This is a genomic window from Enterobacter cloacae complex sp. SHL020, assembly GCF_049236945.1.
GTDB lineage: Bacteria > Pseudomonadota > Gammaproteobacteria > Enterobacterales > Enterobacteriaceae > Enterobacter > Enterobacter dykesii.
The window spans coordinates 346,030-403,036 of sequence record NZ_JBMKJF010000003.1 but is presented as its reverse complement, the minus strand read 5'-3'; the positions used below and the strand labels follow the sequence as shown (position 1 = coordinate 403,036).

Genomic DNA, 57,007 nt, shown 5'->3' with positions numbered 1-57,007 from the left:
AAACATTCCGGAACCCGGAATGGCGTCATCGGTATTCACGATCGTAGTCGTCTGGTAGCGGTCGTGAGGGAATTTTGCGGCCTTGATCGCTTCCACCAGGTTGGCATTTTTCTCTTTTGCGGATGTACGGCCGGCAATATGTTGTACAACTCTCACTTTGCCCGCGAGCTGCGCGCTATTCCAGGGTTTGTAGCTAAACTTATCATTGTCGAGAATCAATTCTCCCCGGTCAGCAATGCCGACTGGCGGTACACGTTGTCCTTTTTCAATGTTGTGAGCACAAGCCCACAGGGGCAGCAGCAGGCAGGCTGCTGCAAGGATATTACGTAGGGTCATGGCGTTTCCTTATTGTTTGCAGGTGATCCGACCACTTGGTCTTGCGCTTTTAATCATAAGTGCGATCAATGTGGTTTTCCCGCAATCCCGATGCCAGTTTGCGGGCGAACGCACATATCCATGAAAAAACGACGGCTTATACTGCGCCCGGTCACGCTTTGCAAAGATTATTCTGAATAATTGTAATCAAACGGTAAATAAACTTATGCACACTGGGTAACACCGTAGTTCTGGTCTATAGTCATTGGGCATTAAAATTTGCGCTCAGGACAGTCGGGCCGATTGTGGCACCGCAAGAGCGTATGATTCGCAGGAGATACAAGAATGAAAATTTTCCAACGCTACAACCCGCTTCAGGTGGCGAAGTACGTGAAGATCCTGTTCCGTGGACGGTTGTATATCAAGGATGTTGGCGCTTTTGAGTTTGATAAGGGCAAGATCCTTGTCCCAAAAGTGAAGGACAAACAGCATCTGTCTGTGATGTCCGAAGTCAACCGTCAGGTTATGCGTCTGCAGACTGAGATGGCTTAACCAACGTGCTATGCAGTAGTAAAAAAAAACGGCTCCCAATGGGAGCCGTTGATGTTTGTAGGGCCAGAATCTTACGCCGACACCTTCTCTTCCGCGTCCGGCAGCTTTGGCACCAGTACGGTCGGTTTGTTGTCGATGCGCGTCACCAGCAGCTGGTCGATGCGGTAGTTATCAATATCCACCACTTCAAACTTGTAGCCGGAGAACTTCACCGAGTCGGTACGTTTCGGGATCTTACGCAGCATAAACATCATAAAGCCGCCGATGGTCTCGTAGTTGCCGGACTGCGGGAACTCGTCGATATCTAGCACGCGCATTACGTCTTCAATCGGTGTGCCGCCATCAATCAGCCATGAATTATCGTCACGCTGAACAATCTGCTCTTCCAGCCCCTGGCCAACCAGGTCGCCCATCAGCGTGGTCATCACATCGTTCAGGGTGATAATGCCCACCACCAGCGCATATTCGTTCATGATAACCGCGAAGTCCTCCCCGGCGGTTTTGAAACTTTCCAGCGCTTCTGAGAGCGTCAGAGTGTCCGGCACAATCAGGGTATTGCGGATCTGCACGCCGCTGTTGAGCGCCAGGCTCTGGTTTGCCAGCACGCGGTTCAGCAGGTCTTTGGAGTCGACGTAACCGATGATATGGTCAATATCTTCATTACAGACCAGGAACTTAGAGTGCGGATGCTGAGCCACTTTGTTCTTCAGGCTCTGCTCATCTTCATGTAAATCGAACCAGATAATGCTTTCACGGCCCGTCATTGAAGACGGCACGGTACGGGATTCCAGTTCGAATACGTTCTCAATCAGCTCGTGCTCCTGTTTGCGCAGCACCCCGGCCAGCGCGCCGGCTTCCACCACCGCATAAATATCGTCAGAGGTGATGTCGTCTTTACGCACCATCGGCAGCTTAAAGATGCGGAAAATGACGTTCGCCAGACCGTTGAAGAACCACACCAGCGGACGAAACACGTACAGACAGAAGCGCATCGGGTTGATGATACGCAAAGCCACAGCTTCTGGCGCAATCATACCGATGCGTTTCGGGGTCAGGTCTGCAAAGAGGATGAACAGGCCGGTTACCAGCGAGAAGGAGAGGATAAAGCTCAGCTGCTCGGCCAGTTCAACGGACATGTACTTAACAAACAGGCTATAAAACGCCGGGGAAAACGCCGCATCACCCACGATACCGCCGAGAATGGCGACCGCGTTGAGGCCAATCTGCACCACGGTGAAGAACATCCCGGGGTTTTCCTGCATTTTCAGGATGCGGGTAGCATTGATGTTGCCTTCATCGGCAAGCAGCTTCAGTTTGATTTTACGGGACGCGGCCAGCGAGATCTCAGATATCGAGAAAAATGCGCTGACGGCAATCAGACAAAGTATTACTAAAATACTGTTTAACATAGTTTATCCGGCTTCTCGCCAGATCCTCAGAAGGGGAGTTGATACCATTTGTGTGAAAACACATTGAACATCAGCTCGTAGCGTTGAGCCGATTATTTCAGCGGGTAGTATAGCGTAAAGAGATGTAAATCTGCCAGAGGTCACATTTTGGCATAAAACAGACCGGACAGCGTGGTGCTGTCCGGTACAGGGCGCTATTTCGCGGCGGACAAACTGGCGGTCCCCTCCGCGCGACGTGAGGCGCTTCCTCCCCACACCTGGTCATACTCATATCCCGTTAACTGCTTAATCACCACGCGGGTTCTGGCGTCGCAGTCGCGGTAATCACCACCCAGCTTACGGCGTGCTATCTCTTTCAGGAGCAGCTTGTGCGTCTCACGGGTGAGCCTGAACCTGTAGGTGGTAAAGAAGCTAACCGCCAGCAGGGCTGCCGTCGCGAAGATCATCAGGCCGATAATCGCCCCCAGCGCGCTTTCAGGCTGTGCGCCGTTGCCCTTCACAAAGCCGGACTCCTGCAGCACCAGGCCAACGATCATGATGGCAATCGCCACGGTGCTCTTACGGGTCAGGACCATCACACCGGCAAAAATGCCTTCACGGCGCTGCTGCGTTACCATCTCGTCAATATCCGGAATGAAGCTGTAGATATTCCACGGAATATAGTAGAGGCCAGAGCGGGCGGCACCGAGCAGAATAAAGACCGCAGAGAACAGCAGGGTCGGTACCTGCGTTTTAGTGAGATAGACCGTAAACAGGAAGGCCAGCACCAGGAAGATACAGCCGTAGGAGAGTCGCAGGGCGGCAGACGGCGTGATGTTCAGCCGGTTCAACAGCAGCATAAATCCATAGGTACCCGGTACTGAGGCAAAGGCGGCAATACTCAGCCAGCCGGAAACCGCCGAGGCGTCCTGGCTCAGGCAATACACGACGTAATAGGTAAAGACCGAGCCGAATACGTCCATCGCCGTGAACGAAAAGATGTAAATAATGATATGCAGGCGAAACGCGCGGATACGGAAGGAGGAAAAGAGATCCAACACCAGATATTTAAGGTGATTGAGTATCCCGCCGCTGCGCTGGTTGTCCACTTTAAAACTGGCTTCCTGCTGCACATCCTTCGCTTCCCAGGTGGTGTACCAGGTAATAAATACCGCAATGCAGAACACGCAGGAAAATATCAGCCCGGTGAGGGTATAGGTAAACGGATTATCTTTCCCCGTGAAATGCATAATCACGCCGGGAACGGAAACCGCAAGGAAACCGCCCAGCTGGGAGCAGATCATACGCACGCCGGAAAGGCGGCTTCGCTCCTCATAGCGGTTTGTCATCTCCGCCGCCAGGGTCTCCCAGGGCACCAGCACCATCGCCGATAGCAGTTCAATAGAGAGATAGGTCCCCAGGTAATACCAGTAGCCCATGTCCGTCATCCACAGCAGGGCATACAAAAACATGAGCGGCGAACTGAGCAATAAAAAGAAGCGGCGACGGCCAAATTTACGCCCGAGCCAGGTATTCCCGAAATTATCGGTGATATAGCCCATAATCGGGCTTAATAGCGCATCAATGACGCGGGCAATAGCGAAGATAGACCCCGCTTCAATAACAGACAGCCCGCAATAGGTGGTGTAAAAAAAGAGCAGCCAGGTGCCGATAACGGCGAACGCCCCTCCGCCAAACAGATCGGTTACGCCGTAGCCAAGCGCTACGCCGTAACCCACTCTACGTTCAGTAGGTTTGACCATAATAATATCCAGTGTAGGGTAATAATTAACCTGTTTTTCAGGCCGTATTTTTTCTTCAAATCTGGACGACACATTACGTTCTACTTATTGAGTTCTATCCATTGTCTTAACTGAGATGAGCGATAAATAGCCTCCACAAGGGTGAGTGATCTTCCGGCTTCGCGGATGTCGGTGTAATTCGCATTTCCGGGATGGGAAATAGCATGATAAAAACGGCGGATCGCCTGCTCATGCCCCAGCCCCCAGTAGCTTTTGACCAAGCCGTCAGGGGTGTTATCGCTCGCCAGCCTCAGGCGCTCGCCGGGCGTGATGCGACAGAGCACGTTGTCGCTGAGCAGCAGCGAGCCCCGTTCGCAGTGGATTTCAAGCCAGAGGGGGGAGTCCGCGGTATTGCAGTTGCTGGCATAAAACAGGCCGCGCGCGCCGTTGGCAAAATGCAGCGTGGCCATCGCGCTGTCTTCTCCTTCGGTCACGTTCGCCAGCTCACCGCGGTCCACCACGCCTTTCACCCGCGTCACGCCGCCAGCGAACCACTGCATCAGGTCGAGAGTATGGATGGCCTGGTTGATCAGCAGGCTGCCGCCTTCCGTTGCCAGCCGCCCGCGCCACGGGCTTTCGGTGTAGTACGCGCCCGAGCGCGACCACGTTAGCACCGCTTTGATGCTGAGCATTTTTCCCAGCTCGCCGTCCTCCAGCGCCTGGTGAATGCGCAGGCTGGTGGGGTTGAGCCGGTTCTGATAGCACACGCCGAGCAGACCCGGCGCCTGTTGGGCAGCGCGGGTGATGTCCACAAGTTCGCTGCTGTTCATGCCCACCGGTTTTTCGCAGAAAACATGCTTCCCGGCGGCGAGCGCCGCCAGGATCATGCTCTTATGCTCAAAATGCGGCGTGCAGATGTGGACCACGTCGATGGCATCATCCAGCAGCATTTCCCGGTAATCCTGATAAAAGCGACACTGATAGCCCATCGCCAGCTTCAGCCCTTTAACGCTGTCGATATCGACCAGCGCGCGCAGCGCGACGTTGGGCATCTGGCGCAACGCGTTCACATGGCAGCCGTGAATCGCTCCCGCACCGATTACTGCCGTGTTCAGGATCGTCATCGTCGCCTCCCGTTATTCCGTCGCGTTGGCCAGCATCTGGGCCTTCACGCAGAGCTCCGCCGCCTTGAAGGCGTGCGCCTGCGTCATGGCGTTTTCGGTTCGATGCAGGCAGTCGAGGATCAGTTCGCCAAAGAACGGGAACCCGACCTCCCCGGCGACCGGATAACGGAATTCCCCCTCTTTATTGACGAGATACACCACGTCCTGCTCGCCGCGGGTGAGATCGACATATTTGCGGATTTCGATATAGCCTTCGGTGCCGAGCAGCGTCAGGCGGCCGTCGCCCCACGTAGAAAGCCCGTCCGGCGTAAACCAGTCGCAGCGGAAATAACCGCTGGCGCCGTTTTCGCCCCTGATTGTTGCGTCGCCGAAATCTTCAAATGCCGGATGCTGCGGATGGTTGAAATTGCGTGCCTGGCTGGCGACCACGCATGCCTCACTGTTGCCCGTGTAGAAGAGAAATTGCTCGATCTGGTGGCTGCCGATATCGCACAGAATGCCGCCGAAAAATCGTCGATTGTAGAACCAGTCCGGGCGACCGGTTCCTTCCCGGTGCGGGCCTGTCCCCAATGTTTGCACGACGCGGCCAATGGCCCCCTGCTGCACCAGCTGTCCGGCAAACACCGCGCTCTCGACGTGAAGACGCTCGCTGTAGTACACGGCGTATTTCCGCCCGGTTTTCTCGACCATCGCTTTGGCGTCGGCCAGCTGTTCAAGTGTGGTGAGCGGCGCTTTATCCGTGAAGTAGTCCTTGCCTGCGGCCATGGCTTTCAGCCCCAGCGCGCAGCGCTCGGACGGGATGGCAGCACCCGCAACCAGACGCACCTCGTCGTCGTTGAGTATCACCTCCAGCGACTCCGCCACTTTTGCCTGCGGGTACTGCTGGATAAATTTATCCACTTTGGCCGGATCGGGGTCGTATACCCATTTCAGGGTGGCCCCGGCTTCTATCAGGCCGTTACTCATCCCGTAGATATGGCCGTGGTCGAGCGCGGCGGCGGCAAAAATAAACTCTCCTTCCCTGACAACGGGCTGCGGTTTGCCCACCGGGGCGTAGTTCATTCCGTCATGCTTGTTCATGGTGTCACTCCTGAGTCCAGATCTTTGCCAAGGGGAATTGCGCCGACTTCGCTGAAGTTGGCGACGCTTGCGGATTTTTCATAAAAACGAGGTGCGAGGGCGTTCGTCCCGCCGGTGCGGTAAAACGGGTCATCGCGCTGAATCGGCAGCGAGACCACGCTGCGGGTAATGGCGGATTTATAGATCGCGGTAATCAGCTCCAGCGAGCGTTTGCCCTGCAGGCCATCCACTAACGGCGCGGTGCCGTGCTCAATGGCATAAAGCAGGTCGTTAATTTGCCCGGTATGCAGCGTCCACTCTAGCTTCGGCGTCTCCTGAAAAACGGCGTTGAGCTGCGCTTCTCGCTGCAGATCCCGATCTTCCTGCGGGAAGCCGTTATCGGCGCTGACGCTGGCAAAGGCCTGCCACGGCGCGGAGATACGCGCCTTATCGCCCTGAATGATAATTTTCTGATCTTCGCCGTGGTGCACGACCGAGGCGGTAAGCTGCGCGATCGCGCCGCTGGGGTATTTGAAGATTGCGGCGCTGAGGTCTTCGACTTCAGCGTTGTCGTGCGCCACGTTGGTCATCATCGCCACCACCTCGGACGGGAAGCCGAGCATCCACTGAATGGCGTCGATGTGGTGAACCGCGTGGTTAAGGGTGCAGCCGCCTCCCTCTTTTTCCCAGGTTCCGCGCCACCACAGGTCGTAGTAGCAGTGCCCGCGCCACCAGAACGAATCCACCTGCGCGTGACAGACTTTTCCTGCGAGGCCGGAATCGAGCGCGGCTTTCAGGCGCCAGAAGGCATCGGTAAAGCGGTTCTGTGCAATGATGGCGAGCGTTTTGCCGCTGGCCTGCTGTGCGGCGATCATCGCATCGCACTCCTCCAGCGAGGCGGCCATCGGTTTTTCGCACAGCACGTGGCACCCCGCGTTCAGGGCATCAATGCCGATCTCCGCGTGGACGTAGGGCGGCGTGCAGACGTCGACGATGTCGATATCCGGCTCTGAGGCCAGCATCTGCTGGTGGCTGTCATAAACGCGTGCTTCCTCCAGGCCGTAGCGCGTTTTTTTCTCGTGGGCTTTTTCCGGGTAGATATCTACCAGCGCGACGATCCGGCAGCGCTGGCCAAACTGCAAATAACCCTGAATATGGTTGTGCGAGATATTCCCTGTTCCCACAATGGCGACATTTAACATTGATTCTTCTCCGGAGTTACCAGGTGCCAGAGGCATCCAGCGTGACGCTGGCTGTCTCTTTTGCCACTGAGGTGCTGATGCGCTGTTGAAGCAGGCGCAGATACTGTTTCTCGTTGAGCGGGAGTTCGACCCAGTCGTCTGTCCAGGTGGAGAGGTGCATAGCGTTGGAGAGCGTCAGCCCGTGGATCCCTTCCAGACCCGGCGCAATGAGCGGCTCGCCGCGCAGGATGGCGGCACAGAAATTGGCGGTAATGACGTGGTGTTCGCTGCATTCCGGAGCGACGGGAAGCGTGACCTCCCAGCACTCAGGTTCACCAAAACCGTTTTGCCAGCGGGCGTTGAAGGCGGTTTCAGATTCACGCAGCCGCCAGTAGCGTAGCTTGCCCTCTTCGACAACGACCTTGCCGCGATCGCCGACGATTTCCAGCCGGTTGGTTCCCGGCGTTTCCGCCACGGTGGTGATAAACACGCCCGTCGCGCCGTTGGCATACTCGGCGTAGGCGGTGACCTCGTCTTCCACTTCGATTTCACGATGTTTACCGAACTGGCAGAACGCGCGCAGGCGGACGGGCATGCCGACCAGCCATTGCCAGAGATCGAGCTGGTGCGGGTCCTGGTTGAGCAGCACGCCGCCGCCTTCCCCTTTCCAGGTAGCGCGCCAGCCGCCGGAGTTGTAGTAGCTCTGCGAGCGATACCAGTTGGTGATGATCCAGTTGGAGCGGCGGATCTCGCCCAGCTCGCCGCTGTCGATCAGATCTTTCACCTTCTGGTAGAGCGGGTTCGGGCGCTGGTTGTACATGATGCCGAACACCACATCGCACTCCCGGGCGCAGGCGTTCATCTCCTGTACCTGGGCGGTGTACACGCCCGCCGGTTTTTCACACAGGGTGTGGATGCCGTTGCGCATCGCCAGCATCGACAGGCGCGGATGCTCGTAGTGCGGCGTGGCGACAATCACCGCGTCGATAAGCCCGCTCTGGAGCATCTCCTGCGCGTCGCTGAATAATGGGAGGGTACCGACCAACTGGCGGATAGCGGGATGCTTTTCCGGCGCATTATCGCAAACCGCGGCCAGGCAGGCATCGCTGACCGTACCCGCCAGTAAATAACGCGCGTGGACCGTACCGATATTACCTATTCCAATAATGCCAAAACGTACCTTCTCCATGTCACACCTTAATTTCAGTTGAAATGAGTGATGAACGGAAAATAGGAAAGGGGAGCGGTAGCGACAATGTGTTTTTGTGAGAATACTCGCAAGGTGATTAAGTAATCTCCAGGCGTTTTGAAATTTGGTTTTAAAATCAAAGGACTGTTTCTGCAAATATTTGCAAAAACTGAATGAGAGCGAGGTCACACTATGCCGGGCAGGTTAAAAATGGAGGAAATTGCAGCTCTGACGGGCTATTCCGTCAGCACGGTTTCGCGGGTATTAAGCGGCAAGTCTTACACCAGCGATAAAGCCAGGGAGGCGATCGTTCGCACCGCGCGGGAGCTCGGTGTGCTGGAGTCTATGGCGAGCGGAAGACTGTTAGTTAACGGTATCGCTGTTTTTGCACCGGAGAGAACCTTTCAGGGGCGCGGAGATATATTTTATCTGGAAGTAACGAAAGGGATTGCTGAAGCCTGCTCGCGGCATAATGTGTGGGTCACGTGCTGTGGTTTAGAAGAACAGCATGCCGATGTAAAGGTCTTTATGGAAAAGGCCAGTCATAAGAATATCAACGCGATTATTATTATTGGCACTGATGATTCCACCATATTTAAACTGGCGAGCACGCTGAATAAGCCCTGCGTGTTAATTAATTCCGTTGACCGGGATCGGGTGCTGGATGCCTTGTCACCCGATCACCGGGCAATCGGCTTCACCGCCATGCAGTACCTTTTCGAGCAGGGGCATCGCCGGGTGCTCACGCTCACCTGCCTGCGGCGGGATACGCTGTACGCGCGTCTGGACGGCATCAAAGAGGCGTATCGCCATTTTCACGTGGCCTTTGATCCTCATCGCGATTTGCTCGTGACGGAATGGTTTACGGCTGACGAGGCCGAGCGGGCGCTGGATGCGTGGCTGATGACGCATGACAGCTCCCAGTGGCCGGAGGTAATTTTCCCGAACAGTACCAGCATGACGGAAGGAGTGATCAGGGCGTTAACGCGCCACGGGCTGCGCATTCCGGAAGACATTTCGCTGATTACCACCGATTTTGCCTGGAATTTAGCGCACCGTCTGGAAAAGCCGGTTACGGGCGTCACTGTGCCCTGCCGCGAGCTGGGGATTGAGGCCGTACATCTGCTGCAAACGCGGCTTAACCGACCGCAGGCGGCGGTCTTTAACCTGCTGCTGCAGGGCAAAGTAATGGATTACGGTTCGGTTAGTAACGCCACGCGCCACGCGGCACGCGTGGCGCTGGATCAATAATTACGCCAGCTGCGGCGGCAGGCAGACGCCGATGCCTCCGATACCGCAGTAGCCGTACGGGTTTTTATGCAGATACTGCTGGTGATCGTCCTCGGCATAGTAGAACGGTTTCGCCGTCGCGATTTCCGTGGTCACCTCGCGCGTATCGCCCGCTTCACGCATGGCCTGCTGGAAACGCTCAAGGCTGGCGCGCGCGGCGGCATCCTGCTCGGGCGTGAGCGGATAGATAGCCGAGCGGTACTGGGTGCCGTGGTCGTTGCCCTGACGCATGCCTTGCGCCGGGTCGTGATTCTCCCAGAAGACCTGCAGGAGCTGCTCGTAGCTGATGACTGCAGGGTCGTAGACCACGCGTACCGCTTCCGCATGCCCGGTTTCGCCGGAGCAAACTTCGCGATAGGTAGGATTCGGCGTGTAACCGCCCGTGTAGCCAGCCGCCGTGCTGTAAACGCCGGGCAGCTGCCAGAAGAGGCGCTCAACGCCCCAGAAGCAGCCCATGGCGAACAGGGCGATTTCCATTCCCTCCGGCACGTTGGTCATGGAATGGTTATTGACGGCGTGTAAGGTCGCCACAGGCATAGGGGTGTTGCGTCCCGGTAATGCATCAGTTTGTGAAACCAGATGCTTTTTGTCGAATAAACTCACGATGGGGCCTCCCGGGGTGCGATGTTTCGGTTAAGGTTGTCACGAAGCGTTTAATTGAACACAATAAATGCGCTGAATCAGTCTAGATTTAATCATAAGAAATATTTGGGTGTTACACCCATTTTCAACCCGCGATTCGGGTTTTTGGCTACAGGCCGTATTTTGCCGCGGAGCGGCACTTCATTTGCTTCCAGGGTGGAAACAGGGATATTCAGGAGAAAACGTGACAAAAATCCGCCAGTTATGTTTAGTCGGTGTGTTGCTGACAAGCGGGATTGCCAGCGCGGCGAATGTCCGTTTGCAGGTTGAGGGGTTATCCGGGGCGCTACAAAAAAACGTGCGTGCGCAGTTGTCGACCATCCAGAGTGATGAGGTGACGCCGGACCGGCGTTTTCGCGCGCGCGTGGATGACGCCATCCGTGAAGGGCTGAAAGCGCTGGGGTATTACGAACCCACCATTGATTTCGATCTCCGCCCGCCTCCAGAGAAGGGGCGCCAGGTCCTTATTGCCCGCGTTTCTCCGGGTGAACCGGTACTGATTGGCGGCACCAACGTCATTCTGCGCGGCGGGGCGCGTACCGACCGGGATTACCTTGACCTGCTCGGCACGCGGCCGAAAATCGGTACCGTGCTTAACCACGGTGACTACGATCATTTCAAAAAAGAGCTGACGAGCGTTGCCCTGCGTAAGGGCTATTTCGACAGCCAGTTCAACAAAAGCCAGCTGGGCATTGCGCTGGATCGACATCAGGCCTTCTGGGATATCGACTACGACAGCGGAGAACGCTACCGCTTTGGCGACGTGACGTTTGAAGGTTCGCAAATCCGTGAAGAGTACCTGCAAAACCTCGTGCCGTTCAAAAAGGGGGATTACTACCAGTCCAGGGACCTGGCGGAACTGAACCGTCGTCTTTCCGCTACCGGCTGGTTTAACTCCGTGGTTGTCGCACCGGAATTTGATAAGTCTCGCAAAACGAAGGTGTTGCCGCTGCATGGCGTTGTCTCGCCGCGCACCGAGAACACCATTGAGACCGGTGTTGGCTACTCGACAGACGTCGGCCCGCGCGTGAAGGCCACCTGGAAAAAGCCGTGGATGAACTCCTACGGCCACAGTCTGACTACCAGCGCGAGTATCTCAGCTCCGGAACAGCAGCTGGATTTCAGCTACAAAATGCCGCTGCTGAAAAACCCGCTTGAGCAGTACTACCTGGTTCAGGGGGGCTTTAAGCGCACCGACCTGAACGATACCGAATCCGATTCCACCACGCTTGCCGTATCGCGTTTCTGGGATCTCTCCAGCGGCTGGCAGCGCGCCATTAACCTGCGCTGGAGCTTCGACCACTTTACCCAGGCTAACGTCACCAACACTACCATGCTGCTCTATCCGGGCGTGATGATCAGCCGTACCCGCTCCCGCGGTGGTCTGATGCCAACGTGGGGGGATTCCCAGCGTTACTCCATTGATTACTCCAACACCATGTGGGGTTCTGATGTGGACTTCACCGTCGTGCAGGCGCAAAACGTCTGGATCCGCACGCTGTATGACAAACACCGCTTTGTGATGCGCGGCAATCTCGGCTGGATTGAAACGGGAGACTTCGAGCGCGTTCCGCCGGATCTGCGCTTCTTCGCCGGTGGCGACCGCAGCATTCGTGGGTATAAGTACAAATCGATCTCACCTGAGAACGAAAAGGGCCAACTGACCGGTGCGTCAAAACTGGCGACCGGATCGCTTGAGTATCAGTACAACGTCAGCGGAAAGTGGTGGGGCGCCATGTTTGTTGACGGCGGTGAAGCGGTGAACGATATCCGCCGCAGCGACTTTAAAACCGGCGCGGGCGTGGGCGTACGCTGGCAGTCGCCAGTCGGACCCATCAAGCTCGACTTCGCCGTGCCTGTCGGCGACAAAGATGAACACGGATTACAGTTTTACATCGGTCTGGGGCCTGAATTATGAGTTTATGGAAGAAAATAAGCCTCGGGGTGCTGATTTTTATCGTGCTGCTGCTCGGTACGGTGGCGTTTCTGGTGGGAACGACGACCGGGCTGCATCTGCTGTTTAACGCTGCGAACCGCTGGGTGCCGGGGCTGGAGATTGGCCAGGTAACGGGCGGCTGGCGCGACCTGCGTCTGAAGAACATCCGCTATGAGCAGCCGGGCGTGGCGGTGAACGCCGGGGAATTCCACCTGGCGGTCAAGCTGGGCTGCCTGCGGGACAGCAAACTCTGCGTCAACGATCTGTCGCTTAAAGACGTCAACGTAGCGATAGATTCAAAAAAAATGCCGAAGTCTGCGCCTGTCGAGGAAGAGGACAGCGGCCCGCTGAATCTCTCCACGCCGTACCCGATCGCGCTTTATCGGGTGGCGCTCGATAACGTTAATATCAAAATCGACGACACCACCGTGTCCGTGATGGATTTCACCTCCGGCCTGCGCTGGCAGGAGAAAAACCTCACCCTGACGCCGACGTCCCTGCAGGGCTTGCTGATCGCGCTGCCGAAGGTGGCCGACGTGGCGCAGGAAGAGATCGTCGAGCCGAAGATTCAGAACCCGCAGCCGGAAGAGAAGCCGCTGGGCGAAACGCTAAAAGATCTTTTCTCGAAGCCCGTTCTGCCGGAAATGACCGACGTTCATCTGCCGCTGAACCTCAACATCGAGGAGTTCAAAGGCGAGCAGCTGCGCCTGACCGGCGATACCGATCTGACGGTCTACACTATGCTGCTGAAAGTCAGCAGCATTGACGGCAACATGAAGCTAGACGCGCTGAATATCGACACCAGCCAGGGCTCGGTGGATGCGTCAGGGAATGCCCTGCTGCGCGATAACTGGCCGGTGGATATCACGCTTAACAGTGCCCTCAACATCGATCCGCTGAAAGGCGAAAAGGTGAAGATCAAAGTGGGCGGGGCGCTGCGCGATAAGCTGGATGTCGGGGTGAATCTCTCCGGCCCGGTGGACATGGTCCTGCGCGCGCAAACGCAGCTGGCGGAAGCCGGGCTGCCGCTCAATATTGAAATTGTCAGCAAGCAGCTTTACTGGCCGTTCACCGGCGAAAAGCAGTTCCAGGCCGATGACCTGAAGCTGAAGCTGAGCGGCAAGATGACCGACTACGCGCTCTCGTTCCGCACCGCGGTGAAGGGACAGGGCGTGCCGCCCGCGAACATCACGCTGGATGCGAAGGGCAACGAACAGCAGGTCAACTTCGACAAGCTGACCGTCGCGGCGCTGGAAGGCAAAACCGAGCTGACCGCGCTGCTCGACTGGCAGCAGGCGATCAGCTGGCGCGGCGAGCTGAAGCTGACGGGCATTAACACCGCCAAAGAGGTGCCGGACTGGCCGTCGAAACTGGATGGCCTGATCAAAACCCGCGGCAGCCTGTACGGCGGTACGTGGCAGATGGACGTGCCGGAAATCAAGCTCACCGGGAACGTGAAGCAGAACAAGGTTAACGTTGAAGGTTCGCTGAAAGGCAACAGCTATCTGCAGTGGGTTATCCCGGGGCTGCACGTGGCGCTGGGCCGCAACACGGCGGATATCAAAGGCGAGCTGGGGGTGAAAGATCTCAATCTGGACGCCACCATCGACGCGCCGAATCTGGACAACGCCCTGCCGGGTCTCGGCGGCACGGCGAAAGGTCTCGTGAAAGTGCGCGGAACCGTGGATGCGCCGCAGCTGCTAGCGGATATCACCGCCAATAACCTGCGCTGGCAGGAGCTGAGCGTTGCCCGCGTCCGCGTGGAAGGGGATGTGAAATCCACCGATCAGATTGGCGGTAACCTGAACCTGCGCGTGGAGCGCATTTCTCAGCCGGACGTGAACATTAGCCTGGTCACCCTGGACGCCAAAGGGAACGAGAAGCAGCACGACCTCCAGCTGCGCGTGCAGGGCGAGCCGGTCTCCGGCCAGCTTCACCTTACCGGCAGCTTTGACCGCAAGGAAGAACGCTGGAAAGGGACGCTGGATAACACGCGCTTCACTACGCCGGTTGGGCCGCTGGCGCTGTCGCGATCCATTGCCCTCGACTACCGCAACGCCGAGCAGAAGATCAGCATTGGGCCGCACTGCTGGACCAATCCGAATGCGGAACTGTGCGTGCCGCAGACCATCGATGCGGGCGCGGAAGGGCGCGCGCAGATCAACCTCAACCGCTTCGATCTGGCGATGCTGAAGCCGTTTATGCCGGACACAACTCAGGCCAGCGGCGTCTTTAGCGGAAAAGCCGATGTGGCCTGGGACACCACCAAAGAGGGCCTGCCGCAGGGCAGCGTCACGCTGTCCGGGCGTAACGTGAAGGTGACGCAGGAGGTCAACAACGCGCCGCTTCCGGTGGCGTTCGACACCCTAAACCTGAGTGCCGATCTGCATAACAATCGCGCACAGCTGGGGTGGACAATCCGCCTCACCAACAACGGCCAGCTGGACGGGCAGGTCCAGATTACCGATCCGCAGGGACGGCGTAATCTGGGCGGCAACGTCAACATCCGTAACTTCAACCTGGCGATGGTGAACCCGATTTTCGCGCGCGGGGAAAAAGCCGAGGGCATGCTCAACGCTAACCTGCGCCTGGCCGGCAACGCGCAAAGCCCGCAGCTGTTCGGTCAGATGCGGCTCAGCGGCGTGGATATCGACGGCAACTTCATGCCGTTTGACATGCAGCCCAGCCAGATCGCGATGAACTTCAACGGCATGAGCTCGACGTTGAGCGGCTCGGTGCTCACCCAGCAGGGGCAAATCAACCTCAGCGGCGACGCGGACTGGAGCCAGCTCGATAACTGGCGCGCCCGTATCGCCGCGAAGGGCAGTAAGGTGCGCATCACCGTACCGCCGATGGTGCGCCTGGACGTTTCGCCTGATGTGGTCTTTGAAGCCACGCCAAGCCTCTTCACGCTTGACGGACGCGTCGACGTGCCGTGGGCGCGCATCGTGGTTCACGACGTACCGGAAAGCGCGGTCGGCGTTTCAAGTGATGAAGTGATGCTCAATGAAAATCTGAAACCTGTCGAGCAAAAGAGCGCGGGCATACCGATTAATAGTAACCTCATCGTGCACGTGGGGAATAACGTGCGGTTGAATGCGTTTGGGCTGAAGGCGAGGCTCACGGGCGACCTGAAAGTGGCGCAGGATAAACAAGGGCTTGGCCTGAACGGGCAGATCAATATTCCTGAAGGGCGTTTCCACGCCTATGGTCAGGACCTCATCGTCCGTAAAGGCGAGCTGCTGTTCTCCGGTCCACCGGATCAGCCTCTGCTGAACATCGAAGCGATTCGTAACCCGGAAGCGACGGAAAACAACGTTATTGCTGGCGTACGCGTCACCGGCTCCGCCGACGAGCCGAAGGCGGAGATCTTCTCTGACCCGGCGATGCCGCAGCAGGAAGCCCTCTCTTATCTGCTGCGTGGACAAGGTCTGGACAGCGGTCAGAGCGACAGTGCGGCGATGACCTCGATGTTAGTGGGGCTGGGGGTTGCACAAAGTGGGCAGGTTGTGGGTAAAATCGGCGAGACGTTCGGCGTAAGCAATCTGGCGCTGGACACCCAGGGCGTGGGTGACTCCTCGCAGGTGGTGGTCAGCGGGTATGTACTGCCGGGTCTGCAGGTAAAATATGGTGTGGGGATCTTTGACTCACTGGCAACTCTCACGTTACGCTATCGCCTGATGCCTAAGCTATATCTGGAAGCAGTGTCCGGCGTAGACCAGGCACTTGATCTGCTCTATCAGTTTGAGTTTTAGCAATGCGAATATTTGTCTACGGCAGTTTACGAACCAAGCAAGGCAACAGTCACTGGATGACCAATGCCCTGCTGCTGGGGAATTACAATATCGAGAACTACCAGTTGTACAGCCTGGGCCACTATCCAGGCGCGGTTCCGGGCGAAGGAACAGTACAGGGTGAAGTCTATCGTATTGATAACGCGACGCTTGCCGAACTTGATGCCTTGCGCACCAGGGGCGGTGAATACGCACGCCAGTTGATCCAGACGCCGTACGGAAGCGCGTGGATGTATGTCTACCAGCGTCCGGTCGAAGGGTTAACGCGGATTGTAAGCGGTAACTGGTTAGACAGAGACCAGTACTGAAAAAAACAACGCCACCGTGAGGTGGCGTTGTTTTTTTACGCTTTCAATTCTCTTCTGTATCCCTGCGTCGGGTTAAAAACAGAGGAACGAACAGCATGATGTATGGGGCAATAAGCCATAAAAAACACAAGGCTCGTGAACGGCCATAGTAGTTTATGCACCGCGTATTGCTTGATATGACGGGCAGGAAAAACAGTAAAAACAGCAGAATCGCATAATCGCTTCGATAAGGGATCCATAAGTAAAACAAAAACCAGGCAAGCTGGAATGTCAGGATGCAGAGATACTGCCATTTGCTGTCTTTGCCGTAACAGTCAAACGCCTTTATGTAGCCCATCTTTATGCTTTGAAGAAAGAAACTTAGCATGTATAACGCTCACGATCGCGACGGTCAGGAGTGTGCTCGTCAGCAACGCCCCTAAAAAATAGCCGTGGGTGATATCAGTAGCACCCGAGCCTAAAGTATGCAACTTACTATATCCTCGATCTACTGCAACAAAAAGCGTATATAGCCCGATGTTAATACAGAACTGCAGCAGACAAGAAACGACGATATTTCTGGGAATTCTTTTTAATAGAGTGAGTAACGCATAAATAATGCTTGATGATAGAGCGAAGTAAAGTCCGTTAAATAAACTGGATAGTAAGGAGCTATTTATTTCGTTGAATATTAAATTATCGCTTCCATAGTACCATGCGAGGTATTCAATATACGTACTTCTGCCAAAGATAAAGGCGGCAATAATAATGACGAATAGACTTACGATATGTCTTTTCTTACTCATAATTTTGCTCCCTTAGATAGCAGTTCCTTCATCGTTTTACTGGCTTCTAGCTGATCTTTGATTATGGCAAGATCACGAGTGTTGTGGTTATATTTTGCAATAGCAGTTGGCGTACCTTTACCACCATTGTCCATAAAGAAGACAATATCCTTACGACCATAAAGAAGAACTTGTGGGATGGGATCACGCCCATAACTCACCGCCTGCGGAAGAGAGTGGATAGACTCTGTCGTGAGGAAGCGAGGAATATTTTCATGCTCAATATTACCTAAAGGCGTTGTGGCAACAAGGGAGCCGATAAAATCGGTCGTATACACTAACGCATCTGTATCTTTGGTCGTTACTTTTGAACCTGTAATATATTTTATCTGTTGCCAAAGGGTAATATCTTTAGGGATAACCTTAACACCATCCATAAACATATCTTGCTTGCGTTTTAGCTGAATGACGGTACGGTGCACCTGTGTCAAAGAGGGACTGATTTCCCCAACAGAAGGCATAAGACCATCGCGGGAGTACAGTCGTTCAATGATAAAATAAATTCCAGTTGGGCGGGCAACATCAATGTTAATGGATGACATATGAATCCTAAAATGAATGGGGATTAATGTTCATCATGACAGTATGTTATTAACAGCCAGGCTATTCAACCACTCCCACCATAAATGATAGGGTGTCCTTTTTGTTTTTAATACCCTAACCAAAAGAAATGGGATTCTTCTTAAAAAATCCGTTTATACTGCTTTTAACCAGGGAAATAAAAAAGCCCCGACTCGCGGGGCCTTCATTAACAGCAGTAAGAATTACTTCTTAGCAGCGCGTTCGAAAGAGGCGATGATTTCTGCTTTCGCCGCTTCTGCGTTGTCCCAGCCGTCAACTTTAACCCACTTGCCTTTTTCGAGGTCTTTGTAGTGCTCGAAGAAGTGAGTGATCTGCGCTTTCAGCAGCTCTGGCAGGTCGTTCACATCTTTGATGTGATCGTATTCTTTGCTCAGCTTGGTGTGCGGTACCGCAACCAGCTTCGCATCTTCACCGGATTCGTCGGTCATTTTCAGCACGCCAACTGGACGGCAGCGAATGACGGAGCCTGGCTCCAGTGGGTATGGCGTTGGGACCAGCACGTCAACCGGGTCACCGTCCAGAGACAGGGTGTGGTTGATGTAACCGTAGTTGCACGGATAGAACATCGCGGTAGACATGAAACGGTCTACGAACAGGGCGCCGCTCTCTTTGTCCACTTCGTATTTGATCGGATCTGCGTTAGCCGGGATTTCGATAACTACGTAGATGTCTTCTGGCAGTTCTTTACCCGCTGGGACGTTGAGTAAGCTCATGTCGGTGTCCTTTAAAATGGATGGTAAACAAGTGGCAGGTATTATAGCCAACTCGCGCTGAATGTCTCCGCCTGTTTTCGCTTTCTCTCCCCGCTTTCTCCACTTTTCAGACCGATTCCATGACAGAAAAATCCATAAACTCAGCCACATTTTTCATGGTGAAATGAAAGCGATTACAAACTTGTGATTAACGTTTTATTCACTTTTCTGAAGTGTGATGTAACGCAATTCGTTACATATTTCATGGGCTATAGTCATTTCGCAGAACATCTTTTAACCAACAATAAACACCCCTACGAGGACGCTCATATGTGGAAGCGCTTACTTCTTGTCACAGCAGTTTCGGCAGCCATGTCGTCTATGGCGATGGCCGCTCCCTTAACCGTAGGTTTTTCGCAGGTCGGCTCTGAATCAGGCTGGCGAGCGGCAGAAACCAACGTTGCGAAAAGCGAGGCTCAGAAACGCGGCATTACCCTGAAAATCGCCGATGGTCAGCAAAAACAAGAGAATCAGATTAAAGCCGTGCGCTCCTTTATCGCCCAGGGCGTGGATGCCATCTTTATTGCACCCGTCGTGGCGACCGGCTGGGAACCCGTCCTGAAGGAAGCGAAAGACGCTGAGATCCCGGTCTTCCTGCTCGACCGTTCCATCGACGTTAAAGACAAATCCCTCTATATGACCACCGTGACCGCCAACAACGTGCTTGAAGGGCAATTGATTGGCGACTGGCTGGTGAAACAGGTCGACGGCAAGCCGTGTAACGTCGTTGAACTGCAGGGCACCGTCGGCGCGAGCGTGGCCATCGATCGTAAAAAAGGCTTTGCTGAGGCCATCGCTAAAGCGCCAAACATCAAGATTATCCGCTCTCAGTCCGGCGACTTTACGCGCAGTAAAGGTAAAGAGGTCATGGAGAGCTTTATTAAGGCTGAAAACAACGGCAAGAACATCTGCATGGTTTACGCCCACAACGATGACATGGTGATCGGTGCGATTCAGGCCATTAAAGAAGCGGGCCTGAAGCCGGGCAAAGATATCCTCACCGGCTCTATCGACGGCGTGCCGGACATCTACAAAGCGATGATCGACGGCGAAGCCAACGCCAGCGTGGAGCTGACGCCAAACATGGCGGGCCCGGCATTCGACGCGCTGGAGAAATTCAAGAAAGACGGCACGATGCCTGAGAAGGTGACGGTTACCAAGTCCACGCTCTATCTGCCAGACACGGCGAAAGAAGAGTTAGAGAAGAAGAAAAATATGGGCTACTGATCCTGTGAAATTGCCGGGTGGCGCTGCGCTTACCCGGCCTACGGGAACGTGCCGGGGACGTAAATATGAAAACTGAACAACACCAGGAAATCCTCCGCACAGAGGGCTTAAGCAAATTCTTCCCCGGCGTAAAGGCGCTGGATAACGTTGATTTCAGCCTGCGGCGCGGTGAGATCATGGCGCTGCTGGGCGAGAACGGCGCGGGAAAATCGACGCTGATTAAATCCCTCACCGGCGTTTATCACGCCGATCGCGGCACGATCTGGCTGGAAGGCAACGCCATTTCGCCAAAAAATACCGCCCATGCCCAGCAGCTGGGGATCGGGACGGTGTACCAGGAAGTGAACCTGCTGCCGAATATGTCGGTGGCGGATAACCTGTTTATTGGCCGTGAGCCACGCCGTTTTGGCCTGCTGCGCCGCAAAGAGATGGAAGCGCGGGCGACAAAGCTGATGGAATCGTACGGCTTCTCCCTCGACGTCCGCGAGCCGCTGAACCGCTTTTCCGTGGCGATGCAGCAGATCGTCGCCATCTGTCGCGCGATCGATCTCTCTGCAAAAGTGCTGATCCTCGACGAACCCACCGCCAGCCTCGATACCCAGGAAGTGGAGATGCTCTTTACCCTGATGCGCCAGCTGCGCGATCAGGGTGTCAGCCTGATCTTCGTTACCCACTTCCTCGATCAGGTATATGAGGTGAGCGATCGCATCACGGTGCTGCGCAACGGCAGCTTTGTCGGCTGCCGCGAAACCCGCGAGCTGCCGCAGATCGAACTGGTGAAAATGATGCTGGGCCGCGAGCTGGAAACCAACGCCCTTCAGCGCGCCGGGCGCACGCTGCTGAGCGAGAAACCGGTCGCCGCGTTCAGCGATTACGGCAAGAAAGGCGTGATATCGCCGTTTAACCTTGAGGTACGGCCAGGCGAAATTGTCGGGCTGGCGGGCCTGTTAGGCTCCGGACGAACCGAAACCGCCGAGGTGATCTTCGGGATCAAACCGGCGGACAGCGGCAGCGCGCTGATCAAGGGTAAACCGCAAACCTTACGATCGCCGCATCAGGCCTCCTGTCTCGGCGTCGGCTTCTGCCCGGAGGATCGGAAAACGGACGGCATTATTGCCGCGGCCTCGGTGCGGGAAAATATCATCCTGGCGTTGCAGGCCCAGCGCGGCTGGCTGCGCCCGATCCCCCGTAAAGAGCAGAACGCCATTGCCGAGCGCTTTATCCGCCAGCTCGGCATCCGCACGCCGAACGCGGAACAGCCGATCGAGTTCCTCTCCGGCGGTAACCAGCAGAAGGTGCTGCTGTCACGCTGGCTGCTGACCAAACCCCAGTTCCTGATCCTCGACGAACCGACCCGCGGCATTGACGTGGGGGCGCACGCCGAAATTATCCGGCTTATCGAAACCCTGTGCGCGGACGGTCTGGCGCTGCTGGTTATTTCGTCCGAGCTGGAAGAGCTGGTGGGCTATGCCGATCGCGTCATCATCATGCGCGATCGCAAACAGGTGGCAGAGATCCCGCTGGATAAGCTGTCCGTTCCGGCGATCATGAATGCCATCGCGGCATAAGGAGTAAATCGTGATGCCCCGTTCGCTTTCGCAAACCGGTGAGTCAAAGCGCCGATTCAGCTGGCCAACCGGCACGCCGCAAATCGCAGCGCTGCTGGTTGTTCTGCTGGTTGATAGCCTGGTCGCGCCGCATTTCTTCCAGATTATCGTGCAGGATGGTCGCCTGTTTGGCAGCCCGATAGACATTCTAAACCGTGCCGCGCCGGTGGCGCTGCTGGCCATCGGGATGACGCTGGTCATCGCCACCGGCGGGATTGACCTTTCCGTCGGCGCGGTGATGGCCATCGCCGGGGCCACGGCAGCCTCCATGACCGTATCCGGACACAGCCTGCCGGTGGTACTGCTGGCGGCCTTAGGCACCGGCGTGCTGGCCGGATTATGGAACGGCATTCTGGTGGCGGTGCTGAAAATTCAGCCCTTTGTCGCCACCCTTATCTTAATGGTGGCCGGGCGCGGCGTGGCGCAGCTGATTACCTCCGGGCAGATTGTCACCTTTAACTCGCCGAGCCTGGCGTGGATCGGGAGCGGCAACCTGCTGTTCTTCCCGACGCCGGTGATCGTTGCCCTGGTCACGCTCATTGTCTTCTGGCTTTTCACCCGCAAAACGGCGCTGGGCATGTTCATTGAAGCCGTCGGGATTAACATCCGCGCCGCGCGTAACGCCGGGGTCAACACCCGTCTGATGGTGATGCTGACCTACGTGCTGAGCGGCGTCTGCGCCGCCATCGCCGGGGTCATCGTCGCGGCGGATATTCGCGGGGCCGACGCCAACAACGCGGGGCTCTGGCTGGAGCTGGACGCGATCCTCGCGGTGGTGATCGGCGGCGGGTCGCTGATGGGCGGGCGCTTTAACCTGCTGCTCTCGGTGATTGGCGCGCTGATCATTCAGGGCATGAACACCGGGATCCTGCTCTCGGGATTTCAGCCGGAACTCAACCAGGTGGTGAAAGCGGTGGTCGTGCTCTGCGTGCTGATTGTCCAGTCGCCGCGCTTTGTCAGCATCATTAAGGGGATCCGTGGACATGATAAAACGTAATTTACCGTTGATGATCACGCTGGGCGTGTTTGTGCTGGGGTATCTCTACTGCCTCACCCAATTCCCGGGTTTTGCCTCGACGCGCGTGATTTGCAATATCCTGACCGATAACGCCTTTTTAGGCATCATCGCCGTCGGAATGACCTTTGTGATCCTCTCCGGCGGGATCGATCTCTCCGTTGGCTCGGTGATCGCGTTCACGGGCGTGTTCCTCGCGAAGGCGATCGGCTTCTGGGGGATCTCTCCGCTGGTGGCGTTTCCGCTGGTGCTGGCGATGGGCTGCGCGTTTGGCGCCTTTATGGGGCTGCTTATCGACGCGTTAAAAATCCCGGCGTTTATCATTACCCTCGCGGGAATGTTTTTCCTCCGTGGGGTGAGCTACCTGGTGTCGGAAGAGTCGATTCCGATTAACCATCCGGTGTACGACACGCTCTCCAGCCTGGCGTGGAAAATTCCCGGCGGCGGCCGCCTGAGCGCGATGGGGCTGCTGATGCTGGGCGTGGTGGTGATTGGCATCTTCCTCGCCCATCGTACCCGGTTTGGCAATCAGGTTTACGCCATTGGCGGTAACGCCACGTCGGCAAACCTGATGGGGATCTCCACCCGCAGCACCACCATCCGCATCTATATGCTCTCGACCGGCCTGGCGACGCTGGCGGGTATCGTCTTCTCGGTGTATACCCAGGCGGGCTATGCCCTTGCAGGCGTGGGCGTTGAGCTGGATGCGATTGCCTCTGTGGTCATCGGCGGCACGCTGCTCAGCGGCGGGGTGGGGACGGTGCTGGGGACGTTGTTCGGCGTGGCTATCCAGGGGCTGATACAAACCTATATCAACTTTGACGGCACGCTCAGCTCCTGGTGGACGAAGATCGCCATCGGCATTCTGTTGTTTATTTTTATTGCCCTGCAGCGCGGTCTTACGGTGCTCTGGGAGAACCGCCAAAGCTCACCTGTTACCCGCGTAAACACATCGGTAACAGAGCGATAACACGCTGAATTTGCTTAAAGTCTAAACATTTTCCGGTAGCGGCCGATACTCTTTTTTTATGCCCAGAAATATCTCGCTACCGGAAATAATATCATGCTTAAAACGCTATCGATTCGTACCGGCTTGCTCTCTTTACTGGCCGTTATGACCCTTCTGCTGCTGATTGTCAGCGGCATTGGCATTTATGCCCTCACACAGAGTTCTTCTTCACTGCAGCGCATTAATCACCTTCAGGGTGAGCAGATGGTGCAGCTTAATTCAGGCTATACGCTGATCCTGCGCGCGCGCAATGAGGCGGGCCAGGCCGTCCGCATGATGGAAATCGGCATGCTGGATGATGCGGCCAACGCGGTAAAAAACATCAATCAGGAAGTTGCCCTGGCCCAGAAAACGCTGAAAGGCGTGATCGACGGCGGCGTGGCTGACGAGCAGGGGCAACAGCTGCTCGATAAAGTGGCGGCCAGCCTGGCGACGTATAGCCAGCAGGGGATCAACCCGATGCTGAAAACCCTGAATGACCAGAGCGCGGACGGGTATTACGATCTGCTGGAGAAGACGCTGATTCCGGTGGCGAAGCAGTTTGATAACGATATGCAGGCGTTTCAGAAATGGAGCGAAGCGCGTGGTCAGGCGGAAGTGAGTGCCGTGCAGGCGAGCAAAACCCGCGTCCTGATCCTGATTATCGTCGCCGCGCTGCTGACGGCGGGCATTATCGTGCTCGCCTGGCTGGCGCTGCGCCATATGCTGCTCAAGCCGCTTTCGGCCTCGATCGCTCAGCTGGAGAACGTGGCGGCGGGGGATTTAACCCATACGCTGAATGCCCCCGCGAGCCAGGAATTTAACCGCCTCAACGCGGTGATAGAGCAGATGCGACAGTCGCTGATGAACTCGGTTATGCGGGTACGCGATGCCAGCGCGCAGATTGACACCGGCAGCCGCGAGCTGACGCTGGGGAACCGCGATCTTGCCGAGCGTACGGAATCCACCGCCACGTCGCTGGAGCAGACGGCGGCCAGCATGGAACAGATCACCGCGACGGTGAAGCTCAACGCCGATAACGCCGAGCAGGCGCACCAGCTGGCGAAGTCGGTGTCCGACACGGCCGATCACGGCAGCGAAATGGTCTGCTACGTAATTGAAAAAATGCGCGATATCTCGGGCAGCTCGGCGCGCATCGCCGACATCCTGAGCGTGATCGACGGTATTGCCTTCCAGACCAATATTCTGGCGCTTAACGCCTCCGTGGAAGCGGCGCGCGCGGGCGAGCAGGGGCGCGGGTTTGCCGTCGTCGCGGGCGAAGTGCGAAACCTTGCCAGCCGCAGCGCCGACGCGGCGAAAGAGATCCGATCGCTTATCAGCGATTCGCAGACCCACGTTAACGAGGGCAGCGAGCTGGCCCAGCAGGCTGGCGAAACCATGGACGAAATCGCAACAGAAGTGCTGCGCATGACCAAACTGATGCGTGAGATTGCGACCGCGTCTCAGGAGCAGAGCCGTGGTATTGAGCAGGTGAATATTGCGGTGAATCAGATGGACGAAACCGCGCAGCAGAATGCGGCGCTGGTGCAGCAATCCTCCGCCGCGACCCGCTCCCTTGAGGAGCAGTCGCGTCAGCTGATGGAAGCCATGTCATCATTCAAAGTGACGACTCAGACCGCTGCATAATATTACCCAGCCCCGGTACGTTCTGTGCCGGGGTTTTATTTTTTCCGGAATTAACTGCCGCAATATTATCGTGAATATCACCCATTAATATTTCCAGCGAACTGGTTAAGGCTAACGCTTTTTCCGTCGGTTCAAGGTATAAACCTTTGCGGAAAAATAACGGTTCATCAAAGAGTTGATTAAAACGCTTTAAGGCCAGGCTCACCGCCGGACGTGACATCTCCAGACGCAAAGAGGCTTTTGCCATGCTGCCGCAGCGGACGACTTCAATAAATACAGGGATAAGATTTAAATCAATGCCGGTATTAGCACGGGAATAATTTTTCATTACGTTTCTGCTCCACGAAATATCTGTCAAACTGTTATGGAAATAATGCAGGAGCAGTGGTGAATATTAAAGCATGTTTTTTATAAACACTTATACGGTAAAATATATAAATGACCAGGGGAGCCAGAACGGCTCCCCTGTAGAGAGGCATTACGCGTCCGGGTACTCGCGGATAAAACGTTCAACGTCTTCAACCATGTGGTTGTTGCCGACGAAGAATGAACGGCGCTGGTGAAGGCTTTCCGGCACGATATCCAGAATACGCTCTTTACCGTCGCTCGCCTTGCCGCCCGCCTGTTCGGCGAGGAACGCCATCGGGTTGCACTCGTACAGCAGACGCAGCTTCCCGTCCGGGTGGCTGGCGGTGCTAGGGTAGAGGTAGATCCCGCCTTTCAGCAGGTTACGGTGGAAATCCGCGACCAGAGAGCCAATATAGCGCGACGTGTACGGGCGCTGGGTCGCTTTATCTTCTTCCTGGCAGAATTTAATGTACTTCTTCACGCCGTTCGGGAAGCGAATGTAGTTGCCTTCGTTGATGGAGTAGGTGTTGCCCTTCTCCGGGAAGCGCATGCGTTCCTGGCTCAGACAGAAAACGCCCAGGGAAGGATCGTACGTAAAGGCGTGCACTCCGCACCCGGTGGTGTACACCAGCATGGTGGAGGAGCCATAAACCACGTAACCGGCAGCAACCTGATTAATGCCCGGCTGCAGGAAATCTTCTTCGGTTACCGGCGTGCCAACTGGCGTGACGCGGCGGTAGATGGAGAAAATGGTACCGACAGAAACGTTAACGTCGATGTTTGAGGAACCGTCGAGCGGATCCATCAGAACAACGTATTTAGCGTGTTCACACCCTTCGAAAACAACAATTTCATCTTCTTCTTCAGAGGCGATACCCGCAACGATGTCGCGCGCGCGCAGTGCAGCTTTCAATTTTTCATTTGCGAACAGATCGAGTTTCTGTTGAACCTCGCCCTGAACGTTCTCGGCACCGCTGGCACCCAGGATATCGACCAGACCGGCCTTGTTGATATCACGGTGGATGATCTTAGCGCCCAGCTTTATTGCCGACAGCAAAGCAGTGAGTTCACCGGTAGCATGAGAGAACTCGTGCTGCTTTTCGACAATAAATTCACCTAACGTTTTCATAACACTTTCCCTGCATCTTTGTGAGTAGAGCGATTGTATGTTCACTAAAACGACTAAAGCCCAACAATCTTAACAAACATTCAAATAGTAGCGCAGAGGTGAATCGCGCCAGCAACATACGGATTTACCTGAAATGCGTTTCACAGCCGCTAACATGTGAGTAAAATGTGCGCCACATTGAAGAAGGATAGTGACGTATGCGCATTCATATATTGGGGATTTGTGGCACTTTCATGGGCGGACTGGCAATGCTGGCGCGCTCGCTGGGCCATGAAGTGACAGGTTCGGACGCCAATGTGTATCCGCCAATGAGCACACTTCTGGAGAAACAGGGCATCTCGTTAATTCAGGGCTACGATGCCAGCCAGCTGGATCCCGAGCCGGACCTGGTGATCATCGGCAACGCCATGACCCGCGGCAATCCGTGCGTTGAGGCGGTACTGGAACGCAATATTCCGTTCATGTCCGGCCCGCAGTGGCTGCATGACTTCGTCCTGCGCGACCGCTGGGTGGTTGCCGTTGCCGGTACCCATGGCAAAACCACCACAGCCGGAATGGCGACCTGGATCCTTGAAGCCTGCGGCTACAAGCCGGGCTTCGTGATTGGCGGCGTACCGGGTAATTTCGACGTTTCTGCACGTCTGGGTGACAGCCCGTTCTTCGTGATCGAAGCCGACGAATACGACTGCGCGTTCTTCGACAAGCGTTCTAAGTTCGTGCATTACTGCCCGCGCACGCTGATTCTCAACAACCTTGAGTTCGACCACGCGGATATTTTTGACGACCTGAAAGCGATCCAGAAACAGTTCCACCACCTGGTGCGCATTGTTCCGGGCCAGGGGCGCATCATCCTGCCGGAAAACGACATCAACCTGAAGCAGACGATGGCGATGGGCTGCTGGAGCGAGCAGGAGCTGGTGGGCGAGCAGGGCCACTGGCAGGCGAAGAAACTCAACGCCGATGCCTCCGAGTGGGAAGTGCTGCTCGACGGTGAGAAAGTGGGTGAGGTGAAGTGGGGCCTGGTGGGCGAGCACAACATGCACAACGGCCTGATGGCTATTGCTGCGGCGCGTCACGTGGGCGTTTTGCCTGCGGATGCGGCCAATGCGCTGGGCTCGTTTATCAACGCCCGTCGCCGTCTGGAACTGCGCGGTGAAGCCCACGGCGTTAGCGTGTACGACGATTTCGCGCACCACCCAACGGCCATTCTGGCGACGCTTGCCGCCCTGCGCGGCAAGGTCGGCGGGACGGCCCGCATTCTGGCGGTGCTGGAACCGCGCTCGAACACCATGAAGATGGGCATCTGCAAAGACGATCTCGCGCCGTCGTTAGGACGCGCCGATGAGGTCTTCCTGCTGCAGCCGCAGCATATTCCGTGGCAGGTGGCGGAAGTGGCCGATGCCTGCATTCAGCCTGCGCACTGGAGTGCGGATGTGGATGCGCTCGCGGATATGGTGGTGAAAGCCGCTCAGCCTGGCGACCACATTCTGGTGATGAGCAACGGCGGTTTTGGTGGGATCCATCAGAAGCTGCTGGACGGTCTGGCGAAGAAAGCGGAAGCGGCCGCGGAGTAAAAAAAAGCCCGGTGGCGCTTGCGCTTACCGGGCCTACGTTCTTTCCTCCCTCGCCCTTCCGGGGAGAGGGGAACGGATTACTCGTCGTTCTCAGACAGCTCGCGCAGATACTGGAAAATCAGGCGCGCGGACTTCGGCGGCTTATTCCCTTCTTTCTCTTTCTTCGCGTTGCGGATCAAGGAACGCAGCTGCTGGCGGTCGGCATCCGGCCACAGGTTCAGCACTTCCGGTACGGCATCATCACCCTGTTCAATCAGACGATCGCGGATCTGCTCCAGCTTATGGAAAAACGCAACCTGCTGGTTGTGGCGGTTTTTCAGCTTGTCCAGCGCCTGGCGGATCGGATCGACGTCGCGCTGACGCAGCATTTTCCCGATAAGCTGAAGCTGGCGACGACGGCCTTCTTTCTTGATTTTCTGTGCCAGTTCAATGGCATCACGCAGATCCTGGTCGAGCGGGATCTTGTCCAGCGCGTTTTTACCCAGTTCTACCATTTCCGCGCCAAGCTGTTTTAACTCTTCGGCGTCACGTTTAATTTCACTTTTACTGACCCAGATGATCTCATCATCTTCGTCTTCGATGTCATCACCGGGAACGTCGTCGAGCCAGTCTTCGGGCTGCTTAGTCATGTCAGGCTCCTTAAAAAAAGAGGCTAATGTTACCAGTTAAGACGCGCACTGAAAAACGGTTCTCTGTTAGACTTCAGTTAACTCTCTCTTACAGTATGGCATTTGCGATGAAAGTAACCTCACAAGTTGAAGCGCAGCGTAAGATTCTTGAAGAAGCCGTCTCCACCGCGCTGATGCTTGCTTCAGAAAAATCAGATGGCGCCGAAGTGGCGGTCAGCAAAACCACCGGCATCAGCGTGAGTACCCGCTATGGTGAAGTGGAGAACGTAGAATTCAACAGCGATGGCGCGCTTGGGATCACGGTGTATCACCAGAATCGCAAAGGCAGTGCGTCATCCACCGATCTCAGCCCGGATGCCATTGCCCGTACGGTGCAGGCGGCGCTGGATATCGCCCGTTATACCTCTCCGGATCCTTACGCAGGCGTGGCGGATAAAGACCTGCTGGCGTTTGACGCGCCGGATCTCGATCTTTTCCACCCGGCGGAAGTGACCCCGGACGAAGCGATCGAACTCGCCGCTCGCGCCGAGCAGGCTTCCCTGCAGGCCGATAAGCGCATCACCAATACCGAAGGCGGCAGCTTCAACAGCCATTACGGGATCAAAGTCTTCGGCAACAGCCACGGCATGCTGCAGGGCTACTGCTCTACCCGTCATTCGCTCTCCAGCTGCGTGATTGCCGAAGAGAACGGTGATATGGAGCGTGACTACGCCTACACCATTGGCCGCGCGCTGGGCGACTTGCAGTCTCCTGAGTGGGTGGGTAAAGAGTGTGCCGAACGCACGCTGTCTCGCCTGTCGCCGCGTAAACTCTCCACCATGAAGGCCCCGGTCATTTTTGCCAACGAAGTGGCGACCGGCCTGTTTGGCCATCTGGTGGGCGCTATCGCGGGGGGCTCGGTTTACCGTAAATCGACCTTCCTGCTCGACTCGCTGGGCAAGCAGATCCTGCCGGAATGGCTCACCATTGAAGAACATCCGCACCTGCTGAAAGGGCTGGCCTCCACGCCGTTCGACAGCGAAGGCGTGCGCACCGAACGTCGCGATATCATCAAAGACGGCATTCTGACCCAGTGGCTGCTGACCAACTACTCCGCGCGCAAGCTGGGGCTGAAAAGCACCGGACACGCGGGCGGCATTCACAACTGGCGCATTGCCGGACAGGGCCTGAACTTTGAGCAGATGCTGAAAGAGATGGGCACCGGTCTGGTGGTGACCGAGCTGATGGGCCAGGGCGTCAGCGGCATCACTGGCGATTATTCTCGCGGCGCGGCGGGCTTCTGGGTGGAAAACGGCGAAATCCAGTATCCGGTGAGCGAAATTACTATCGCCGGCAACCTGAAGGACATGTGGCGCAATATCGTTACGGTCGGTAACGATATTGAAACACGCAGCAATATACAGTGTGGTTCTGTACTTCTGCCGGAAATGAAAATCGCCGGTCAGTAATACCCGTAAAGGCGTTTTAATAATAAAAAAGGAAGTGAGCAATGCGTAAACATCTGTTAGCGATCGTCGCGGCTTCAACGCTGGTTCTTGGCTCTTCTGCGTTTGCTGCCGATCTTGAAGACGACATGGGCATCCTCGGTCAAAACCTGAAGGTGGTGCAGAAAACCGACAATGCGGCTGAAATGAAAGACGCGCTGACCAAAATGCGTGAAGCGGCGCTGGACGCACAAAAAGCGACGCCTCCGAAGCTGGAAAGCAAAGCGGCAGACAGCGCAGAGATGAAAGACTACCGCCACGGCTTTGACGTGCTGGTCGGCCAGATCGACGGCGCGCTGAAGCTGGCTAACGAAGGCAAAGTGAAGGAAGCCCAGGCGGCGGCCGAGCAGTTTGTGACGACGCGTAACACGTATCACAAGAAATACCGTTAACCGATCGCGCATCTGACAAACAACCAGCGGGGGCCAGCGGCCCCCGTTTTTTTGCGCGGTAATAAGTAAACCCTATCGCCATCACATTTTTGCGTCACCACGCCTGAACGTTTCGTTTCCCCGGCACGCGTTTTGCCGCTGGAATACGTGATATTCATCACGTAAATACCGTGATTAATTCAGATTCACCGCATTTATGTGGCACAGATCACTGCTGCGGCTCGCCTTTCCACTTCGAAGTGGAAAACAACTCGCTACAAACAATTCCCCCCCAACGTTAGTTTTATTCCAGAGCCATTAACGGGGTAAGACCAGTGATTAACGGAGCGGTAATGAACGACGTTGGGGAACAGGCGGAGCAAACAGAACAGCTCGCGAACACCATGCTACAGCAGGTTTATGCCCTGCTTGCCCGGAACAACATCATCCCCAATGCGGTACAGGAGCAGATGCTCACCTCCCACGTGCGCGCAATGGCGCACCGGTCCGTGACCGGCGAGCCGCTGCCGGAGGTTGAAGCAGAGCTGTTTGACGAAATTTCACCGGATTCAATGCGGCTCGCCCGTGAAGTGGTCGCGCAGTTTGGCAATCTTCCTGATGAAGAAGCCTGGCTGCTCTCCGTTCACTTTGAAGTCGCGAAAGACAACCTTTAAGGAGCAACACATGGAACAGATTACAGTCGTGATTGGCGATCGCCTGGGTAAAGGTCAGAAAGTGGCTGCCGGTGTGGAAAAAGCAGGTGGACGCGCGGTGGTTGTGCCGGGTATGGCTGCCGATATGAAGCTCGGCGACGTGATGAAAGCGGAAAACGCCACCTTCGGCATCTCCTTCTGCGGCAGCGGCGGCGCGGGCGCTATCACCGCCCAGACCAAATATGGCTACAAAGCGAAATACGGCATGCGTTCGGTGGAAGAGGGCGTGACCGCCATCAACGAAGGCTGCAACGTGCTGGGCTTCGGCTTTATGGATAAAGAAGAGCTGGGCGAGCGTCTGGTGCAGGCGTGGCAGAAGAAATACGGCGCATAAGCATGAAAGAACAGTTCACAACCACGGTGAGAGTAAAGGGAAAAGGCGACGCTAAAGCGCGCGCCTTTGCCGACGCGCTCAACCACGTTCAGGCCGCGGTGATGAAAGCCTCACCGCATATCTTACTGCGTATTGAGCCACAGGATGTGCAGGTCGTTCAGGCGCAAGAAGCGGTGCGAAAAGAAGCGTTTCTGTTCTTCTTTCTGCGCCGGGAAAGACGCACCTACAGCGTGGAGCTGGATGTGACCGTCAACGTGACCGCTATCAATCTTGACCAGGTGGATTTCGTCACGCAACGCTGATTATTCATAAAAGGGCAGACTGATGTTCTTAATTATATTAATAAAATCGCTCATCATTGGCGGCCTGGTTGGCGTCGGTGTCGGAGCCGGGGCTGCACGCATGTTTCATGCGCCTACCACTCAGGGTATGGGCGCGTTTCGTACGTTGGGGGAACTGAATTCCTGTGAAGGGGATCCGGCGTCCCACTTCTCCTTTGGGTTAGGTTTCTTCTTTAACGCCTGGGCCTCTTCCGTGGCCGCAGGTGCCTTCACACAGGACGTTGACCACCGCATCATCCCGAACTGGGGTGCTGCTGCACTGATGATCAAAAACCGTAACGTCGGCGAAACGCTGCACGACCCGCGCAAAATGGCGATTGCCTGCGGGGTGATTGGCATGCTCGTCGTCACCTTCCTGAACCTGACCGCCTCCTCCGTTCCGGCAGCGCTCCAGGTCACCGCCGTGAAGGTGCTGGTACCGGCGGCAAACCTGCTGGTAAACACCGTGATGCCGGTAATCTTCTGGCTGGCGGCCATCGACGCGGGTAAAAAATCGGGCTTCTGGGCCACCATCTTTGGCGGCGCGGCGCAGCTGATTATGGGGAACGCCGTACCGGGGCTGGTGCTGGGGATCCTGATCGGTAAAGGCGTCGAAGAGAGCGGCTGGAACCACGTCACCAAAGTGATGATGGCGGCGATCGTCCTGCTCTTCGTGCTGAGCGGCTTCTTCCGCGGCTTCGACATGAAGATGATCGAATCCTTCCATCTGACCGTGCCGAACTGGCTCGACATGATCCACAACTCGCTCAGCGGTAAATAACAGGAGCCTCTAAATGGAACAGAATAAAGGTTTTTGGTATGCCGACTGGTCGTTCCCGATCTTCGTTGGCCTGCTCTCATCCGGCGTTTTCGCCGGGACGCACATGTACTACCTCTACGGCATCGGCGCGTTTAACGAAGTGGCCTTCGTAGCGATGCTAAAAGCGGGGATCGATACCGGCGTCTACGGCGCGGTGGCGGCGTTCGGCGCGAGCTTCCTGTTCGCCCGCATTATCGAAGGGTCGCTGGTGGGTATTCTCGACATCGGCGGCGCCATCCAGACCGGCGTGGGCCTCGGCGTTCCGGCGCTGCTGCTGGGCGCGGGCATCATGTTCCCGGTGACCAACTTCATTGCCGCGCTGATTACCGGCCTGGTGATTGGTCTGGCGATTGGCTACGTCATCATCCTGGCGCGTAAGTTCACCATCAACCAGAGCAACTCCACCTACGGTGCAGACGTGATGATGGGCGCGGGTAACGCCTCCGGCCGCTTCCTCGGGCCGTTGATTATCCTCAGCGCCATGACCGCCTCCATTCCTATCGGCGTCGGTTCCCTGCTGGGTGCGCTGGTGTTCTACATCTGGCAGAAGCCGATCACCGGTGGCGCCATTCTCGGCGCAATGCTGTTGGGCTGGCTGTTCCCGGTCGCCCTTTAATACCCGCGGGCGCTCAGGCGCCCGCCTTATCAGGAGATCCTCATGTTTGATTTACTCCTGCGCCGTGCGCGCCTTGCCGACGATACCCTGACCGATATCGCCATTCAGGACGGGAAGATCGCGGCGCTGGGCGACATTGACGCCCCCGCGCATAAAACGGTTGAGCTGAACGGCGACGTGTTCGTCAGCGCAGGCTGGATTGACTCCCACGTTCACTGCTACCCGAACTCGCCTATTTACCACGACGAGCCGGACAGCGTGGGCATTGCCACCGGCGTCACTTCCGTGGTGGACGCGGGCAGTACCGGTGCCGACGACGTGGACGATTTCTATGAAATCACCCGCAGGGCCTCTACCGAGGTGTTTGCCCTGCTGAACATCTCCCGCGTGGGGCTGATTGCCCAAAACGAACTGGCCAATATGGCGAATATTGACGCCGACGCGGTGAAGCAGGCGGTGAAGCGCCACCCTGATTTTATCGTCGGCCTGAAGGCGCGCATGAGCAGCAGCGTGGTCGGTGAAAACGGCATTACGCCGCTGGAGCGCGCGAAAGCCATCCAGAAAGAGAACGGCGACCTGCCGCTGATGGTGCACATTGGCAACAACCCGCCGAACCTCGACGAAATTGCCGAGCTGCTGAGCTCCGGCGACATCATCACCCACTGCTATAACGGCAAACCCAACCGCATTCTGACGCCGTCCGGCGAGCTGCGCGCCTCCATCACCTCCGCCCTGAAGCGCGGCGTGCGTCTGGACGTCGGCCACGGCACGGCGAGCTTCAGCTTTGAGGTGGCGAAACGCGCCATCGCGATGGGCATTCTGCCGCACACCATCAGCTCGGATATCTACTGCCGCAACCGCATTAACGGCCCGGTGGGCTCGCTGGCAAGCGTGATGTCGAAGTTTCTCGCCATCGGCATGTCCTTGCCGCAGGTGATTGACTGCGTGACCGCCAACGCCGCCGACGGCCTGCGCCTTGCGCGCAAGGGCCGCATCCAGCCGGGTCTCGACGCGGATTTAACGCTGTTCACGATTAAGCGCCAGCCGACGGTGCTGACGGATGCCGAAAACGACAGCCTGCAGGCTGAACACATTCTGGTGCCGCTTGCCGCGATCCGCGCGGGCAAGGGCTACATGACCGAACAAGGGAGCACGGAACATGCCTTCGATTTATGAGAAGTACAACTTAAAGCAGGTGATCAATACCTCCGGCCGCATGACGGCGCTGGGCGTCTCCACGCCGCGCCCGGAAGTGGTGCAGGCGGCGATGGATGGCATGAATCACTATTTCGAGATGAAGGATCTGGTCAATAAAACCGGGGAATACATTGCGAAGCTGCTGGATGTGGAAGGCGCGACGGTGGTTTCCTGCGCGTCGGCGGGCATAGCCCAGTCGGTGGCGGCGGTGCTGGTAAAAGACAGCGACTGGCTGCTGGAAAACCTGCACGTGACCCCGATTGAGAACAACGAGATCGTCCTGCCGAAAGGCCACAACGTGAACTTTGGCGCGCCGGTGGGCACCATGGTGGCGCTGGGAGGCGGCAAGCTGGTGGAAGCGGGCTACGCCAACGAATGCTCCGCCGATCAGCTGGCGGCGGCGATCGGCCCTCGCACCGCGGCGATCCTCTACATCAAATCTCACCACTGCGTGCAGAAAAGCATGCTCAGCGTCGAGCAGGCGGCGGTGGTGGCGCGCAAGCACGATCTCCCGCTGATCGTCGATGCGGCGGCGGAAGAAGATTTGCACGCGTACTACCGATCAGGTGCCGATCTGGTGATCTACAGCGGCGCGAAGGCGATCGAAGGCCCAACCAGCGGGCTGGTGATCGGCAAAACCCAGTACGTTGAGTGGGTGAAGCGCCAGACGGCGGGCATTGGCCGCGCGATGAAGGTGGGTAAAGAGGGGATCCTCGGCCTGACCTGCGCCATCGAACACTATCTGACGGCCACCAAAGAGAGCGGGACCGAGATGGTGGCGAAAATGACGCCGTTTATCGACGCGCTCAACACCCTGAACGGCGTCACCGCGCGCGTGGTCTGGGACAGCGCCGGACGCGATATTGCCCGCACCGAGATTAAGTTCGACGAAGCCACCACCGGCGTCGGCACGGGTGACCTGGTGGCGAAGCTCAAGCAGGGCGAGTACGCCATTTACTTCCGTGGCTACAAGGCCAACGAAGGGATTATCGAGGCGGACGTGCGCAGCGTGAATGCTGACCAGCTGAACATCGTGTACCGCCGCATTAGCGAAGTATTAGGACAGGAGAAAAAAGCATGAAACTGACCCCCAACTTTTACCGTGACCGCGTCTGCCTGAACGTGCTGGCAGGATCGAAAGCCAACGCCAGCGCCATCTACGAGGCGGCGGAAGGTCACGTGCTGGTGGGCGTGCTCTCTAAAAATTACCCGGACGTGGCGAGCGCCGTTGCCGATATGCGCGAGTACGCGGCGCTGATTGATAACGCGCTCTCCGTCGGCCTCGGCGCGGGGGATCCGAACCAGTCGGCGATGGTGAGCGAGATCTCCCGTCAGGTGCAGCCGCAGCACGTCAACCAGGTCTTCACCGGCGTGGCCACCAGCCGCGCGCTGCTGGGGCAGAATGAATCGGTGGTCAACGGTCTGGTCTCTCCGACCGGCACCGTGGGGATGGTTAAAATCTCCACCGGCCCGCTGAGCAGCGCAGCGCCGGACGGCATTGTACCTGTTGAAACCGCGATTGCCCTGCTGAAGGATTTCGGCGGCAGCTCCATCAAATACTTCCCGATGGGCGGCCTCAAGTGCCGTGACGAGTACAAAGCGGTGGCGGAAGCCTGCGCCCGTCACGACTTCTGGCTGGAGCCGACCGGAGGTATCGATCTGGAAAACTATGAGGAGATCCTGCAGATCGCCCTCGACGCAGGCGTGAGCAAAATCATCCCGCATATCTACAGCTCGATTATCGACAAAGCCAGCGGCGATACGCGCCCGGAAGATGTGCGCACGCTGCTGGACATGACGAAGAAGCTGGTGAAGTAGAACAAAACCTTACCGTACACACCTGAAGGAGCCACCATGCACACCCGTACCCTGCTTGTCGCTTCACTCTCACTGTTCGCCACCGCCGCTATCGCCCAGCCGCAATACGCCTGGGTGGGCACCTACAACCCCAACGGCGAAGGGCTGTACCGCTTCACCGTTGACCCGCAAAGCGGCGCGCTGGCGAATAAAACGCTGGTGAGCAGGCTGCCGAACGCCGCGCAGCTGGCCGTCTCACGCGACGGCAAAACGCTCTATCTGGCAAGCGAAGTGGAGCAGGGCGTGGTGCAGGCGCTGCGGGTGGCGGATAACGGCCAGCTGAGCGAGCTGAATCAGGTGGCCTCCGGCGGCGCGGGGCCGGTTTACCTGTCGCTGACGCCGAACGGTCGCCATCTGCTGGTGGCGAACTACGTCAGCGGATCGATTGCCGTTTTGCCGGTTAAGGCAGACGGCAGCCTGGGTGAGGCTACGGACACTCATCAGGATCAAGGCGAACCGGGCGCGGCGAAGCCGGAAGCGGCAGCGGAGGGCAGCTTTGCCATCAGCGATCATAACGGCCCGCATGCGCACATGATCGCCGCCGATCCGAGCGGGAAATACGTCTTTTCCACCGATCTGGGGCTGGATCGCCTCTACCAGTACCGTTTTGACGATCGAACAGGGAAGCTGACGCCGAACGATCCGCCGTTTATCAGCGCCTCCTCAAAAGGCGCCGGGCCGCGCCACTTTGTCTTTACGCCGAAGGGCGATGCCCTGTGGCTGATTAACGAAGAGGCGTCTACGCTCACCCATTATACCGTGAACGCCAACGGTACCCTGAAAGAGGGCAAAACGCTCTCAGCCCTGCCGGAAGGTTACAAAGGCACCAGCTTTGCCGCCGGGCTCGCATTAAGCGCCGACGGTAAACAGCTGTATGTGGCTAATCGTTTGCATAACAGCATCGGGCACTTTACCGTAACAGCGGAGGGTACGCTGACGCATCAGGACGACGTGTGGACGCGCGGCGACTACCCGCGCACCCTGACGCTCGATAAACAGGGACGCTGGCTGTACGTCATGAACCAGCGTAGCGACAACATTACCCGTTTCCGCGTGGCGCAGGACGGGAAATTGAGCTTCGAGCCGGACTATACCCCGGTCGGCAGCCCATCCCAGATGGTCATTTCACCTTAAGCCGTAAGAGGACAAGCCCGTGCGATTTCCGAACCAACGTTTAGCGCAACTTTTCGATCTGTTGCAAAACGAGACGCTGCCGCAGGACGAGCTGGCGCAGCGGCTGTCGGTCTCCACGCGAACCGTCCGTGCCGATATCACCGCCCTGAACGCGCTGCTGGCAGGCCACGGCGCGCAGTTTATATTGAGCCGGGGCAACGGCTACCAGCTCAAAATTGATGATGCCCAGCGCTACCAGCAGCTGCAGGCATCCCACCCGCGCGCGCTGCGTATTCCCCGGACCGGGCCGGAGCGCGTGCATTATCTGGTGGTGCGTTTTCTCACCTCAGCATTTTCTCTTAAGCTCGAGGATCTGGCGGACGAGTGGTTTGTCAGCCGCGCCACGCTGCAGAGCGACATGGCCGAAGTCCGCGAGTGGTTCCATCGCTATAACCTGACGCTGGAAACGCGTCCGCGCCACGGCATGAAGCTGTTTGGCAGCGAGATGTCGACCCGCGCGTGCCTGACCGATCTGCTCTGGGAGCTTGCGCAGCAGGACAGCCTGAACCCGCTGGTGACCGACGTAGCGCTGAATGCAGGCGTGGCGGAGCAGATGGTGCCCGTGCTGCACGAGGCGCTGACGCGTCACCACATCCGTCTGACCGACGAAGGCGAGCTGTTCCTGCGCCTGTACTGTGCGGTGTCGGTACGTCGCATCAGCGAGGGCTATCCGCTGCCGGAATTCCACGCAGAAGACGTGGAAGAGAACGTGCGCGAGGCGGCGAAGGATATCGCCGTCACTATTCAGCACCTGGCGGGCAAAATGCTTTCGCCGTCGGAGGAGAGCTGGCTGTGCGTGCACATTGCGGCGCGGCAGATTCAGGAGATAGCCCCGAGCGCAATTAACGCGGATGACGACGAAGCGCTGGTCAACTACATCCTGCGCTACATCAACACCCACTATAACTACAACCTGCTTAGCGACGCGCAGCTGCACGCTGACCTGCTCACGCACATCAAAACCATGATCACCCGCGTGCGGTATCAAATCATGATCCCCAATCCGCTGCTGGATAACATCAAGCAGCACTACCCGATGGCGTGGGATATGACCCTTGCGGCGGTGTCGAGCTGGGGAAAATACACGCCGTATGTGATCAGCGAAAACGAGATCGGCTTCCTGGTGCTGCATATCGGCGTCGGGCTGGAGCGCCATTACAACATCGGCTACCAGCGCCAGCCGCGGGTGCTGCTGGTATGCGACGCCGGTAATGCGATGGTGCGCATGATTGAGGCGGTGCTGCAGCGTAAATACCCGCAGATTGAGGTGACGCGCACGCTCACCCTGCGCGAGTACGAGATGGCGGAAACGATTGGCGAAGACTTTGTGATCGCCACCGCCCGCGTCAGCGAAAAGTCCAAACCGGTGGTGACGATCGCCCCGTTCCCGACCGATTACCAGTTAGAGCAGATCGGCAAGCTGGTGCTGGTGGACCGCACCCGTCCGTGGATGCTGGATAAATACTTCGACGCGGCCCATTTCCGCATTATCGACAAGCCCGTTGACCAGCAAACGCTGTTTCGTGAGCTGTGCGCGCAGCTTGAAGGCGAGGGGTTTGTCGGCGCGGAGTTCCTGGATTCGGTTGTTGAGCGTGAAGCCATCGTCAGCACCATGCTCGGCGACGGTATTGCGCTCCCGCACTCCCTCGGCCTGCTGGCGCAGAAAACGGTAGTCTATACCGTGCTCGCCCCGCACGGCGTTCAGTGGGGAGACGAAACCGCGCACGTCATCTTCCTGCTCGCCATCAGCAAAAGCGAGTACGAAGAGGCGATGGCGATTTACGATATCTTCGTCACTTTCCTGCGTGAACGGGCGATGTCGCGGCTCTGTAGCTGCGATGACTTTGCCGGGTTTAAGGCGGTGGCTATAGAGAGTTTGAGTCGGTTTTGAGAGGCGTTATCCAGAATTCGATGTAATGCGAATGTAATGCTAAACTGCATTACACATTCGATTTTACCGGAGGCATAATGGCCACGCTGAACGTCCGTCTGGATGACAAACTCAAAAACGAGGCTTATGCCGTGCTGGAAAAACTTAATATCACCCCAACGGAAGCCGTACGATTACTGTTTCAGTACGTCGCGGAGACGGGACGTATGCCGGTGAAAACGGTCACGATTAGCGACAGTGAAGATGAACTGATACAGACGGTCCGGGAGCGGCTGGCTAATCCACAAAAGGGAATTAAGGTTAGTCTGGATGACTTATGAACTGGCATTTGACCCGAGGGCGTTAAAGGAGTGGAGCAAGCTGGGGGAGACTGTAAAAGACCAGTTTAAGAAGAAACTTGCGGACGTGCTGGTGAGCCCCAGGGTCGAATCGGCCCGCCTGCATGGTCTGCCGGATTGCTACAAAATAAAACTCAGAACGCAGGGTTATCGTTTGGTCTATCAGGTTCAGGACAACGTTGTAACGGTATTTGTTATCGCTATCGGTAAGCGAGAGAAATCAGCCGTTTATCATGATGCAAACAAACGGCTTTAGCGATCATCGTAAATGGTGCACAACCTGATTGCTGCTGCCGCGCCAGATGAGCGCCGGGTCTTTTAAATCCTGCACGAATTTGCCATCAACCAGGACGTTAATCAGATCCACTACTTCTCTTTGCTGCGCATTGAGTTCATCCAGCTTATATCCCGTCCAGATCCAAATATCTTTGCCTGCACATTCGCGGCGAATGTGCTTCACCAGCTTCAGGATCTCCGGCACGTTTTGCGGGTGCAGGGGGTCGCCGCCGGAGAGCGAGATCCCCTGGCGTTTGATGCGCGTGTCGTTCAGATCGCGGATGATTTTATCTTCCATCTCCGCGGTGAATGGCATGCCGGAATTCAGGCGCCATGTGCTTTTGTTGTAACAGCCGGGGCATTCGTGAACGCAGCCAGAGACGAACAGGGTACAGCGGGTGCCGGGGCCGTTGACGATGTCGACGGGGTAGTATTGATGATATCGCATAGAAAATGTCCAGAGAATTTGTGCGCGCTGATGCCCTCACCCCGACCCTCTCCCACGGGGAGAGGGAGAAAACCGGAGTCAGGATTAGCAATGTGCTCGATCGGTCCCCTCTCCCTTGAGGGAGAGGGAGAGGGGTAGGGTGAGGGGGAGAACCCTGCGCAGAACTTACCCGATCTGCCCATTCCCCAAATGCTTCACGCGACGCTTCACCTCTTCCTGCTTGCCGGCGTTAAACGGACGCGCGTCCGGGCTGCCGAGATAGCCGCACACGCGACGGGTCACGGAGACGCGAGCCGCATCGTGGTTGCCGCATTTCGGGCAGGTAAAGCCTTTGCTGGTGCACTCAAACTCGCCGGTAAAGCCGCACTCGTAGCACTCGTCGATTGGCGTGTTGGTCCCGTAATACGGCACGTGCTGATAGCTGTAATCCCACACGTCTTCCAGCGCCTTCAGGTTGTGCTGAATGTTCGGGTACTCGCCGTAGCAGATGAAGCCGCCGCTGGCGATCGGTGGATACGCCGCTTCGAAGTCGATCTTGTCGTACGGGTTCACCTTTTTCTCCACGTCGAGGTGGAAGCTGTTGGTGTAGTAACCTTTGTCGGTTACCCCTTCCACAATCCCGAACTCGGCGGTGTCCAGACGGCAGAAGCGGTCGCAGAGGTTTTCGCTCGGCGTACTGTACAGGCTGAAGCCGTAGCCGGTTTCCTCTTTCCACTGGTCAACCGCGTCGCGCAGGCGCTGAACGATGGCGATGCCTTTTTCGCGCAGGGCCTCGCTGTCGTACATATGCGTATCGCCAGCCAATGCGTTGATGGTCTCGTGAATGCCGATATAGCCCAGCGAAATCGACGCGCGACCGTTTTTGAAGATCTCAGACACGTCATCGTCCGCCTTCAGGCGTACGCCGCAGGCCCCTTCCATATAGAGGATCGGCGCGACGCGGGCTTTGACCCCTTCCAGGCGCGCGATGCGGGTCATCAGCGCCTTACGCGCCAGCTGCAGGCGCTCGTCCAGCAGCGTCCAGAATTCAGCTTCATTACCTTTCGCCTCCAGCGCGATGCGCGGCAGGTTGAGGCTGATCACGCCCAGGTTGTTACGCCCGTCGTGGATCTGCTCGCCGTTTTCATCTTCGTATACGCCGAGGAAGCTGCGGCAGCCCATTGGCGTTTTAAACGAACCGGTGACTTTGACGACCTGATCGTAGTTCAGGATGTCCGGGTACATGCGCTTGCTCGCGCACTCCAGCGCCAGCTGTTTGATGTCGTAGTTCGGATCGCCAAACTTATGGTTCAGGCCGTCGCGAATGGCGAACACCAGTTTCGGGAACACCGCCGTTTTGCGGTTCTTGCCGAGGCCGGAAATGCGGTTGCGCAGGATGGACTGCTGGATCAGGCGTGATTCCCAGCTGGTGCCGAGACCAAACCCGAAGGTCACAAACGGCGTCTGGCCGTTGGCGGTGTGCAGCGTGTTCACCTCATACTCCAGCGACTGGAAGGCGTCGTAGCACTCTTTCTCGGTGCGGGAGTGCGCGTAGCCGTCAGCGTCCGGGATCTGCCACTCTTCGGCCGTTTTACGATGCTTGTTGAAGCTTGCCGTCACGAACGGGGCCAGCACTTCATCAATGCGGTTAATGGTGGTGCCGCCATAAATATGGCTGGCGACCTGGGCGATAATCTGCGCCGTGACGGCGGTGGCCGTAGAGATCGACTTAGGCGGTTCAATCTCGGCGTTACCCATTTTAAAACCGTGGGTCAGCATGCCTTTCAGGTCGATCAGCATGCAGTTGAACATCGGGAAGAACGGCGAATAGTCGAGATCGTGGTAGTGAATTTCACCGCGCTCGTGCGCCGAGACCACGTCGCGCGGCAGCAGGTGCTGACGGGCATAGTGTTTGGCGACGATACCGGCCAGCAGGTCGCGCTGGGTCGGGATCACTTTGCTGTCTTTGTTGGCGTTTTCATTGAGCAGGGCGGAGTTGGTCTGCTCCACCAGACCACGGATCTCCTGGTTCAGACGACCGCGCTTCTCACGCTGCACGTCACGATCGTGACGGTATTCAATGTAGGCGCGCGCCAGCTGCTTGTAAGGCCCCGCCATCAGCTGGTTCTCAACCGCGGTCTGGATCTCACTGATATCGACCTGGCTGCGTTCGTTCATCTGGCTGCTAACGACTTCTGCGACGGTGGCGCAGTAATCTGCGTCATCGACTCCCGCTGCTTTAGCTGCACGCAGAATGGCTTCCTGGATGCGCTCTGATTTAAACGGCACTTTACAGCCATCACGTTTCATCACATGCGGTGTCATGATCACTCCATTTTTTGAAAACAGGTTATCCACAGAGGTGGAGAAGTAATAACCGGGCATATTCCCCGCCGGGCCAAAGACTTCCCGCGTTCCCAGCTTGTGTTATCCACAATTCCGGCCAGCGTAAGCGCCGTCTTGTTGTTGGAATAGTAGACGATTAAATACAAGATGTTGGGTCGGAGTGCATTTTAAGTGCTACATATAGTGATTTGCATCAAACATGTTTGCGATTTATTTGATGCAGAACAAAGTAAAAAGACGAGAGTACAAACGACGGGCGCTTCAGCGATTGTAAAGGCGCGCGAGAAAAATCTGATTAATTATTCAACAAAAACAGTAAAGTAAGCCGGGTGCTGAGCCGCACCCGGCAGGGAAAGTTACTGCTGCAACCACCAGACGGCTTCAAACGGACGGAGTGACGTCGTTTGCGGTGCCGGGTAGTTACTCATCAGCACCTGCGACTTATCGCTGAGAGCCTCTGTCTGCCATTCCTGCGGCGTAGGACTCAGGTTCGCCACCACCATCAGCGTCTGCCCCTGCCACTGACGACGGTAGCACCAAAGAGAAGGTTGTTCCGGCAGGAGATCCTCATAATCTCCCCACGTCAGCACAGGCAGGGTTTTACGCAGGCCGATCAGCGACTGGTAGGTGTAGAACACCGAATCCGGGTCGTCCAGCGCCGCGCGGGCGTTCACCGTCTCGTAGTTATCGCAGACGCCAATCCACGGCTCGCCCTCGGTAAAGCCCGCATTGTGCGACGCGTCCCACTGCATTGGGGTACGGCCATTATCGCGGGACTTACTCGCCAGAATCGCCAGCAATTCCTCCGGCTCGCGGCCGTTGGCGCGCAGTTCGGCGAACATGTTCAGGCTCTCCACGTCGCGGTAATCGGTGATGCGGCTGAAGTGCGGGTTGGTCATCCCCAGCTCTTCGCCCTGGTAGATATACGGCGTGCCCTGCATGCCGTGCAGCACCATGCCGAGCATCTTCGCGGCCTGAACGCGGTATTCCCCTTCGTCACCAAAGCGCGACACGATGCGCGGCTGATCGTGGTTACACCAGAACAGCGCGTTCCACGCTTTGTTGTGCATCCCCTGCTGCCAGTGGCGGAAGAGGGTTTTTAGCGCCACGAAGTCCGGCTTCGCCTTCGTCCACTTTTCGCCGCCGGGATAGTCCACCTTCAGATGATGGAAGTTAAAGGTCATCGACAGCTCGCGTCCGTCGAGCGACGCGTACTGCTGGCAGTTCTCCAGCGAGGTCGAGGACATCTCGCCCACCGTCATCAGGTTGCGCGGGGTGAAGACGTCCCGGCTCATCTCCTGCAGATATTCGTGAACGCGCGGCCCGTCGGTGTAGAAGCGGCGACCGTCGCCAATAGTGTCGTCCGGGAAATCCTGATCTTTTGAAATCAGGTTAATCACGTCGAGACGCAGGCCGTCCACGCCGCGATCGGCCCAGAACTCGCACACCTTTTTTAGCTCGGCGCGCACTTCAGGGTTTTCCCAGTTGAGGTCCGCCTGCTCCGGGGCGAACAGGTGCAAATAGTACTGCTCGCTCTCGGCGTGCCAGCGCCAGGCGTTGCCGCCAAACTTGGAGCGCCAGTTGTTGGGAAGCTGCTCCGGCGCGCCGTCGCGCCAGATGTAGAACTGGCGGTACGGGCTCGCTTTGTTCAGCGATTCGCGGAACCAGGCGTGCTGCGTGGAGGTGTGGTTAAACACCATATCCAGCACGATGCGAATGCCGCGCGCGTGCGCCCGGGCAACCAGCTCGTCGAAATCATCCAGCGTGCCGTAAGCCGGGTCGATGGCGGTGTAATTCGCCACGTCGTAGCCATTATCCACCTGCGGGGAGATATAAAACGGCGTCAGCCAGATGGCGTCGATGCCGAGGGTTTTCAGGTAGTCCAGACGCTGCGTCACGCCGCGCAGATCGCCGGTGCCGCTGCCGGTGGTATCCTGGAAACTCTTTGGGTAAATCTGATAGATGACGCCGTTCTGCCACCAGTGAGGAAGGGTATTCATAATGCGTTCCTGCAAATGCGAAGGGGCGCAACTGCGCCCCGAAAGAAGACGTTAAACAATCTGCAGCGAGCCCTGACGGAACTTACGCTGGTAAACCACGGTGGTGAGCGCCATTGGGACGATAATCGCGATGGCCATCGCCAGGGCAAACACCTGCCAGTAAGCGGGCTGGATGGAGAGAATGCCCGGCAGGCCGCCGACGCCAATCCCGTTCGCCATCACGCCGTTCAGACCACACACCAGGCCAGCCAGACCGGAACCGATCATCGCGCAGAGCATCGGGAAGCGGTACTTCAGGTTGATACCGTACATCGCCGGTTCGGTGACGCCGAGGTAGGCAGAGATGGCCGCCGGAACGGAGATCTCACGTTCGTTATGCTTGCGGCTGACGATGATGATGCCGGTAACCGCCGACGCCTGGGCAATGTTAGACAGGGCGATAATCGGCCAGACCGGCGTGCCGCCGAGGCTCTGGATCATCTGCATATCAATGGCCAGCGTGGTCTGGTGCACGCCGGTGATCACCAGCGGGGCGTACAGGAAGCCAAACAGTGCGGCTCCAATCGGCGCGAAGCTGCCGGTCATCAGGTGACGCACCGCGAAGGCCACGCCGTCGCCGATCATGCGGCCAAACGGACCGATAAAGGCGTGCGCCAGGAACACCGCCAGAATCAGCGAGCAGACCGGCACCACCACCAGATAGAGGTAATCCGGCACGATGCGCTTCAGGCGCGTTTCAATAAAGCCCAGCGCCAGACCCGCCAGCAGGGCCGGAATGACCTGCGCCTGATAGCCCACTTTGGCGATAGTAAACAGGCCGAAGTTCCACACCTCAGGCACCTGCTGACCAAGTAAGTAAGCGTTCATTAACTGTGGAGAGACCAGCGTGACGCCCAGCACGATACCGAGAATCGGCGTGCCGCCCATCTTGCGCACCGCGGACCAGCAGATCCCGACCGGCAGATAGAAGAAGATCGCCTCGCCAATCAGCCACAGGAAATCGTAAACGGTTTTCAGCGCCGGATAGATCTGCGCCAGCGTTTTGCCGTCGCTCATCGGTACATCGCCGATGACGTTACGGAAGCCTAAGATTAAGCCCCCGCTGATCAGCGCGGGCAGCAGCGGGAAGAAAATTTCCGCGAAGTGGGAAATCAGCTGCTCGTGCCACTTCATATTCTGGCGCGCGGCCTTCTTCGCCTGCTCTTTATCGGCGGAGGAGTGCCCGGTTGTCGCCAGCAGAGCCTGATAGTAATCGCCCACTTCGGTACCAATAACGACCTGGAACTGCCCGGCGTTGGTGAAGCAGCCTTTGACCATGGAAAGTTCTTCAATGGCCTTCGGGTTGGCTTTGGCCGGATCGTTCAGCACGAAGCGCAGGCGGGTAATGCAATGGCTGACGGTAGCGATGTTTTCGCGGCCGCCGACCAGGACGATCAGCCGATCGATATCTGCTTGTTTGACTTTACTCATCATGAAACCTCATGACAGATGGTGAGGGGGTGTAATGACCTGAGCGCAAGCCTACTCCTTCAGCGTGACGGCGAAAATGGGAACGTTCCCGAAATCAGGCGAAGATCACAATAATCTGTTTTAGAGGGGTTACGAAAGGTGGGCGGGAATGACGATTTGACGGGGCTCTGAACGCCCGTTTATCTGCTCGATCAGCTGCGCGGCGGCCTGTCTGCCGGACTCGGCGTAGCCCGGATCGACGGTGATGATCTCCGGGTGCAGGAACTTCATCAGCGGCGTGCTGCCGACGCTCGCCACCTGCAGGTTATCGATGCGCTGCTCCTGAAGATATTTGCTGGCACCCAGCGCCAGGGTATCCGTGGCGCACACCAGCGCCGTGGTCTGCGGCGTCAGAACGCTGGCGACCTGCTCGTAGCCCTGCTTCATGCCCAGCCCCGGCAGGGAGGCCACGGCGGAGAGATTGTGCTTTTTGCAAAAGGCCAGGTAGGCCTCATGACGACGCTTGCCGGTGGTGACGTCCGCGTGCGGTACCCCGAGGAAGCTGATGTGGCGATGGCCTTCGTCAAACAGACGCTGCATCAGGGTGATAATCGCGCCCTCGTCGTCATAGCAGACGGAGGCAAACCCGTGGGCATCGCGCGCCAGCAGCACCAGCGAAGGCTGCCAGGGTTTCAGCATCTCTTCCTTAATGCCGGTAAAACCGAACAGCACCACGCCATCAATGTTGCGCCGCTGGAGCATACCCAGATGCTCTTCAACCAGCTGCACAGAAAACTGACTCTCCATCATGATCGGATCATACCCCTGCTCGTAGAAGGCGGGCAGCATGGTCTGCACGGCGAGGTTTTCAGACAGAGAGTCCAGACGCGAGACAATGATGGCGACGACTTTGTCACTCTGCCCGCGCATGGCGCGCGCGGAGCGGGAAGGGGAAAAACCGTGCTGATTCATGACCGCCTCAACGCGCTCGCGGGTGCGTTCGCTGACGCCGCTTTCGTTGTTCAGCACGCGTGAGACGGTCGATTTCCCCACGCCGCTTAAACGCGCGATGTCTTTAATCGTAAGGCGGTTCTGCATGCTGTATTCCCTGTAACAACGACGATGTAGTGAATTGAGCCTAATGCTATAGCGCGATTTCGCTATGGGCAAAGTCTGGTTTACGTTTGGTTTATTTGCAGGGGGGTATAATACCGCCCGAATCGTCATAAAGGGTATGCCTAAATCCCTGGACTGCGCGGCAACACCCTGTTTTTTTACTTACCGGAGGCTTCATGGATCCCGATCCCACACCTCTCCTGAACGGGAGAATGCGTTCTTTCCGGTAAGCCAGCTTTTGCTGTCTCACCGGCGTGAGGCAGCAACGTCTTAAACGTTCCTGCTTAAAAAATTAAGTGCCTCTCAGGTACGGCTTCGCCACGCCTGAAGGAATTGCTGCATCCGCCCCGGCGGATGCGGAGGAATGACTATGTTTAAAAATATCACCCGGCAGCTGCAGGCGCTGCTGAGCCGCCACCTGCCACACCGTCTTGTTCAACGCGACCCGCTGCCAAACGCCAAAAACATGGCGGGGGCGGCGATCCCCGCCTCCCTGAGCGAACGCTGCCTGAACGTGGCGGCGATGGATGAAAACGAAGTATGGCGCGCGTTCGGCGGACACCCGGAAGGGCTCAACGCGGCCGAAGTGGAAAAAATCCGCGCCGTGCACGGCGATAACCAGATCCCGGCGCAAAAGCCGTCTCCGTGGTGGGTGCACCTGTGGCTCTGCTACCGCAACCCGTTCAACCTGCTGCTGACCGTGCTCGGCCTCATCTCCTACGCGACGGAAGATCTGTTTGCCGCAGGGGTGATTGCCCTGATGGTGGGTATCTCCACGCTGCTGAACTTTATTCAGGAGGCCCGCTCCACCAAAGCGGCGGACGCCCTGAAGGCGATGGTCAGCAACACCGCGACCGTCTCGCGCGTGATTAACGATCTCGGCGAAAACGCCTGGGTGGAGCTGCCTATCGACCAGCTGGTGCCGGGCGATCTGGTGAAGCTGGCCGCGGGGGACATGATCCCGGCGGATTTACGCATCATCCAGGCGCGCGATTTGTTCGTGGCGCAGGCCTCGCTGACCGGGGAATCCCTGCCCGTTGAAAAGGTAGCGCGCAGCCGCGACCCGCAGCAGATGAACCCGCTCGAGTGTGACACCCTGTGCTTTATGGGCACCACGGTGGTCAGCGGCACCGCGCGGGCGATTGTCACCGCCACCGGGGGCAACACCTGGTTTGGACAGCTTGCCGGGCGCGTCAGCGAGCAGGAGAGCGAGCCAAACGCCTTCCAGAAAGGGATTGGCCGCGTCAGCATGCTGCTGATCCGCTTTATGATGGTGATGACGCCGATCGTGCTGCTGATCAACGGCTACACCAAAGGCGACTGGTGGGAAGCGGCCCTGTTTGCGCTCTCCGTGGCCGTTGGCCTGACGCCGGAAATGCTGCCGATGATTGTCACCTCCACGCTGGCGCGCGGGGCGGTGAAGCTCTCTAAACAGAAAGTGATCGTCAAACATCTCGACGCCATCCAGAACTTTGGCGCGATGGACATCCTCTGCACCGATAAAACCGGCACCCTGACGCAGGACAAAATCGTGCTGGAGAACCACACCGATATCTCCGGCAAAACCAGCGAGCGCGTCCTGCACAGCGCGTGGCTGAACAGCCATTACCAGACCGGGCTGAAAAACCTGCTCGACGTCGCGGTGCTGGAAGGGGTAGACGAAGAGTCTGCCCGCACGCTCTCCGGCCGCTGGCAGAAGGTGGATGAGATCCCGTTCGACTTCGAGCGCCGCCGCATGTCGGTGGTGGTGAGCGAGCAGACGGACGTGCATCAGCTGATCTGCAAAGGGGCGCTGCAGGAGATCCTCAACGTGTCGACGCAGGTTCGCTATAACGGCGACATCGTGCCGCTGGACGACACCATGCTGCGCCGCATCAAGCGCGTCACCGATAACCTGAACCGTCAGGGGCTGCGCGTGGTGGCGGTCGCGAGCAAGTTCCTGCCCGCGCGCGAGGGTGACTATCAGCGTATCGACGAATCCGATCTGATCCTCGAGGGCTACATCGCCTTCCTCGATCCGCCGAAAGAGACCACCGCACCGGCGCTGAAGGCGCTGAAGGCGAGCGGTATTACCGTGAAAATCCTTACCGGCGACAGCGAGCTGGTGGCGGCGAAAGTGTGCCATGAAGTGGGGCTGGACGCGGGCGACGTGGTGGTGGGGAGCGATATTGAACATCTCTCCGATGACGAGCTGGCGAAGCTTGCTCAGCGTACCACGCTGTTTGCCCGCCTGACGCCGATGCACAAAGAGCGCATCGTCACCCTGCTTAAGCGTGAAGGGCACGTGGTGGGCTTTATGGGCGACGGCATCAACGACGCGCCCGCGCTGCGTGCGGCGGATATCGGTATCTCCGTCGATGGCGCGGTCGATATCGCCCGCGAGGCGGCGGATATCATTCTGCTGGAAAAGAGCCTGATGGTGCTGGAGGAGGGCGTGATCGAAGGGCGCCGCACCTTCGCCAACATGCTCAAGTACATCAAAATGACCGCCAGCTCCAATTTCGGTAACGTCTTCAGCGTGCTGGTGGCGAGCGCGTTTCTGCCGTTCCTGCCGATGCTGCCGCTGCACCTGCTGATCCAGAACCTGATGTACGACGTGTCTCAGGTGGCGATCCCGTTTGATAACGTAGACGACGAGCAGATCCAGAAGCCGCAGCACTGGAACCCGGCGGATTTAGGGCGCTTTATGCTGTTCTTTGGCCCGATCAGCTCCATCTTCGATATCCTGACCTTCTGCCTGATGTGGTTTGTGTTCCACGCCAACACCCCGGAACACCAGACGCTGTTCCAGTCCGGCTGGTTCGTGGTAGGTCTGCTGTCGCAGACGCTGATTGTGCATATGATTCGCACCCGCCGCATTCCGTTCATCCAGAGCCGCGCTGCGTGGCCGCTGATTGTGATGACGGGGATTGTGATGGCGCTCGGCATCGCGCTGCCGTTCTCACCGCTGGCGAGCTACCTGCAGCTGCAGGCGCTGCCGCTGAGCTACTTCCCGTGGCTGGTGGCGATCCTCGCGGGCTATATGGTGCTGACCCAGATGGTGAAAGGATTCTATGCGCGTCGGTACGGGTGGCAGTAAGTTATGTTTGCCGGGTGGCGGCTTCGCCTTACCCGGCCTACTCTCGAAACGTAGGCCCGGTAAGCGCAGCGCCACCGGGCAATAGCTTTCCTCTCAAATTCAACAACCTGTGATCTCCGTCGGCGCATTCGCTTGACGACAAATTGAGCGCATGTTAACAGAATGTTTTGCCTTTATACCCTAAATAATTCGAGTTGCATGAAGGCGGCAAGGGAGTGAATCCCCGGGAGCTTACATAAGTAAGTGACCGGGGTGAACGAGTGCAGCCAACGCACAGGCAACTTGAAGTATGACGGGTATATTTGGCCCGTCAGATAAGGAACATTCATGTTACGGTACAGTCTCTTAACCGCCGGGCTGATGCTAGGCGCCTCTGCCTTTGCCGCCCCGGCAGGCGATCTCCCTTTGATGCCCTGGCCTGCCAAGGTCGAACGCCCGACGACCCAGGGCGCGCTGGTGCTCAGCAACAACGTATCCATTAGCGTCAGCGGGGACGATCTCGGTGACGCCGTCAGCCGCCTGCGCCAGCGCATGGCCCTGCAAACCGGCTGGACGCTGCAGCCGCAGGCTGAAAAGCCAGACAAACCGACCATCCGCATTGCCATCGCTAAAAAGGTGAAGCCGCAGCCTCTGCCGGACAGCGATGAAAGCTACAGGCTGACGGTGGACGCCAGCGGCGTCGATATCTCCGCCAACACCCGCTTCGGCGCGCTGCGCGCCATGGAAACGCTGCTCCAGCTGATGCAGAACGGCGCTGAAAACACCTCGCTGCCGTGGGTCACCATTGAAGATTCGCCGCGCTTCCCGTGGCGCGGGCTGCTGCTCGACTCGGCGCGTCACTTTATCCCGCTGTCGGATATCAAACGTCAGATCGACGGCATGGCGGCGGCGAAGCTCAACGTCCTGCACTGGCACCTGACCGACGACCAGGGCTGGCGCTTCAGCTCGAAGCGCTATCCTAAGCTGACGCAGCTTGCCAGCGACGGGCTATTCTACACGCCTGAACAGATGCGTGAGGTGGTGCGCTACGCAGCCGAACGCGGTATCCGCGTGGTGCCGGAGATCGACATGCCGGGCCACGCCTCGGCGATTGCCGTAGCCTATCCGGAGCTGATGAGCGCCCCGGGGCCGTACGCAATGGAGCGCCACTGGGGCGTGCTGAAGCCGGTGCTGGATCCCACCAAAGAGGCAACCTACGTCTTTGCTGACGCGATGGTCAGCGAACTGGCGGCGATCTTCCCCGATCCGTATCTGCATATCGGCGGTGACGAGGTGGATGACAGCCAGTGGAAAGCGAACCCGGCCATTCAACAGTTTATGCGCGACAACAGGCTGGCGGACAGCCACGCGCTGCAGGCGTACTTCAACCGTAAACTGGAGACGATCCTTGAGAAGCATCACAGGCAGATGGTCGGCTGGGACGAGATCTACCATCCCGACCTGCCGAAAAGCATTCTGATCCAGTCCTGGCAGGGCCAGGACGCGCTGGGGCAGGTGGCGCAGAACGGCTACAAGGGCATTCTCTCCACCGGTTTCTATCTCGACCAGCCCCAGCCCACCGCCTATCACTACCGCAACGAAATTGTCCCGCAGGGTCTGAACGGCGTGGATGTGATTGCAGACACCGACAGCGTCCAGAGCTGGGCCTTTTCCATGCCGCGCCTGAAGGGCAAACCGGTGGAGGGGAGCTTCACGCTGGTGAAAGGGGACGCAGGCTGGCGCGGATTTATTGATTTTGCCGGGAAATCGCGCCGCGCGGTGCAGGATATTGAATGGCGTGACGACAACCAGGTGACCTTCACCGTCGATACCTGGATGGGCGAGACGCGCCCGGTGGTCTCCGTCGATAACGACAAGCTCACCGGCTATTTCCTGGTAGGGAATACGCGCTACCCAATCAGCGGCACGCGTCTGGACGCGGTGCCGAAAGGCATTCCGCCGGTCGTGCCGGACGTGGCGAATCAGGCCAACCTGCTCGGCGGGGAAGCCGCGCTGTGGGCGGAAAACGTGGTGGCGCCGGTGCTGGATATTCGACTGTGGCCGCGCACCTTTGCGGTGGCGGAGCGGCTGTGGTCCGCGCAGGACGTCAACGACGTCGACAACATGTACACCCGCCTGCAGGCGATGGACAGCTGGTCGACGGTGTCGGTCGGGCTGCAGCAGCATACCCAGCAGCAGGTGCAGTTCACGCGCCTTGCCGGTAATGCCGACACGCTACCGCTGCAGATCCTCGCGCAGGCGGTAGAGCCCGCGCAGTATTACACCCGCCAGCACCTGAAGTTCCAGGCCGGAAACTACCATCAGTTCGAACCGCTCAACCGCTTTGCCGATGCGCTGAACGCTGAAAGCGCCACCGTGCGCCAGATGCACAAATGGGCGGACCGCCTGGTGAGCGACGCGGAAGACGCGGAAAGCGCCGACGCGCTGCGCCACGTCTTTAACCGCTGGCAGAGCAACACCAGCGACGCGCTGGCGCTAAGCGAAAACAGCTATCAGCTGAAGGCGATGAAGCCGGTGATTCAGGAGGTGGATAAGCTGGCCTCGATTGGCCTGCGGCTGACGGATCTGGTGGCGCGCCAGGGCACGCTGGATGATAAAGAGATAGCCTCGATTCAGAGCGAGCTGAATAACGCGGCGAAGGTTCAGGACGAAGTGGTGATTGCGGCGGTGTATCCGCTGGAGACGCTGCTCAGGGCGACGCGGAATCAGTAGCAAGCAACAAAAAAGGCAGCCTGGGCTGCCTTTTTTTATCGCCAAAGCGAATTAGCGACGTACGGCAATCGCTTCGATTTCAATTTTCACGTCTTTTGGCAGACGGGCCACTTCAACGCAGGAGCGCGCCGGGAAGGTGGCGTTGTGCTCGGTGAAGAACGCTTCGTAAGTGGCGTTAACGGTCGCGAAATCGTTCAGATCTTTCACGAAAACGGTGGTTTTCACGATATCGCCCACTTTCAGACCGGCAGATTCAACGATAGCCTGCACGTTTTCCAGCGACTGACGCGCCTGTGCCGCGACATCTTCCGGCACCGCGCCGGTTTTTGGGTTCACCGGGATCTGCCCGGAAGTGATGATCATGCTACCCAGATCAACGCCCTGAACGTAAGGGCCGATAGCCGCTGGCGCATTTTCCGTCGCGAGTACTTTGCTCATGTTTTCTCCAGAATTACAGCGTTAAGAATGTTCCCGGCCATTATAACAGCCGGGATTTCATTACCAACCTCAATTAGTTGGCCAGCACCACATAATGAGAAAACTCTTTTTCGCAGTATTTGCATTTGAGCGCGATGTCATCGGCGCGTTTTTTCACTGCAAAGCTGGAAGAAACCGGCTCAGCGTGACTGATGCAGTTGCTGTTCGGGCAGACCAGCACGCTTTCAATGCGATCCGGCAGGCTCGGGCGGGATTTGCCGACCACTTCATACTCGTCGATGCGGTTGACGGTAGCGTCCGGCGCGTACAGCGACAGCTGGTTGACCTGCTCGTCGGTCAGGAAGGTATTCTCGATTTTAATCAGGTCCTTGCGGCCCATCTCGCCCGACGGCAGGTTCAGGCCGATGGTGATGCGCTGGTCGGTTTCGGTCAGTTTGAACAGCGTCAGCAGCTTAAAGCCCACCTGCGCAGGGATGTGGTCAATCACGGTGCCGCGCTTGATGGCTTCAACCTGGAGTTTGTTATCGTGTGTCATGGTCGTTTCCCCTTACAGTGCCAATTCGCGATTCAGAACCAGTGCCAGTAACGCCTGGCGGGCGAAGATGCCGTTTCCGGCCTGCTGGAAGTACCAGGCGTGCGGCGTCTTATCCACATCTGTGGTGATCTCATCGATGCGCGGAAGCGGGTGCAGCACCTTCATGTTGTCGCGCGCGCCCTCAAGGTCGCTGGCGCGCAGCACGAACTGCGCCTTCACGTTGGCGTATTCGGACGGATCCAGACGCTCTTTCTGCACGCGGGTCATGTACAGAATATCCACGTGGCTCATCACCTCTTCGATGCTGGCGTGTAGGCTCCACTGAATGCCTTTCTCATCCAGCATGTCGAGAATGTACTGCGGCATCGCCAGCGCGTCAGGCGCGATGAAGAAGAAGCGGTTGCCGTTAAATTTCGCCAGCGCCTGGGTCAGGGAGTGGACGGTGCGGCCATATTTCAGGTCGCCGACCATGGCGATATTCAGGTTCTCAAGCTTGCCCTGCGTTTCCTGAATGGTGAACAGATCCAGCAGGGTCTGCGTCGGGTGCTGGTTGGCACCGTCACCGGCGTTCAGTACCGGAATGCCGCAGGAGAACTCGGTCGCCAGGCGCGCCGCGCCCTCCTGCGGATGACGCATCACAATCGCGTCGACGTAGGTGCTGATCACTGAAATGGTATCCGCCAGGGTCTCGCCTTTTTTACCCAGCGACGTGTTGCTGCTGTCCGAGAAGCCCACCACGCTCGCGCCCAGGCGGTGCATGGAGGTCTCAAAGGAGAGACGGGTGCGGGTCGAGGCTTCAAAGAAGCAGCTCGCAATCACCTTGTGCTTCAGCAGCTCCGGTTGCGGATTGGCCTTCAGTTTTGCCGCGGTTTCCAGAACCAGTTCCAGCTCTTCGCGGCTGAGGTCGTTTATGGAAATGATGTGTTTTTGATAAAGCGGATTCATGTTTATCTCCTGACGCCGGGCAAAAAAAAGCCCCTCAAATGAGGGGCTCTGGGAATAGGTTTAGCAACGGGAAGAAAAACGGCAGGCCAGCGTCTGATTTCAGACGCGGTAAGACGTTATGTCGTACACGCTTGACCATGCTTCCTCCCGGCAAATTGTCGGGCATTATACGCAGCTCGCTTTTCGGATCAAGCGATTTAATGCACGCTTTACTCAATGCAAACGGTTCTTTATGAATATTAATGCGTTCTGAGTAAATAATTAATTTGCTTATGCACCAGTGCGGTGCGCTTCACCACCCGGGGGGCGACCCAGACGATACTGCTGCCGGCCACCACGCCTAAAATTTCCGGTAGCTGGTGATAATCCAGAATACGCGCCACCGCGCGGCCATATCCGGCGACGGTATGAACAAGGATAAACTCGCTATTGTGCTCGACGCTGACCACCATTTCTGACACGGTACGCGCGGCGTCGGGGGCAGGGCGCAGCTGGGGATTCAGCGAATAAATCTTTAGCCCTTTGGCATTTCGAATTTTTATGACGCCGAGCAATTTAAGCAGACGTGAAACGGTGGACTGGCTGATGGTCTCAAAACCACGCTCCTGTAAATCCCGGCGGATCTCCTCCTGAGAGAGATAGCTCTTTTCTGCGATCAGGCGCTGGCAGACCGTCAGCTGTAGTTGCTCTTTGGGAGAGTACTCTTCGTAATCCATCATAGTTCCCATATCAGTTCCTGAAATAACCGGTGGCACCGCACCGATCCGTAGGCCGGATAAGCGCAGCGCCATCCGGCAAATCACAACAAGGCACCCAGACTTAACGCCACCATAATCACCACCGTTAAAATGCCCAGCAGCGGCGCCACCCATTTCAGATAACGCACGTAGGGCACGCGGGCGATAGCCAGTCCGCCCATCACGACGGCAGAAGTGGGCGTGACGAGGTTAACGATGCCGGAGGCCGACTGGTAAGCCGTCACCACCAGGTCGCGGTTGACGTTAGCGAAATCGGCAAGCGGCGCCATGATCGGCATCGTCAGAACGGCCAGGCCGGATGAAGAAGGCACAAGAAACGACAGCACGACCTCCAGCCAGTACATCACGTTGATAAACGCTACCGTGGACAACCCGCTGACCAGCCCTTCCGCGCTGTGCAAAATGGTGTGGGTAATCATGCCCTTATCCATGATGACTACGATACCGCGCGCGATGCCGATAATCAGCGCGACGCCCAGCAAATCTCGCGCGCCGTTAATAAACGTCGACGTCAGCTCCTCTTCGCTCATGCGGGCAATCAGGCCGACGATAATCGCGCTGGCGAGAAAAACCGCGGAGATCTCCGCCATCCACCAGCCCAGCACCGCCACGCCGTAGATCATCACCGCGAAGGCGAGGGCAAAAATCACCAGGATGATTTTGCGCACCGGGGTGAATTCCAGCGACTGTTCGCCCTTGTCGCCGAGGAAATGGGCGCGGTTCTCTTCCTGTTTGTCTGCGACGATCGACAGCGACGGATCCTGGCGCACCTTACGGGCGTAGCGCATCACCCACGCCACGCAGATGACCCAGCCGATGACCAGCAGCGCCACGCGCAGGGCGATGCCGTTAGTGAAGGGGATCCCGGCGGCGTTGGCGGCGATCACCGTGGCAAACGGGTTAATGGTAGAGCCGAGCGTGCCGATCCCCGCCCCGAGCAGCACGGTGGACGCGGCGACAACCGGATCGA

General features: G+C 57.4%; 52 protein-coding genes and 1 pseudogene (2 of these 53 running past the window's edge). 28 read left to right on the top strand and 25 right to left on the bottom strand.

The window, feature by feature from the left end:
- Positions 1-336 carry the 5' portion of a YtfJ family protein gene (locus ACOTZB_RS10745; RefSeq protein WP_127729375.1) on the bottom strand. 222 nt of this gene lie to the left of the window's left edge, so 336 of the gene's 558 nt are visible here — the first part of the coding sequence; the start codon lies at positions 334-336; the stop codon falls past the left edge of the window.
- 324 nt (positions 337-660) lie between these two features.
- Here ACOTZB_RS10745 and ACOTZB_RS10740 point away from each other — a divergent pair, with 324 nt between their 5' ends.
- Positions 661-867, top strand: coding sequence for a DUF1107 domain-containing protein (locus tag ACOTZB_RS10740; RefSeq protein ID WP_008501430.1), 207 nt, complete (start codon positions 661-663; stop codon positions 865-867).
- Positions 868-938: 71 nt separating this feature from the next.
- Here the strand turns inward: ACOTZB_RS10740 and ACOTZB_RS10735 are convergent, their stop codons facing one another.
- From ACOTZB_RS10735 to ACOTZB_RS10710, 6 genes are all read right to left on the bottom strand, one after another.
- Entirely contained in the window at positions 939-2,276 is a 1,338-nt protein-coding gene (locus tag ACOTZB_RS10735) for a hemolysin family protein (protein WP_023310162.1), read from the bottom strand.
- Between the two features lie 194 nt (positions 2,277-2,470).
- Positions 2,471-4,018 (bottom strand): MFS transporter, encoded by a 1,548-nt coding sequence (locus ACOTZB_RS10730; RefSeq protein WP_193805172.1) that lies wholly within the window; start codon positions 4,016-4,018, stop codon positions 2,471-2,473.
- A gap of 80 nt (positions 4,019-4,098) precedes the next feature.
- Positions 4,099-5,121 (bottom strand): Gfo/Idh/MocA family protein, encoded by a 1,023-nt coding sequence (locus ACOTZB_RS10725; protein WP_421627112.1) that lies wholly within the window; start codon positions 5,119-5,121, stop codon positions 4,099-4,101.
- A gap of 12 nt (positions 5,122-5,133) precedes the next feature.
- On the bottom strand, positions 5,134-6,201 hold the full coding sequence (locus ACOTZB_RS10720) for a Gfo/Idh/MocA family protein (RefSeq protein WP_421627111.1): 1,068 nt from the start codon (positions 6,199-6,201) through the stop codon (positions 5,134-5,136).
- Positions 6,198-7,382 carry a Gfo/Idh/MocA family protein gene (locus ACOTZB_RS10715; RefSeq protein ID WP_421627110.1) on the bottom strand — a complete coding sequence of 395 codons (1,185 nt, stop codon included), beginning with the start codon at positions 7,380-7,382 and terminating at the stop codon, positions 6,198-6,200. Before ACOTZB_RS10715 ends, ACOTZB_RS10720 begins: the two co-directional genes overlap by 4 nt.
- Positions 7,383-7,398: 16 nt before the next feature.
- Positions 7,399-8,550, bottom strand: a complete 1,152-nt coding sequence (locus ACOTZB_RS10710; RefSeq protein WP_193805168.1) for a Gfo/Idh/MocA family protein — start codon at positions 8,548-8,550, stop codon at positions 7,399-7,401.
- Between the two features lie 192 nt (positions 8,551-8,742).
- Between ACOTZB_RS10710 and ACOTZB_RS10705 the strand changes: the two genes are divergently transcribed.
- Entirely contained in the window at positions 8,743-9,801 is a 1,059-nt protein-coding gene (locus tag ACOTZB_RS10705) for a LacI family DNA-binding transcriptional regulator (protein WP_421627109.1), read from the top strand.
- On the opposite strand, the gene msrA is transcribed toward ACOTZB_RS10705, so the two are convergent.
- A complete protein-coding gene (msrA, locus tag ACOTZB_RS10700) occupies positions 9,802-10,443 on the bottom strand; it encodes a peptide-methionine (S)-S-oxide reductase MsrA (protein ID WP_023334288.1) in 642 nt (213 codons plus the stop codon). It abuts the gene before it with no gap.
- A 223-nt stretch (positions 10,444-10,666) separates the two neighbouring features.
- Between msrA and tamA the strand changes: the two genes are divergently transcribed.
- Genes tamA through ACOTZB_RS10685 form a run of 3 tightly spaced genes read left to right on the top strand, consistent with a single transcriptional unit; the run spans position 10,667 to position 16,520 of the window.
- The gene (gene tamA / locus ACOTZB_RS10695) at positions 10,667-12,400 is read left to right on the top strand and encodes an autotransporter assembly complex protein TamA (RefSeq protein WP_421627108.1); all 1,734 of its coding nucleotides are present in this window, start codon (positions 10,667-10,669) and stop codon (positions 12,398-12,400) included.
- The gene (gene tamB / locus ACOTZB_RS10690; protein ID WP_421627107.1) at positions 12,397-16,173 is read left to right on the top strand and encodes an autotransporter assembly complex protein TamB; all 3,777 of its coding nucleotides are present in this window, start codon (positions 12,397-12,399) and stop codon (positions 16,171-16,173) included. Before tamA ends, tamB begins: the two co-directional genes overlap by 4 nt.
- 2 nt (positions 16,174-16,175) lie before the next feature.
- Complete coding sequence (locus tag ACOTZB_RS10685; RefSeq protein ID WP_014830431.1) at positions 16,176-16,520, top strand: gamma-glutamylcyclotransferase family protein; 345 nt, start codon at positions 16,176-16,178, stop codon at positions 16,518-16,520.
- Positions 16,521-16,834: 314 nt separating this feature from the next.
- On the opposite strand, the gene ACOTZB_RS10680 is transcribed toward ACOTZB_RS10685, so the two are convergent.
- The 3 genes from ACOTZB_RS10680 to ppa all read right to left on the bottom strand — a co-directional run bounded on the left by ACOTZB_RS10680 (position 16,835) and on the right by ppa (position 18,639).
- Positions 16,835-17,305, bottom strand: a complete 471-nt coding sequence (locus ACOTZB_RS10680) for a hypothetical protein (RefSeq protein ID WP_368525482.1) — start codon at positions 17,303-17,305, stop codon at positions 16,835-16,837.
- A complete protein-coding gene (locus ACOTZB_RS10675; protein ID WP_045402311.1) occupies positions 17,302-17,886 on the bottom strand; it encodes a hypothetical protein in 585 nt (194 codons plus the stop codon). The genes ACOTZB_RS10680 and ACOTZB_RS10675 overlap by 4 nt, the downstream gene beginning before the upstream one ends.
- Positions 17,887-18,108: 222 nt before the next feature.
- On the bottom strand, positions 18,109-18,639 hold the full coding sequence (ppa, locus tag ACOTZB_RS10670) for an inorganic diphosphatase (protein WP_010427397.1): 531 nt from the start codon (positions 18,637-18,639) through the stop codon (positions 18,109-18,111).
- Between the two features lie 309 nt (positions 18,640-18,948).
- Here ppa and ytfQ point away from each other — a divergent pair, with 309 nt between their 5' ends.
- From ytfQ to ACOTZB_RS10645, 5 genes are all read left to right on the top strand, one after another.
- Positions 18,949-19,905 (top strand): galactofuranose ABC transporter substrate-binding protein YtfQ, encoded by a 957-nt coding sequence (ytfQ, locus tag ACOTZB_RS10665; protein WP_014882271.1) that lies wholly within the window; start codon positions 18,949-18,951, stop codon positions 19,903-19,905.
- A 65-nt stretch (positions 19,906-19,970) separates the two neighbouring features.
- Positions 19,971-21,473, top strand: a complete 1,503-nt coding sequence (gene ytfR, locus ACOTZB_RS10660; RefSeq protein ID WP_257831056.1) for a galactofuranose ABC transporter, ATP-binding protein YtfR — start codon at positions 19,971-19,973, stop codon at positions 21,471-21,473.
- 10 nt (positions 21,474-21,483) lie between these two features.
- Positions 21,484-22,509 (top strand): galactofuranose ABC transporter, ATP-binding protein YtfT, encoded by a 1,026-nt coding sequence (ytfT, locus tag ACOTZB_RS10655; protein ID WP_029741734.1) that lies wholly within the window; start codon positions 21,484-21,486, stop codon positions 22,507-22,509.
- The gene (gene yjfF, locus ACOTZB_RS10650) at positions 22,496-23,497 is read left to right on the top strand and encodes a galactofuranose ABC transporter, permease protein YjfF (protein ID WP_023293434.1); all 1,002 of its coding nucleotides are present in this window, start codon (positions 22,496-22,498) and stop codon (positions 23,495-23,497) included. The genes ytfT and yjfF overlap by 14 nt, the downstream gene beginning before the upstream one ends.
- A gap of 93 nt (positions 23,498-23,590) precedes the next feature.
- On the top strand, positions 23,591-25,162 hold the full coding sequence (locus ACOTZB_RS10645; protein WP_421627106.1) for a methyl-accepting chemotaxis protein: 1,572 nt from the start codon (positions 23,591-23,593) through the stop codon (positions 25,160-25,162).
- Here ACOTZB_RS10645 and ACOTZB_RS10640 read toward each other — a convergent pair.
- Together ACOTZB_RS10640 and fbp are read right to left on the bottom strand one after the other, a co-directional pair.
- Positions 25,134-25,490 (bottom strand): helix-turn-helix domain-containing protein, encoded by a 357-nt coding sequence (locus ACOTZB_RS10640; protein WP_109845722.1) that lies wholly within the window; start codon positions 25,488-25,490, stop codon positions 25,134-25,136. The two genes, ACOTZB_RS10645 and ACOTZB_RS10640, sit on opposite strands and share 29 nt — an antisense overlap.
- A 150-nt stretch (positions 25,491-25,640) precedes the next feature.
- Positions 25,641-26,639, bottom strand: coding sequence for a class 1 fructose-bisphosphatase (fbp, locus tag ACOTZB_RS10635; RefSeq protein WP_023310178.1), 999 nt, complete (start codon positions 26,637-26,639; stop codon positions 25,641-25,643).
- Between the two features lie 197 nt (positions 26,640-26,836).
- On the opposite strand from fbp, the gene mpl reads away from it, so the two are divergent.
- The gene (gene mpl, locus ACOTZB_RS10630; protein WP_421627105.1) at positions 26,837-28,213 is read left to right on the top strand and encodes a UDP-N-acetylmuramate:L-alanyl-gamma-D-glutamyl-meso-diaminopimelate ligase; all 1,377 of its coding nucleotides are present in this window, start codon (positions 26,837-26,839) and stop codon (positions 28,211-28,213) included.
- Positions 28,214-28,290: 77 nt separating this feature from the next.
- Here mpl and yjgA read toward each other — a convergent pair whose 3' ends face one another.
- On the bottom strand, positions 28,291-28,842 hold the full coding sequence (gene yjgA, locus ACOTZB_RS10625) for a ribosome biogenesis factor YjgA (RefSeq protein ID WP_042713463.1): 552 nt from the start codon (positions 28,840-28,842) through the stop codon (positions 28,291-28,293).
- Between the two features lie 95 nt (positions 28,843-28,937).
- Here yjgA and pmbA point away from each other — a divergent pair, with 95 nt between their 5' ends.
- The 14 genes from pmbA to ACOTZB_RS10555 all read left to right on the top strand — a co-directional run bounded on the left by pmbA (position 28,938) and on the right by ACOTZB_RS10555 (position 40,212).
- Entirely contained in the window at positions 28,938-30,290 is a 1,353-nt protein-coding gene (gene pmbA / locus ACOTZB_RS10620; protein WP_023310180.1) for a metalloprotease PmbA, read from the top strand.
- A 41-nt stretch (positions 30,291-30,331) separates the two neighbouring features.
- Positions 30,332-30,718: a cytochrome b562 gene (cybC, locus tag ACOTZB_RS10615; RefSeq protein WP_008501412.1), complete on the top strand. Its 387-nt coding sequence runs from the start codon at positions 30,332-30,334 to the stop codon at positions 30,716-30,718.
- Between the two features lie 314 nt (positions 30,719-31,032).
- Positions 31,033-31,371, top strand: a complete 339-nt coding sequence (locus ACOTZB_RS10610) for a glycine dehydrogenase (protein ID WP_025911967.1) — start codon at positions 31,033-31,035, stop codon at positions 31,369-31,371.
- 10 nt (positions 31,372-31,381) lie between these two features.
- Entirely contained in the window at positions 31,382-31,744 is a 363-nt protein-coding gene (locus ACOTZB_RS10605) for an SFCGS family glycine-rich protein (protein ID WP_023293430.1), read from the top strand.
- A 2-nt stretch (positions 31,745-31,746) separates the two neighbouring features.
- Entirely contained in the window at positions 31,747-32,046 is a 300-nt protein-coding gene (locus tag ACOTZB_RS10600) for a DUF4312 family protein (RefSeq protein ID WP_006810338.1), read from the top strand.
- 22 nt (positions 32,047-32,068) lie between these two features.
- Complete coding sequence (locus ACOTZB_RS10595) at positions 32,069-32,845, top strand: DUF4311 domain-containing protein (protein WP_023310182.1); 777 nt, start codon at positions 32,069-32,071, stop codon at positions 32,843-32,845.
- A gap of 13 nt (positions 32,846-32,858) precedes the next feature.
- On the top strand, positions 32,859-33,500 hold the full coding sequence (locus ACOTZB_RS10590) for a DUF4310 family protein (RefSeq protein WP_023310183.1): 642 nt from the start codon (positions 32,859-32,861) through the stop codon (positions 33,498-33,500).
- A 42-nt stretch (positions 33,501-33,542) separates the two neighbouring features.
- The gene (locus tag ACOTZB_RS10585; protein WP_421627104.1) at positions 33,543-34,676 is read left to right on the top strand and encodes an amidohydrolase/deacetylase family metallohydrolase; all 1,134 of its coding nucleotides are present in this window, start codon (positions 33,543-33,545) and stop codon (positions 34,674-34,676) included.
- Positions 34,660-35,778 (top strand): DgaE family pyridoxal phosphate-dependent ammonia lyase, encoded by a 1,119-nt coding sequence (locus ACOTZB_RS10580; protein WP_421627103.1) that lies wholly within the window; start codon positions 34,660-34,662, stop codon positions 35,776-35,778. Before ACOTZB_RS10585 ends, ACOTZB_RS10580 begins: the two co-directional genes overlap by 17 nt.
- Complete coding sequence (dagF, locus tag ACOTZB_RS10575) at positions 35,775-36,515, top strand: 2-dehydro-3-deoxy-phosphogluconate aldolase (RefSeq protein ID WP_421627102.1); 741 nt, start codon at positions 35,775-35,777, stop codon at positions 36,513-36,515. Before ACOTZB_RS10580 ends, dagF begins: the two co-directional genes overlap by 4 nt.
- Positions 36,516-36,551: 36 nt before the next feature.
- Entirely contained in the window at positions 36,552-37,688 is a 1,137-nt protein-coding gene (locus tag ACOTZB_RS10570) for a lactonase family protein (protein ID WP_193805154.1), read from the top strand.
- 19 nt (positions 37,689-37,707) lie between these two features.
- Entirely contained in the window at positions 37,708-39,618 is a 1,911-nt protein-coding gene (locus ACOTZB_RS10565) for a BglG family transcription antiterminator (protein ID WP_421627101.1), read from the top strand.
- 77 nt (positions 39,619-39,695) lie between these two features.
- On the top strand, positions 39,696-39,938 hold the full coding sequence (locus tag ACOTZB_RS10560; RefSeq protein ID WP_023331889.1) for a type II toxin-antitoxin system RelB/DinJ family antitoxin: 243 nt from the start codon (positions 39,696-39,698) through the stop codon (positions 39,936-39,938).
- Entirely contained in the window at positions 39,928-40,212 is a 285-nt protein-coding gene (locus tag ACOTZB_RS10555) for a type II toxin-antitoxin system RelE family toxin (protein ID WP_421627100.1), read from the top strand. The genes ACOTZB_RS10560 and ACOTZB_RS10555 overlap by 11 nt, the downstream gene beginning before the upstream one ends.
- A gap of 3 nt (positions 40,213-40,215) precedes the next feature.
- Here the strand turns inward: ACOTZB_RS10555 and nrdG are convergent, their stop codons facing one another.
- The 5 genes from nrdG to treR all read right to left on the bottom strand — a co-directional run bounded on the left by nrdG (position 40,216) and on the right by treR (position 47,552).
- On the bottom strand, positions 40,216-40,680 hold the full coding sequence (gene nrdG, locus ACOTZB_RS10550) for an anaerobic ribonucleoside-triphosphate reductase-activating protein (RefSeq protein ID WP_421627099.1): 465 nt from the start codon (positions 40,678-40,680) through the stop codon (positions 40,216-40,218).
- A 165-nt stretch (positions 40,681-40,845) separates the two neighbouring features.
- Positions 40,846-42,984 carry an anaerobic ribonucleoside-triphosphate reductase gene (nrdD, locus tag ACOTZB_RS10545; RefSeq protein WP_032662478.1) on the bottom strand — a complete coding sequence of 713 codons (2,139 nt, stop codon included), beginning with the start codon at positions 42,982-42,984 and terminating at the stop codon, positions 40,846-40,848.
- A gap of 377 nt (positions 42,985-43,361) precedes the next feature.
- A complete protein-coding gene (gene treC / locus ACOTZB_RS10540; RefSeq protein ID WP_421627098.1) occupies positions 43,362-45,005 on the bottom strand; it encodes an alpha,alpha-phosphotrehalase in 1,644 nt (547 codons plus the stop codon).
- 51 nt (positions 45,006-45,056) lie between these two features.
- Complete coding sequence (treB, locus tag ACOTZB_RS10535; protein WP_048977047.1) at positions 45,057-46,475, bottom strand: PTS trehalose transporter subunit IIBC; 1,419 nt, start codon at positions 46,473-46,475, stop codon at positions 45,057-45,059.
- A 129-nt stretch (positions 46,476-46,604) separates the two neighbouring features.
- The gene (gene treR / locus ACOTZB_RS10530; RefSeq protein WP_337280252.1) at positions 46,605-47,552 is read right to left on the bottom strand and encodes a trehalose operon repressor TreR; all 948 of its coding nucleotides are present in this window, start codon (positions 47,550-47,552) and stop codon (positions 46,605-46,607) included.
- Between the two features lie 388 nt (positions 47,553-47,940).
- On the opposite strand from treR, the gene mgtA reads away from it, so the two are divergent.
- Both mgtA and ACOTZB_RS10520 read left to right on the top strand, forming a co-directional pair.
- On the top strand, positions 47,941-50,649 hold the full coding sequence (gene mgtA / locus ACOTZB_RS10525) for a magnesium-translocating P-type ATPase (protein WP_421627097.1): 2,709 nt from the start codon (positions 47,941-47,943) through the stop codon (positions 50,647-50,649).
- Positions 50,650-50,976: 327 nt separating this feature from the next.
- Complete coding sequence (locus ACOTZB_RS10520; protein WP_421627096.1) at positions 50,977-53,361, top strand: beta-N-acetylhexosaminidase; 2,385 nt, start codon at positions 50,977-50,979, stop codon at positions 53,359-53,361.
- A gap of 51 nt (positions 53,362-53,412) precedes the next feature.
- On the opposite strand, the gene ridA is transcribed toward ACOTZB_RS10520, so the two are convergent.
- The 4 genes from ridA to ACOTZB_RS10500 form a co-directional block, all read right to left on the bottom strand.
- Complete coding sequence (gene ridA, locus ACOTZB_RS10515; RefSeq protein WP_008501391.1) at positions 53,413-53,799, bottom strand: 2-iminobutanoate/2-iminopropanoate deaminase; 387 nt, start codon at positions 53,797-53,799, stop codon at positions 53,413-53,415.
- Positions 53,800-53,872: 73 nt separating this feature from the next.
- Positions 53,873-54,334: an aspartate carbamoyltransferase regulatory subunit gene (gene pyrI / locus ACOTZB_RS10510; protein ID WP_023310197.1), complete on the bottom strand. Its 462-nt coding sequence runs from the start codon at positions 54,332-54,334 to the stop codon at positions 53,873-53,875.
- Between the two features lie 12 nt (positions 54,335-54,346).
- Positions 54,347-55,279 carry an aspartate carbamoyltransferase gene (gene pyrB, locus ACOTZB_RS10505; protein WP_421627095.1) on the bottom strand — a complete coding sequence of 311 codons (933 nt, stop codon included), beginning with the start codon at positions 55,277-55,279 and terminating at the stop codon, positions 54,347-54,349.
- A gap of 34 nt (positions 55,280-55,313) precedes the next feature.
- A complete protein-coding gene (locus tag ACOTZB_RS10500; RefSeq protein WP_022646880.1) occupies positions 55,314-55,418 on the bottom strand; it encodes a pyrBI operon leader peptide in 105 nt (34 codons plus the stop codon).
- Here ACOTZB_RS10500 and ACOTZB_RS10495 point away from each other — a divergent pair.
- Positions 55,398-55,515 (top strand): annotated as a pseudogene (locus ACOTZB_RS10495) (hypothetical protein). The gene ACOTZB_RS10500 and the pseudogene ACOTZB_RS10495 overlap by 21 nt on opposite strands.
- Before the next feature lie 3 nt (positions 55,516-55,518).
- Here ACOTZB_RS10495 and ACOTZB_RS10490 read toward each other — a convergent pair.
- Together ACOTZB_RS10490 and ACOTZB_RS10485 are read right to left on the bottom strand one after the other, a co-directional pair.
- Positions 55,519-55,998: an arginine repressor gene (locus ACOTZB_RS10490; RefSeq protein WP_029739272.1), complete on the bottom strand. Its 480-nt coding sequence runs from the start codon at positions 55,996-55,998 to the stop codon at positions 55,519-55,521.
- An 80-nt stretch (positions 55,999-56,078) separates the two neighbouring features.
- Positions 56,079-57,007, bottom strand: the 3' portion of a protein-coding gene (locus ACOTZB_RS10485) for a YfcC family protein (RefSeq protein WP_033144505.1). It continues 475 nt past the right edge of the window; only the last 929 of its 1,404 coding nucleotides appear in the window; its start codon lies off the right edge, out of view; it ends in the stop codon at positions 56,079-56,081.

Coding starts and splice junctions, on each gene's coding strand:
- ACOTZB_RS10740 (WP_008501430.1), top strand. CDS start 661: ATGAAAATTTTCCAACGCTACAACCCGCTTCAGGTGGCGAAGTACGTG.
- ACOTZB_RS10735 (WP_023310162.1), bottom strand. CDS start 2,276: ATGTTAAACAGTATTTTAGTAATACTTTGTCTGATTGCCGTCAGCGCA.
- ACOTZB_RS10730 (WP_193805172.1), bottom strand. CDS start 4,018: ATGGTCAAACCTACTGAACGTAGAGTGGGTTACGGCGTAGCGCTTGGC.
- ACOTZB_RS10725 (WP_421627112.1), bottom strand. CDS start 5,121: ATGACGATCCTGAACACGGCAGTAATCGGTGCGGGAGCGATTCACGGC.
- ACOTZB_RS10720 (WP_421627111.1), bottom strand. CDS start 6,201: ATGAACAAGCATGACGGAATGAACTACGCCCCGGTGGGCAAACCGCAG.
- ACOTZB_RS10715 (WP_421627110.1), bottom strand. CDS start 7,382: ATGTTAAATGTCGCCATTGTGGGAACAGGGAATATCTCGCACAACCAT.
- ACOTZB_RS10710 (WP_193805168.1), bottom strand. CDS start 8,550: ATGGAGAAGGTACGTTTTGGCATTATTGGAATAGGTAATATCGGTACG.
- ACOTZB_RS10705 (WP_421627109.1), top strand. CDS start 8,743: ATGCCGGGCAGGTTAAAAATGGAGGAAATTGCAGCTCTGACGGGCTAT.
- tamB (WP_421627107.1), top strand. CDS start 12,397: ATGAGTTTATGGAAGAAAATAAGCCTCGGGGTGCTGATTTTTATCGTG.
- ACOTZB_RS10685 (WP_014830431.1), top strand. CDS start 16,176: ATGCGAATATTTGTCTACGGCAGTTTACGAACCAAGCAAGGCAACAGT.
- ACOTZB_RS10680 (WP_368525482.1), bottom strand. CDS start 17,305: ATGAGTAAGAAAAGACATATCGTAAGTCTATTCGTCATTATTATTGCC.
- ACOTZB_RS10675 (WP_045402311.1), bottom strand. CDS start 17,886: ATGTCATCCATTAACATTGATGTTGCCCGCCCAACTGGAATTTATTTT.
- ppa (WP_010427397.1), bottom strand. CDS start 18,639: ATGAGCTTACTCAACGTCCCAGCGGGTAAAGAACTGCCAGAAGACATC.
- ytfQ (WP_014882271.1), top strand. CDS start 18,949: ATGTGGAAGCGCTTACTTCTTGTCACAGCAGTTTCGGCAGCCATGTCG.
- ytfR (WP_257831056.1), top strand. CDS start 19,971: ATGAAAACTGAACAACACCAGGAAATCCTCCGCACAGAGGGCTTAAGC.
- yjfF (WP_023293434.1), top strand. CDS start 22,496: ATGATAAAACGTAATTTACCGTTGATGATCACGCTGGGCGTGTTTGTG.
- ACOTZB_RS10645 (WP_421627106.1), top strand. CDS start 23,591: ATGCTTAAAACGCTATCGATTCGTACCGGCTTGCTCTCTTTACTGGCC.
- ACOTZB_RS10640 (WP_109845722.1), bottom strand. CDS start 25,490: ATGAAAAATTATTCCCGTGCTAATACCGGCATTGATTTAAATCTTATC.
- fbp (WP_023310178.1), bottom strand. CDS start 26,639: ATGAAAACGTTAGGTGAATTTATTGTCGAAAAGCAGCACGAGTTCTCT.
- mpl (WP_421627105.1), top strand. CDS start 26,837: ATGCGCATTCATATATTGGGGATTTGTGGCACTTTCATGGGCGGACTG.
- yjgA (WP_042713463.1), bottom strand. CDS start 28,842: ATGACTAAGCAGCCCGAAGACTGGCTCGACGACGTTCCCGGTGATGAC.
- pmbA (WP_023310180.1), top strand. CDS start 28,938: ATGGCATTTGCGATGAAAGTAACCTCACAAGTTGAAGCGCAGCGTAAG.
- cybC (WP_008501412.1), top strand. CDS start 30,332: ATGCGTAAACATCTGTTAGCGATCGTCGCGGCTTCAACGCTGGTTCTT.
- ACOTZB_RS10605 (WP_023293430.1), top strand. CDS start 31,382: ATGGAACAGATTACAGTCGTGATTGGCGATCGCCTGGGTAAAGGTCAG.
- ACOTZB_RS10600 (WP_006810338.1), top strand. CDS start 31,747: ATGAAAGAACAGTTCACAACCACGGTGAGAGTAAAGGGAAAAGGCGAC.
- ACOTZB_RS10595 (WP_023310182.1), top strand. CDS start 32,069: ATGTTCTTAATTATATTAATAAAATCGCTCATCATTGGCGGCCTGGTT.
- ACOTZB_RS10590 (WP_023310183.1), top strand. CDS start 32,859: ATGGAACAGAATAAAGGTTTTTGGTATGCCGACTGGTCGTTCCCGATC.
- ACOTZB_RS10585 (WP_421627104.1), top strand. CDS start 33,543: ATGTTTGATTTACTCCTGCGCCGTGCGCGCCTTGCCGACGATACCCTG.
- ACOTZB_RS10580 (WP_421627103.1), top strand. CDS start 34,660: ATGCCTTCGATTTATGAGAAGTACAACTTAAAGCAGGTGATCAATACC.
- dagF (WP_421627102.1), top strand. CDS start 35,775: ATGAAACTGACCCCCAACTTTTACCGTGACCGCGTCTGCCTGAACGTG.
- ACOTZB_RS10570 (WP_193805154.1), top strand. CDS start 36,552: ATGCACACCCGTACCCTGCTTGTCGCTTCACTCTCACTGTTCGCCACC.
- ACOTZB_RS10560 (WP_023331889.1), top strand. CDS start 39,696: ATGGCCACGCTGAACGTCCGTCTGGATGACAAACTCAAAAACGAGGCT.
- ACOTZB_RS10555 (WP_421627100.1), top strand. CDS start 39,928: ATGACTTATGAACTGGCATTTGACCCGAGGGCGTTAAAGGAGTGGAGC.
- nrdG (WP_421627099.1), bottom strand. CDS start 40,680: ATGCGATATCATCAATACTACCCCGTCGACATCGTCAACGGCCCCGGC.
- nrdD (WP_032662478.1), bottom strand. CDS start 42,984: ATGACACCGCATGTGATGAAACGTGATGGCTGTAAAGTGCCGTTTAAA.
- treC (WP_421627098.1), bottom strand. CDS start 45,005: ATGAATACCCTTCCTCACTGGTGGCAGAACGGCGTCATCTATCAGATT.
- treB (WP_048977047.1), bottom strand. CDS start 46,475: ATGAGTAAAGTCAAACAAGCAGATATCGATCGGCTGATCGTCCTGGTC.
- treR (WP_337280252.1), bottom strand. CDS start 47,552: ATGCAGAACCGCCTTACGATTAAAGACATCGCGCGTTTAAGCGGCGTG.
- mgtA (WP_421627097.1), top strand. CDS start 47,941: ATGTTTAAAAATATCACCCGGCAGCTGCAGGCGCTGCTGAGCCGCCAC.
- ACOTZB_RS10520 (WP_421627096.1), top strand. CDS start 50,977: ATGTTACGGTACAGTCTCTTAACCGCCGGGCTGATGCTAGGCGCCTCT.
- ridA (WP_008501391.1), bottom strand. CDS start 53,799: ATGAGCAAAGTACTCGCGACGGAAAATGCGCCAGCGGCTATCGGCCCT.
- pyrI (WP_023310197.1), bottom strand. CDS start 54,334: ATGACACACGATAACAAACTCCAGGTTGAAGCCATCAAGCGCGGCACC.
- pyrB (WP_421627095.1), bottom strand. CDS start 55,279: ATGAATCCGCTTTATCAAAAACACATCATTTCCATAAACGACCTCAGC.
- ACOTZB_RS10500 (WP_022646880.1), bottom strand. CDS start 55,418: ATGGTCAAGCGTGTACGACATAACGTCTTACCGCGTCTGAAATCAGAC.
- ACOTZB_RS10490 (WP_029739272.1), bottom strand. CDS start 55,998: ATGATGGATTACGAAGAGTACTCTCCCAAAGAGCAACTACAGCTGACG.